55 protein-coding genes, 2 tRNA genes and 1 pseudogene (1 of these 58 only partly in view) are annotated in these 56,712 nt (G+C 56.2%); 10 read left to right on the top strand and 48 right to left on the bottom strand.

Features of this window, described 5'->3' with window-relative positions; all coding sequences use genetic code 11:
* The 4 genes from mobF (FQ179_RS09265) to FQ179_RS09250 all read right to left on the bottom strand — a co-directional run.
* A protein-coding gene (mobF, locus tag FQ179_RS09265) for a MobF family relaxase (RefSeq protein ID WP_149397041.1) crosses the window boundary here: on the bottom strand, positions 1–675 show its start. Its footprint begins 2,223 nt before the window's first position; the window shows 675 of its 2,898 coding nt (coding positions 1–675); its start codon is at positions 673–675; the stop codon falls past the left edge of the window.
* 372 nt (positions 676–1,047) lie between these two features.
* Positions 1,048–1,464: a VOC family protein gene (locus FQ179_RS09260; protein WP_149397040.1), complete on the bottom strand. Its 417-nt coding sequence runs from the start codon at positions 1,462–1,464 to the stop codon at positions 1,048–1,050.
* A gap of 116 nt (positions 1,465–1,580) precedes the next feature.
* On the bottom strand, positions 1,581–2,444 hold the full coding sequence (locus FQ179_RS09255; protein WP_149397039.1) for a helix-turn-helix domain-containing protein: 864 nt from the start codon (positions 2,442–2,444) through the stop codon (positions 1,581–1,583).
* A 42-nt stretch (positions 2,445–2,486) separates the two neighbouring features.
* Positions 2,487–2,867: a nuclear transport factor 2 family protein gene (locus tag FQ179_RS09250; protein ID WP_149397038.1), complete on the bottom strand. Its 381-nt coding sequence runs from the start codon at positions 2,865–2,867 to the stop codon at positions 2,487–2,489.
* Between the two features lie 221 nt (positions 2,868–3,088).
* On the opposite strand from FQ179_RS09250, the gene FQ179_RS09245 reads away from it, so the two are divergent.
* Positions 3,089–3,409 (top strand): DUF1330 domain-containing protein, encoded by a 321-nt coding sequence (locus FQ179_RS09245; RefSeq protein ID WP_149397037.1) that lies wholly within the window; start codon positions 3,089–3,091, stop codon positions 3,407–3,409.
* A gap of 181 nt (positions 3,410–3,590) precedes the next feature.
* Here the strand turns inward: FQ179_RS09245 and FQ179_RS09240 are convergent, their stop codons facing one another.
* The 4 genes from FQ179_RS09240 to FQ179_RS09225 form a co-directional block, all read right to left on the bottom strand.
* Positions 3,591–3,941, bottom strand: coding sequence for a VOC family protein (locus tag FQ179_RS09240; protein WP_149397036.1), 351 nt, complete (start codon positions 3,939–3,941; stop codon positions 3,591–3,593).
* A 262-nt stretch (positions 3,942–4,203) separates the two neighbouring features.
* Entirely contained in the window at positions 4,204–4,557 is a 354-nt protein-coding gene (locus FQ179_RS09235; protein WP_149397035.1) for a GFA family protein, read from the bottom strand.
* Positions 4,558–4,570: 13 nt separating this feature from the next.
* Complete coding sequence (locus tag FQ179_RS09230; RefSeq protein WP_149397034.1) at positions 4,571–5,041, bottom strand: SRPBCC family protein; 471 nt, start codon at positions 5,039–5,041, stop codon at positions 4,571–4,573.
* Complete coding sequence (locus tag FQ179_RS09225) at positions 5,028–5,375, bottom strand: helix-turn-helix transcriptional regulator (protein ID WP_149397652.1); 348 nt, start codon at positions 5,373–5,375, stop codon at positions 5,028–5,030. The genes FQ179_RS09230 and FQ179_RS09225 overlap by 14 nt, the downstream gene beginning before the upstream one ends.
* Before the next feature lie 233 nt (positions 5,376–5,608).
* Between FQ179_RS09225 and FQ179_RS09220 the strand changes: the two genes are divergently transcribed.
* The 4 genes and pseudogenes from FQ179_RS09220 to FQ179_RS09210 all read left to right on the top strand — a co-directional run bounded on the left by FQ179_RS09220 (position 5,609) and on the right by FQ179_RS09210 (position 8,002).
* On the top strand, positions 5,609–6,229 hold the full coding sequence (locus tag FQ179_RS09220) for a TetR/AcrR family transcriptional regulator (protein WP_255474926.1): 621 nt from the start codon (positions 5,609–5,611) through the stop codon (positions 6,227–6,229).
* Positions 6,226–6,702 (top strand): annotated as a pseudogene (locus tag FQ179_RS22680) (VOC family protein); the annotation flags it as partial. The gene FQ179_RS09220 and the pseudogene FQ179_RS22680, both read left to right, overlap by 4 nt.
* On the top strand, positions 6,676–7,149 hold the full coding sequence (locus tag FQ179_RS22675; RefSeq protein ID WP_255474976.1) for an SRPBCC family protein: 474 nt from the start codon (positions 6,676–6,678) through the stop codon (positions 7,147–7,149). The pseudogene FQ179_RS22680 and the gene FQ179_RS22675, both read left to right, overlap by 27 nt.
* 82 nt (positions 7,150–7,231) lie before the next feature.
* A complete protein-coding gene (locus tag FQ179_RS09210) occupies positions 7,232–8,002 on the top strand; it encodes a VOC family protein (RefSeq protein WP_149397031.1) in 771 nt (256 codons plus the stop codon).
* A 211-nt stretch (positions 8,003–8,213) separates the two neighbouring features.
* On the opposite strand, the gene FQ179_RS09205 is transcribed toward FQ179_RS09210, so the two are convergent.
* Positions 8,214–8,585: a DUF1801 domain-containing protein gene (locus tag FQ179_RS09205; RefSeq protein WP_149397030.1), complete on the bottom strand. Its 372-nt coding sequence runs from the start codon at positions 8,583–8,585 to the stop codon at positions 8,214–8,216.
* Between the two features lie 594 nt (positions 8,586–9,179).
* Between FQ179_RS09205 and FQ179_RS09200 the strand changes: the two genes are divergently transcribed.
* Positions 9,180–9,713: a DUF1697 domain-containing protein gene (locus FQ179_RS09200; protein WP_149397029.1), complete on the top strand. Its 534-nt coding sequence runs from the start codon at positions 9,180–9,182 to the stop codon at positions 9,711–9,713.
* Between the two features lie 231 nt (positions 9,714–9,944).
* On the opposite strand, the gene yfcF is transcribed toward FQ179_RS09200, so the two are convergent.
* The 3 genes from yfcF to FQ179_RS09185 all read right to left on the bottom strand — a co-directional run bounded on the left by yfcF (position 9,945) and on the right by FQ179_RS09185 (position 22,155).
* Entirely contained in the window at positions 9,945–10,577 is a 633-nt protein-coding gene (gene yfcF / locus FQ179_RS09195; RefSeq protein ID WP_149397028.1) for a glutathione transferase, read from the bottom strand.
* Positions 10,578–10,771: 194 nt separating this feature from the next.
* On the bottom strand, positions 10,772–13,669 hold the full coding sequence (mobF, locus tag FQ179_RS09190) for a MobF family relaxase (RefSeq protein WP_149397027.1): 2,898 nt from the start codon (positions 13,667–13,669) through the stop codon (positions 10,772–10,774).
* A 707-nt stretch (positions 13,670–14,376) separates the two neighbouring features.
* A complete protein-coding gene (locus FQ179_RS09185) occupies positions 14,377–22,155 on the bottom strand; it encodes a CHC2 zinc finger domain-containing protein (RefSeq protein WP_255474925.1) in 7,779 nt (2,592 codons plus the stop codon).
* Between the two features lie 258 nt (positions 22,156–22,413).
* On the opposite strand from FQ179_RS09185, the gene FQ179_RS09180 reads away from it, so the two are divergent.
* The gene (locus FQ179_RS09180; RefSeq protein WP_149397026.1) at positions 22,414–23,673 is read left to right on the top strand and encodes a hypothetical protein; all 1,260 of its coding nucleotides are present in this window, start codon (positions 22,414–22,416) and stop codon (positions 23,671–23,673) included.
* A gap of 80 nt (positions 23,674–23,753) precedes the next feature.
* On the opposite strand, the gene FQ179_RS09175 is transcribed toward FQ179_RS09180, so the two are convergent.
* The 30 genes from FQ179_RS09175 to FQ179_RS09035 all read right to left on the bottom strand — a co-directional run bounded on the left by FQ179_RS09175 (position 23,754) and on the right by FQ179_RS09035 (position 48,392).
* Positions 23,754–25,355: a type IV secretion system DNA-binding domain-containing protein gene (locus tag FQ179_RS09175; protein ID WP_255474924.1), complete on the bottom strand. Its 1,602-nt coding sequence runs from the start codon at positions 25,353–25,355 to the stop codon at positions 23,754–23,756.
* Positions 25,356–25,367: 12 nt separating this feature from the next.
* On the bottom strand, positions 25,368–25,802 hold the full coding sequence (locus tag FQ179_RS09170; protein WP_149397025.1) for a hypothetical protein: 435 nt from the start codon (positions 25,800–25,802) through the stop codon (positions 25,368–25,370).
* 11 nt (positions 25,803–25,813) lie between these two features.
* Positions 25,814–26,521, bottom strand: a complete 708-nt coding sequence (stbB, locus tag FQ179_RS09165; RefSeq protein WP_149397024.1) for a StbB family protein — start codon at positions 26,519–26,521, stop codon at positions 25,814–25,816.
* Positions 26,518–26,958 (bottom strand): hypothetical protein, encoded by a 441-nt coding sequence (locus FQ179_RS09160; protein WP_149397023.1) that lies wholly within the window; start codon positions 26,956–26,958, stop codon positions 26,518–26,520. The genes stbB and FQ179_RS09160 overlap by 4 nt, the downstream gene beginning before the upstream one ends.
* A 34-nt stretch (positions 26,959–26,992) precedes the next feature.
* Positions 26,993–27,451, bottom strand: a complete 459-nt coding sequence (locus tag FQ179_RS09155) for a hypothetical protein (RefSeq protein WP_149397022.1) — start codon at positions 27,449–27,451, stop codon at positions 26,993–26,995.
* A gap of 141 nt (positions 27,452–27,592) precedes the next feature.
* Positions 27,593–27,715 carry a hypothetical protein gene (locus tag FQ179_RS22670; protein ID WP_255474923.1) on the bottom strand — a complete coding sequence of 41 codons (123 nt, stop codon included), beginning with the start codon at positions 27,713–27,715 and terminating at the stop codon, positions 27,593–27,595.
* A 175-nt stretch (positions 27,716–27,890) separates the two neighbouring features.
* The gene (locus FQ179_RS09150) at positions 27,891–28,808 is read right to left on the bottom strand and encodes a TrfA (RefSeq protein ID WP_149397021.1); all 918 of its coding nucleotides are present in this window, start codon (positions 28,806–28,808) and stop codon (positions 27,891–27,893) included.
* A gap of 148 nt (positions 28,809–28,956) precedes the next feature.
* Positions 28,957–29,976 carry a P-type DNA transfer ATPase VirB11 gene (gene virB11, locus FQ179_RS09145; protein ID WP_149397020.1) on the bottom strand — a complete coding sequence of 340 codons (1,020 nt, stop codon included), beginning with the start codon at positions 29,974–29,976 and terminating at the stop codon, positions 28,957–28,959.
* Positions 29,954–31,114, bottom strand: a complete 1,161-nt coding sequence (gene virB10, locus FQ179_RS09140) for a type IV secretion system protein VirB10 (RefSeq protein WP_149397019.1) — start codon at positions 31,112–31,114, stop codon at positions 29,954–29,956. The genes virB11 and virB10 overlap by 23 nt, the downstream gene beginning before the upstream one ends.
* Positions 31,115–31,125: 11 nt before the next feature.
* Positions 31,126–31,998, bottom strand: a complete 873-nt coding sequence (locus FQ179_RS09135; protein WP_149397018.1) for a TrbG/VirB9 family P-type conjugative transfer protein — start codon at positions 31,996–31,998, stop codon at positions 31,126–31,128.
* Between the two features lie 27 nt (positions 31,999–32,025).
* A complete protein-coding gene (locus FQ179_RS09130; RefSeq protein ID WP_149397017.1) occupies positions 32,026–32,712 on the bottom strand; it encodes a virB8 family protein in 687 nt (228 codons plus the stop codon).
* Positions 32,713–32,715: 3 nt separating this feature from the next.
* A complete protein-coding gene (locus FQ179_RS09125) occupies positions 32,716–32,853 on the bottom strand; it encodes a conjugal transfer protein (protein WP_149397016.1) in 138 nt (45 codons plus the stop codon).
* 90 nt (positions 32,854–32,943) lie between these two features.
* Positions 32,944–33,897 (bottom strand): type IV secretion system protein, encoded by a 954-nt coding sequence (locus FQ179_RS09120; protein ID WP_149397015.1) that lies wholly within the window; start codon positions 33,895–33,897, stop codon positions 32,944–32,946.
* A 9-nt stretch (positions 33,898–33,906) separates the two neighbouring features.
* Positions 33,907–34,611 (bottom strand): type IV secretion system protein, encoded by a 705-nt coding sequence (locus FQ179_RS09115; RefSeq protein ID WP_149397014.1) that lies wholly within the window; start codon positions 34,609–34,611, stop codon positions 33,907–33,909.
* Positions 34,612–34,676: 65 nt separating this feature from the next.
* Positions 34,677–35,054, bottom strand: coding sequence for a hypothetical protein (locus FQ179_RS09110; RefSeq protein WP_149397013.1), 378 nt, complete (start codon positions 35,052–35,054; stop codon positions 34,677–34,679).
* A 190-nt stretch (positions 35,055–35,244) separates the two neighbouring features.
* On the bottom strand, positions 35,245–35,793 hold the full coding sequence (locus FQ179_RS09105; RefSeq protein ID WP_149397012.1) for a hypothetical protein: 549 nt from the start codon (positions 35,791–35,793) through the stop codon (positions 35,245–35,247).
* A gap of 11 nt (positions 35,794–35,804) precedes the next feature.
* The gene (locus FQ179_RS09100) at positions 35,805–38,249 is read right to left on the bottom strand and encodes a VirB4 family type IV secretion/conjugal transfer ATPase (protein ID WP_149397011.1); all 2,445 of its coding nucleotides are present in this window, start codon (positions 38,247–38,249) and stop codon (positions 35,805–35,807) included.
* Between the two features lie 11 nt (positions 38,250–38,260).
* Positions 38,261–38,581 carry a type IV secretion system protein VirB3 gene (locus FQ179_RS09095; protein ID WP_149397010.1) on the bottom strand — a complete coding sequence of 107 codons (321 nt, stop codon included), beginning with the start codon at positions 38,579–38,581 and terminating at the stop codon, positions 38,261–38,263.
* 3 nt (positions 38,582–38,584) lie between these two features.
* Positions 38,585–38,905, bottom strand: coding sequence for a TrbC/VirB2 family protein (locus tag FQ179_RS09090; protein ID WP_149397009.1), 321 nt, complete (start codon positions 38,903–38,905; stop codon positions 38,585–38,587).
* A gap of 88 nt (positions 38,906–38,993) precedes the next feature.
* Positions 38,994–39,662 (bottom strand): lytic transglycosylase domain-containing protein, encoded by a 669-nt coding sequence (locus tag FQ179_RS09085; RefSeq protein ID WP_149397008.1) that lies wholly within the window; start codon positions 39,660–39,662, stop codon positions 38,994–38,996.
* A gap of 13 nt (positions 39,663–39,675) precedes the next feature.
* On the bottom strand, positions 39,676–40,335 hold the full coding sequence (locus FQ179_RS09080; RefSeq protein ID WP_149397007.1) for a TrbM/KikA/MpfK family conjugal transfer protein: 660 nt from the start codon (positions 40,333–40,335) through the stop codon (positions 39,676–39,678).
* Positions 40,336–40,392: 57 nt separating this feature from the next.
* Entirely contained in the window at positions 40,393–40,686 is a 294-nt protein-coding gene (locus tag FQ179_RS09075) for a hypothetical protein (RefSeq protein WP_149397006.1), read from the bottom strand.
* Positions 40,687–40,802: 116 nt separating this feature from the next.
* Entirely contained in the window at positions 40,803–41,138 is a 336-nt protein-coding gene (locus FQ179_RS09070; RefSeq protein ID WP_149397005.1) for a helix-turn-helix domain-containing protein, read from the bottom strand.
* Entirely contained in the window at positions 41,131–41,484 is a 354-nt protein-coding gene (locus FQ179_RS09065; RefSeq protein ID WP_149397004.1) for a type II toxin-antitoxin system RelE/ParE family toxin, read from the bottom strand. Before FQ179_RS09065 ends, FQ179_RS09070 begins: the two co-directional genes overlap by 8 nt.
* A gap of 76 nt (positions 41,485–41,560) precedes the next feature.
* Complete coding sequence (locus FQ179_RS09060) at positions 41,561–42,844, bottom strand: integrase arm-type DNA-binding domain-containing protein (RefSeq protein WP_149397003.1); 1,284 nt, start codon at positions 42,842–42,844, stop codon at positions 41,561–41,563.
* Between the two features lie 174 nt (positions 42,845–43,018).
* Positions 43,019–43,103 (bottom strand) — tRNA-Leu (locus tag FQ179_RS09055).
* A 101-nt stretch (positions 43,104–43,204) separates the two neighbouring features.
* On the bottom strand, positions 43,205–45,250 hold the full coding sequence (locus FQ179_RS09050; protein WP_149397002.1) for a nitric oxide reductase activation protein NorD: 2,046 nt from the start codon (positions 45,248–45,250) through the stop codon (positions 43,205–43,207).
* 22 nt (positions 45,251–45,272) lie between these two features.
* Positions 45,273–46,103, bottom strand: a complete 831-nt coding sequence (locus FQ179_RS09045) for a CbbQ/NirQ/NorQ/GpvN family protein (protein WP_149397001.1) — start codon at positions 46,101–46,103, stop codon at positions 45,273–45,275.
* A 1-nt stretch (position 46,104) separates the two neighbouring features.
* Positions 46,105–47,487, bottom strand: a complete 1,383-nt coding sequence (locus FQ179_RS09040; RefSeq protein WP_149397000.1) for a cbb3-type cytochrome c oxidase subunit I — start codon at positions 47,485–47,487, stop codon at positions 46,105–46,107.
* 44 nt (positions 47,488–47,531) lie between these two features.
* Complete coding sequence (locus tag FQ179_RS09035) at positions 47,532–48,392, bottom strand: c-type cytochrome (RefSeq protein WP_149396999.1); 861 nt, start codon at positions 48,390–48,392, stop codon at positions 47,532–47,534.
* 416 nt (positions 48,393–48,808) lie between these two features.
* On the opposite strand from FQ179_RS09035, the gene htpG reads away from it, so the two are divergent.
* Entirely contained in the window at positions 48,809–50,722 is a 1,914-nt protein-coding gene (gene htpG, locus FQ179_RS09030) for a molecular chaperone HtpG (RefSeq protein ID WP_149396998.1), read from the top strand.
* Positions 50,723–51,145: 423 nt separating this feature from the next.
* Here htpG and ampD read toward each other — a convergent pair whose 3' ends face one another.
* Genes ampD through FQ179_RS09015 form a run of 3 tightly spaced genes read right to left on the bottom strand, consistent with a single transcriptional unit; the run spans position 51,146 to position 52,864 of the window.
* Positions 51,146–51,736: a 1,6-anhydro-N-acetylmuramyl-L-alanine amidase AmpD gene (ampD, locus tag FQ179_RS09025; protein WP_149396997.1), complete on the bottom strand. Its 591-nt coding sequence runs from the start codon at positions 51,734–51,736 to the stop codon at positions 51,146–51,148.
* Positions 51,733–52,014, bottom strand: coding sequence for a PP0621 family protein (locus FQ179_RS22275; protein WP_188074604.1), 282 nt, complete (start codon positions 52,012–52,014; stop codon positions 51,733–51,735). The genes ampD and FQ179_RS22275 overlap by 4 nt, the downstream gene beginning before the upstream one ends.
* Positions 52,007–52,864 carry an inner membrane protein YpjD gene (locus FQ179_RS09015; RefSeq protein WP_149396995.1) on the bottom strand — a complete coding sequence of 286 codons (858 nt, stop codon included), beginning with the start codon at positions 52,862–52,864 and terminating at the stop codon, positions 52,007–52,009. Before FQ179_RS09015 ends, FQ179_RS22275 begins: the two co-directional genes overlap by 8 nt.
* A 101-nt stretch (positions 52,865–52,965) precedes the next feature.
* Here FQ179_RS09015 and ffh point away from each other — a divergent pair, with 101 nt between their 5' ends.
* Positions 52,966–54,390: a signal recognition particle protein gene (ffh, locus tag FQ179_RS09010; protein ID WP_149396994.1), complete on the top strand. Its 1,425-nt coding sequence runs from the start codon at positions 52,966–52,968 to the stop codon at positions 54,388–54,390.
* A 224-nt stretch (positions 54,391–54,614) separates the two neighbouring features.
* Here the strand turns inward: ffh and pip are convergent, their stop codons facing one another.
* Positions 54,615–55,553 (bottom strand): prolyl aminopeptidase, encoded by a 939-nt coding sequence (gene pip / locus FQ179_RS09005; RefSeq protein WP_149396993.1) that lies wholly within the window; start codon positions 55,551–55,553, stop codon positions 54,615–54,617.
* 15 nt (positions 55,554–55,568) lie between these two features.
* Positions 55,569–56,243 carry a tRNA (guanosine(46)-N7)-methyltransferase TrmB gene (gene trmB / locus FQ179_RS09000; protein WP_255474975.1) on the bottom strand — a complete coding sequence of 225 codons (675 nt, stop codon included), beginning with the start codon at positions 56,241–56,243 and terminating at the stop codon, positions 55,569–55,571.
* Between the two features lie 193 nt (positions 56,244–56,436).
* Here trmB and FQ179_RS08995 point away from each other — a divergent pair.
* A tRNA-Gly gene (locus tag FQ179_RS08995) sits at positions 56,437–56,510 on the top strand.
* A gap of 116 nt (positions 56,511–56,626) precedes the next feature.
* Here the strand turns inward: FQ179_RS08995 and FQ179_RS08990 are convergent.
* Positions 56,627–56,712, bottom strand: an 86-nt coding sequence (locus tag FQ179_RS08990; RefSeq protein ID WP_149397651.1) for an IS3 family transposase, incomplete at its 5' end; no start/stop codon positions are given.

Below are 56,712 nucleotides of genomic sequence, written 5' to 3'. Positions count from 1 at the left end.
CAGTTCGATATGGCTCTTTTCATGGCGAACTGCATACCCCACCGCCCGGACATTGCGTTCTAGCTCTGCCTGGTAGATCGAATCGGTCACGCGCAGCAGTTTGAAGATCTCCTCATTGGACAAGGCCACCCAGCTGCCGTCTGCCCGCTGGGTCAGATTCATCAGCAAGGCGTGGACGTGTAGGTGCGGATCGGGGGCCGCGCCTTCGGTCGGGCGTGCTGTCTCGTGCCGAAATTTGGCGATGATGAGGTTGCCCGTGTGTTCTACCCGTGACTTGCCGTTTTCCTTGTGGCGGCCCATAGTCAGATGCTGCTCGACATAAGCAAGGGCTGCAGCGACCGCTTTATCATTGGCGTGGATCAGGCGCTCGTCGCCACCGATCAAGGCCTGCAGTGTGATGCTTTTGGGCGCGCCGAAGGTCAGATCAAGAGCGGCACGGGCCTTCGAGTCCTTGCGGATTGACCGGCCTGCTGCGATGCCACGACCAAAGTCGCCCTGCAACATAGCTTTGAAGCGTGCAGGGTCGATTTCGCCGACAGCACCAAGACGTCGGGCACCGGCCCCTTGCCAGGTGGCGGCACTCCCGTCGCGGCTGTAGTAGTCATCGGTCTGGTCAGCGTAGCAATGGGTGGCGAGAGCCGCACGGGTGCGGTAGATCTGGCTGTGCGAGATCATGAAGGCTCCGGGAGAAGGGATGGGTGGTGAGAGATTAGCCAGCGGGCGCCTGTGCGCGCCAGTCCTAGCGTTTGAGGGAAATGGCAGTGGATTTACACACGTTCATCCACAGGTTCTGTGGATGACTGGGCGTAGGCTAACGACTGGGGCTGAGTGAAAACGTCAAAAAAATTTTGGAGACTAAAAAGCCGACCTTCCAGATCGATCGCCATTCAATTTTTTCGTACTCGGGGATGGTAAGAGCACCCTTGATAATGAGCTATGGCAGCGTGTTTCCCACAGCCTCGACCCAAAGCAGTCTTTCAGACTGAAACCTCAATTAAGCGAGGTGGCCAAGAAATATCGTTTTGCTTGCGTTTGTAGTGTCACTGTTTATTCAGCCCATTGTGGGTTCCAGACCGTTTCCCATAGATGTCCGTCTGGATCCTGAAAATAGCCCGAGTAACCACCCCAGAAGGTTTCGTGTGCTGGTTTGACGATAGTTGCGCCCGCTGAGGCTGCTCTTGCCATGACTGCATCGACTTCGGCTTTTGAGGAGACGTTGTGGCCCAGAGTCATCTCGATGGGATTGGGAGCGCCTGCGACCAGTCCTGTGTCATGAGAGATGCTCGTGCGAGGCCAGAGGGCTAAGCGAAGGCCGGATTGCAGATCAATGAATACAACGGCCCCATGCTCGAATTCTCTGCCTACGATACCTGCAGTAGGAAACCCTAATCCATCTCGGTAGAAGTTCAACGATACCTCAAGATCTTCAACACCGATGGTGATTACAGTAATCCGTGGATTCATATGGCCGACCCCGTTATGAAAATAATTGGAAAGAGAACGTATTTACTTACCTAAACGTTTTCAACATGCTGGTTCGTGGGTTGAGTGTCGCTGAGCGTTTCTCCTCGCGGCACATTTTAGGAAGGCTGCGAAACTGCGGAGTGCGCCTGGAACCAGCGTGCCGTAGGCTCGTCTGCCGGAAAGAACGATTCGATCCGCAACTCGTGCACCGTCACGTCGTGGGGCGTGCCCATGGTGGCAATCGAGGTGAGCACGTTCAGTTCGACGCCATCCTTGCGAATCTGCATCGGTAGGAACGGCAGCGCGAGTGCATCCAGATTAGCCAAGCGTGTCGCTGCGCTGATCCCTGGCAATGCTGCCAGTTCGCCGAGAAGGGTTGCGGCCTCGCTGCCCAGACCATCGCTCATCGCTTCTCGTTGGATCCATTGCAACAGGTCCGAGCATACGTCCTCCCAGTTATGCAGGTGCTTGCGAATGCCATTTGGATCGAGCATGAGCTTTAGTACATTTATCCCCTCGCTTGGCAAAGGTAGGTCCTGCGGCATATCGAGCAGCCAACGTATCATTGTGGCCGCTGGCGCATTGGCCATCACGAGATTCCACAGGCGGTCTACCACTAGTGCCGGATAGGGTGCCTGCTGAGCCAGCATGAAGTCCAATGCCTGCTTCACCGACGCCAGTTCCGGGTCGGACAAGTTGCGCTCCCTGTAGGCCGGGGCATAGCCAGCTGCCAGCAGCATCCCGTTACGCTCGCGTAGCGGTACGTCGAGGACAATCCCCAATTTTATGACCATCTCGCGGCTTGGTTGCGAACGGCCGCTTTCCAGGAAGCTAATGCGTCGCTGCGAGATGCTGCTTTCTGTCGACAGCCGGAGCTGGGTATAGCCACGCTTATCGCGCCAGTAGCGCAGTGCTGCGGCGAAATCGACAAAGTAGCGGTTTTTGCCCGCACTCTGACGTATTTGCTCTGGCTGTTCCATCCTATCTCCATGCTCTATGGCTGCTGCAGGGTCCGTCCGACGTTAGGAAGGCATCTTATCAAGGAAACCCGTGAGCTGATCGATTCGCCCATCCGCCGCTACGACAGCGATATCGGTGCCGGATGCCACCGGTTCGGTATCCCCCGCACCAAGGGACCATGAGAAGCGTACGACGTCATGATGCCCATCCGCCTTTCCAGACACACTAAACCACAAGCCCGAAAATTGTCCTTGAGCGGCACCGATCATCGCATCAAGCGCATCATGACCTGCTGACTGCATGAGCGGGTCAATGTAGCGTGCTTGTGGTGTGAATGTTTGCTCGATCAAGATGCGACGGCGCGCTGGATCGCTTTCGTTCCATATGCGCACATATTGTGTGGCAATTTTGGAGGGTGTGCTTGAAAGTGTATTTGCGGTCATGAGAGTCTTCCTTGAAAATAGTCGGGTCTTTATAAAAAGGTGTGTCCAATACGACAGGGCTATTCTGAAGCAGCAGACAATTCTCGGCGATTACCCTGCGGGTAATGGCATGATTACCTCCGAAGTCATCGGCACGCTGAACGAAAACCTCGACAATGACGTAATGCCGTCACAACATAGTGTTGTGCACCGACCAAAGTCATTCATCAGAGGAGCCACACATGCCCGCCTATGCCGTCGGTATCATCAACGAAACGCGCTTGAACGACGATATTCGTACATATCTCGAAAACATCGACTCGACACTCCAGCCGTATGAAGGACGGTTCATTATTCATGGCGGACCGTATCTGTGGATGGAGGGCGAGCCGAGCGGAGACTTTATCGTTATCGAGTTTCCAAATTTTGAGTTCGCATCGCACTGGTATGAGTCCCCGGCTTACCGGGCGATAAAACCGCTCAGGACCGCAAACAGCATCGGCACTATTTTTCTAGTCCAGGGCGTGTCGTCGAGCCACCACGCTACGGACATTCTTGTCTAGAAGATGCATTCGATAAACCCCGCTCGTGTGGCAAATGCACACGCCTGATCCTAGGGTGCCGACTGATGCACGGGATAAGCGCTCGGTTGCGCCTATCGAAGGGCAACCTTGGCAGTCGTCTCCGCTATATCGCTACCTAACACGGCTATGCAGGTGGCCGCCACGCGGATGTGGTGGTGATTCAAATATGTTGAAGAATATTCACGAGAGCACCTGTGGGATCGCGCACATAGAAGCGACGTACTCCCCACGGTTCGTCAACAGGGCCATAAACAATAGGGATGTTTTTGTCCGTCAAACGTTTGAGCACTTCTTCAAGATCATCGACTTCAATTGATAGAACGGGTACATCAGTTCCTGAGCCACCTTCGCTTGCAACGCTGACTTGAACTTTCATGCTGACGTCTGAGCCATACGTATGAATCCATCCGTGGTCCATAAACAAATCAAGGCCAAGAATGTCTTGATAGAAAGATCGAGAATGAGCCGGATCATTTGACGTTAGATTTGCAACGATTCGGTTTACTTTCAAAGCGTGCTCCTATCAAAGCATCGGTCGATTATTTCTCTGCTGTACAGGCACCGTAGTGACAATGTGTATCGTAACCCCATCGTTCATCAGCTCGATAAATTAGCCGTCGACCGCGATTGGCATTTACTCACCACAGTCCGCTCCTGGCCGAAAACTGCCTTCCTCCACAGATTGAAAGCGGCCCATTGCGGCAATCGCGGCAAGGGGAAAGCAGCTATTGATTCCATCTGGTTTTGCCCCGTGAAGCCTTAGGCGATTCATTTCATTTGGCCTTTCCGTCAAATTGCTGCACCGGAATGGTCGCGAGGTCAACTTCCTCCAGGCAGCGAATATTGACCGCTGCCATCGCATTACCTTTCGGGTCGGTGGCCTCACCAAACGGATGTATGCCGCACGTTGGGCAAAATCTGTGAAGAATGTGGTGCTTATTGAAAGTGTAAGTGGCCATACTTTCTTGCGGTGTCAACAGCCGTAGCTGTGCGCGTGGCACAAACCACATAAGTGTCCCTTTGCGCTGGCAGATAGAACAATTGCAGGCCGTGGCGTCTGTCAACTCGCCCTCAACCTCGAAGGCGATGCGACCGCAGTGGCAGCTGCCTCGGTAGGTAGTAGTCATGATGTTGTTCCCTTCAGTGTGAAGCGGGGGTTTGCGGCAACGGCCGACCGGTTTCCAGCAGCGTTTTGAGGTTGGACAGTATCGTGGGCCAGCCGCCGGAAATGCCCTTGAGCATGTTTTCGTCCAGTTCGTCATGTGTCACGGTCAAGCGCACCAGGCCTTCGCAGTAGGGCTCGACATCGATCGTCAACCGAGCATGCTTTGTCATATCGTGTTCTTCGCTGAGGCGCGCCCATGTCATGACCATTTTCCTGGGCGGAGTGAACTCGATGACTTTGCCCAGAATGTCCACGACGTCCGATCCATCTGCACGCTGGTGCCTCCACGTTGAACCCGGCTTCCAATCCGACACGTTCACACGAGCGCAGCCGGCTTTGGGGTCCACCCACCACTGGCGCATCAAGTTGACCTCGGTCAAGGCTTGCCAAACTTTCTCGGGTGTGGTGGCAATGTAGGTCACATACACATAGTCAGGCTTTTTCATGAGCGCTTCCTTCCAGTTGATTTTTAAGGTCATGCAACAAATCAAGGTGACTTCTCTCAAATTTCTGTACCCAGCGAGCGTAAACGGCGTGTAGCGGAACCGGGTTCAAGTAATGGAGCTTCTCGCGGCCCCTCCAGACGACAACGACGAGATTTGCGGCCTCCAGCAGTTGCAGGTGCTGTGTTACGGCTTGGCGCGTCATGTTCATGCATGCGCACAACGCCGTAAGGGTTTGGCCGTTCTCCGCATGCAGCTGGTCGAGCAGTCGCCTGCGGCCTGAATCAGCCAGCGCCTTGAAAACTCTATCGATACTCAAGTCGTTCGTTGTCGTCATGGCCAAAAGTATATGCAGGTAAATACTTGCATGTCAAACACGGCTCACGACGCTCGCTTTCTTGGGGAGGGGTGGAGTTTTGCCTGGGCGGCAACTGTCACGTGAGCACCGTCCAAGGATGATGAAACATTGGGGAGACAAAAACAAAATGCTTTAAAAATCTTGACAGCATACCAACTAGTCGGTTTAATAACTACCAGTCGGTATGTTTAAGGGCAACAATGATTAAGTCAGTGCAACACGAATCCAAGAGAAAACTGCTCGACGCGGCACAGAACGTATTTCGCACCAAGGGCTATGCCGCCACGACCGTGGATGACATCTGCGAAGCAGCAGGCGTTACCAAGGGCAGTTTCTTCCACCACTTCAAAAGCAAGGAAGGATTGACGCTTGATGCCGCTGCGCACTGGAGCACTTGGACCGAAGCGCTCTTCGCCGCTGCGCCTTTCCATCAAGCGGCTGACCCGCGCGAGCGCGTACTCGGCTACGTGGATTTTCGTGCTGCCATCCTGGATCGCGCTGTGCCGGATTTCACTTGTTTGCTCGGCACACTGGTTCAAGAGACCTATGCCACACATCCCGCAATTCGCGCGGCCTGCAACAAAGGCATGTCGTCTCACATTGCCAACCTGACGTGCGATATTGAAGCCGCCAAGCAGCGCTATGCGCCGGATGCCCCGTGGAGTGCGGAGAGCATCGGCTATTTCATCCAGGCTGTGCTGCAAGGGTCGTTCATCTTTGCCAAGGCGAAAGACGGTTCAGAAGTTGCCCGCGAAAACCTCAGCCACTTGCGGCGCTATCTAGAAGGACTGTTTCCTCATCCGCGCAAATCCAATCGAAAGGAAAAGCCATGAACACGATCAGTAAGAATACGATTTGCCTATGGTTTGATCACGACGCGGAAGAGGCTGCACGCTTTTACGCCCGAACCTTTCCTGACAGCACGGTCGGCGCAGTGCACCATGCGCCGTCAGACTATCCAGGCGGCAAGGCGGGCGACGTCCTGACGGTCGAGTTCACGGTATGCGACGTGCCGTGCCTCGGCCTCAACGGCGGCTCAGCAATCAAGCACAACGGAGCGTTCTCGTTTCAGATCGCCACAGACGACCAGGCCGAAACTGACCGATATTGGAATGCGATCGTCGACAACAGCGGCGCTGAAAACGCCTGCGGCTGGTGCATGGACAAATGGGGCTTGGCCTGGCAGATCACGCCGCGCGTCCTAACAGAGGCAATGGCCGCTGGCGGAGAAATAGCGAAGTGCGCGTTCGAAGCGATGATGACGATGCGCAAGATTGATGTGGCCAAGATCGAAGAAGCGGTACGCAGCATATCGAACCTAAATCAAACTAATCGCGAGAATAAAATCATCGTTGAAACCCGCGTGAAGGCCCCAATCGTGGAGGTATGGCGGGCCTACACGACACCGGCTGACATCAAACAATGGAATGCTGCATCCGACGACTGGCACACGATAACGGCCAAGGTGGATTTGCGAGTCGGTGGCGAGTTCTCCTCTCGTATGGAAGCCAAAGACGGTAGCATGGGTTTTGATTTCGCCGGAACCTACACAAAGCTCGTCGAGCACAAGCTAATTGAGTATTCCTTCGGCGACCGCACAGCACAGGTTGAATTTGTGCCAGGGGAAAATGACGTAACGCTGCGGGTGACATTCGATGCGGAGGAAACCAACTCTACTGAGATGCAACGCGGCGGATGGCAAGCCATCCTCAACAACTTCGCTCGACATGTTGAACGAAGTGCAGCGCGTTGAGGCATGAGTACCAAAACCCAGTCCAACATAGGCCAGAATCAACTTTTGAAGCATCGCATGACAACCTTGAGGAAGCCAAGCCATGACCACTAAGCCCGCCCCTTTTATCTGGCATGATTTGATTACCACTGATGTGCAGGCAGCCAAGGCCTTCTACGCACAGGTCATTGGATGGAGCATGCAATCCCTTCCTGAGCACGATGACTATACGGTCTTGTCGGCCGGCAGCGTAGGAATCGGCGGCATTATGGCTATGTCGCCTGACGCTTGTGAGCGTGGTGCCCCAGCCTGCTGGCAGGGCTATATTGCGGTCGACGATGTCGACGTTTACGCAGACCGCATCCTTTCGGGCGGCGGTGCCGTCATTCGTCCGGCCGCCGACATCCCCAACGTGGGACGCTTTGCGCTCGTAGCAGATCCGCAAGGCGCTGTTTTCATTATTTTCAAACCCCAAGGCGGCCAGACCATACCAAGCGCTGCACCGACGACGCCGGGCTTGGTGGGCTGGAATGAGTTGCATGCGACAGATGGATTGAAGGCTTTTGACTGGTATTCCGAGATGTTTGGTTGGATCCAAAGTCGGGACATGGACATGGGTCCGATGGGTATCTACCGACTCTTTGCGACAGGTGGAGAACCCGTAGGCGGCATGATGACCAAGATGCCCGAAATGCCGAAGCCGTTCTGGGCGTATTACTTCAATGTGGAATCGATCGATGACGCCATTGAGCGCACAACCAAGGCCGGCGGTAAGGTGATCAATGGGCCGCACGAGGTTCCGGGCCCCATGTATATTGCCAATTGTCAGGATCCACAGGGGGCTTGGTTTTCGATGGTGGCGCCAAAGCAGTGACTGTCCATATAGCGTTGTCGTTTCCGCATTGGCGTCACTGTTCTGCTTTAACCAAAAGCACTTTGTAAAGCCAGCACCGCAGTCAACTTCAGTCCCTATACATATTGTCGGCTGGCGAATTCTGCACTTCACCTAGTGGTGACGGTTGCGAAGGTTTAGAAAATACCCGCGTGGTCGATGGCTACAGTTGGCGCGCTGCCTGAACAACAATTTAGGCCGAACTTTTCGTCTTGCGGGCTGGAGACGACTTATTCAAGGCTATTGCTTCCTTGATCAGTGTTGTGAGTGCCTTTTCTTCGACTTGGGCACCTTCTTGGAAATCGATGGCGCGCCTCACGTTTCCGTCCAAACTTGAATTGAAGAGACCTGAGGGGTCAGGAAGTAAAGCTCCTTTTGCAAAGGTGAGTTTGACAGCTTTCTTGTAGGTTTCGCCAGTACAAAGGATTCCGCTACATGACCAGACCGGAATGTTCCACTTCCATTCCTCGACTATATCCGGCGCCGCCACAGTAATTATCGCCCTGATCCGGCTAAGCTCTTCGCCCCTCCAGCCTGGAAGCCCTGCGATTCGCTCGTTGATCATTTGGGACGGCGGTTTTCCGGCCTCTCATGCCGGTGTCTTTTTAGGGAAGGGCTTCGCGGTAGATGACGGAGTTTTGATGGCGCGTATGGGGCATTCCTTATCGGTAGAGAGTCACGGCGGTTATACCGACGCACCCCGACAGTAGTAACGTCAGTCCAAGGGCATCAGCGATAACGCTGGATGAAACGATGATTACCTCATTCGACACCTCGGCCGCGTTGGGATGACCCGTGGAATAAATTTACTCTTGATGAATTTTATAACGCCAACGGCTGGTGTCGGGGGTTTCTGCTAACGTCAGCTCCTGGCTGAGGTAGCCCTATCACCAACGGCCTCATGCGACCCGAAGCTGTCTTTGGTGTCATTAGATAGAGGACACGCACATTGCAGAAATTATGGGTTCGTGAAGCAAAGAGGGGAATTTGCGAACGAAGATTGCGGGCCGGCAGGTCAGTCAAGTGGTTGACACGGGCGACGCGTACTCGCAGCAACTTCCTAATTTACACTCACTAGCTAGACGCCGAGCTTGCGATACTGGCGCGCCACTACTGCAAGGTGTATGGCGATCACCACCTTTAACCATAGTGTAGGACCATGAAGACAGAGATTATTCTATTGCGCGGCGTGATGCCAACAGGGAAGAACAAGGTGCTCATGGCGCCCCTGCGTACTGCGCTGGAAGTAGCGGGCCTACACAATGTGAGAACTTACATCCAGAGTGGCAACGTCATTGCTTCCACGACTCTGGGCCAATCCTCCCTCGAGGATCTGGTTCACAATGTCATCAAGGAACGGTTTGGCGGGGATATTAAAGTATTGGTACGGTCAGCGTCATACTTCAAGTATGTCATAGCAAACAACCCGTTCAAGGGGGCCGACCCAGCCAAGCTCTATTTCACGCTGCTTGGATCCATTCCTGAACATGCCATGCTGCAATCATTCCATGCACTGGACCATGCGCCAGATCGGGTGAATGTGGTCGGTGACATGGCCTATGTGTTGTGCGCCACAAAGTATAGCGATCTGAAGGCCAACAACAATTTCATCGAGAGAAAACTCAAGGTGGCCGCGACGACTCGTAATTTCAATACGATCTTAAAGCTCATTGCGCTGGGCACAATCGACTGATGGTTAAGCAACGCCATGCTGATATCATGGCAGCTCGCAGTCGAATTGGTATGAGCGTTGACCACCAGTGATCGTGGTGATCCTGCTGACCGAAACCCATCGAACGTCCGCTTCTGGCCGAAAACGGCTGCCCGTTTATCCGAAGAGCGGACATTGAGCCGAAACAAAAAAACGAGTTGTTGGCAACCTTACTGGAACCGCAAAGTCCACATCTTGGTCGCCTTTAAATATTCAAAGCGTAGGACGGTTCAATTCAACCCATCTCTGCACGGAGGGCCTCTCCCATTGATACGCAGCATAGTCCCTTAATCTTGTTGGTACGGGATCACCATTCAGAATGAGCCGATTCAGCATTAGCGCCAGATCCGTGTCGGCAATGCACCATTTTCCAAAGAGATTTAGGGTATCTTCACTGAGCAAGGCCTCGGCCACAGAATACAACTTATGGGCCGCTGCAACGGCCGCAGGGCTAAGTGACTCTCCGAATTTTCCATAGAACACCGACTCCGTCGAGCGCTCTTGCCGAATGGGCATAAGATCACTCCGAAGCCATGCTTGCACTTGTCGTGCCCTGGCTCGAAAATATCTGTCTTGAGGGTAGACAAGCGTTTCAGTAAACGCGGCGTCGAGGTATTCGGTGATCGCCGACGACTCTGACAAAGCGAAGTCTCCATGCACCAGTGTGGGCACGCGCTGCGTCAACGACTTGGCTGCGTAGATCGCTTCATAATTCGCACCGCTGCCAAGGTCCACTGTCAAAAGGTCAAACTCCAACCGTTTTTCTTGAAGAGCCACATAGACCGACAAGGCGTAAGGGCTCACAAACTGAGCATCGGCATATAGGCGAAGACGGCTGTCGTTCAAAGTATTCCCCTTGGTGGTTACGCTCGTGCAAAGCGTCGATGGTATATGAAAATTGACCGCGTTCCGTTGACGCGTGGGAGAGCCGCTTTTGGCCGATATCTGCCGGGCATGACACCAAATCCACTTTGACGCAGCTGCAGTAGCTTGTTTGGTGAACCAGACTGTATGTGGAATAGAGAACAAGGGGCGGCTAGTTATCCTATCTCCAGCTCTGATTCCGTCCGTGGTGTCCCGACGTCATGGCCATGCTGAACCTGGATTGGGTCTTTGGCCGCCACCGGCCGCAGGTCATGTGCCAGCCCCTTGTACGGTAACCGATCAACCCGCTCAGGCAACTTTTCTGCATCGTCTGTGAACACAACAACCTCATGCCGTTCGCGCGAGATACTGACATAGTAAGTGTCCTGTGCGGTGGTACGGCTGAAGCTTTCGGCGTTGTAAAGGACTCGGTCGCAGGTCAGCCCTTGGGCACTATGCGCGGTGGTCGTGTAGGCATAGTCCATGTTCAGTGGTCGATCTATGGGCAACTGCACATGGCGACCATCGGTTTCGATGGTGGCGCTGGTTGCATCAATTGCCGCGATCTTCGCCAGTTGTCCGTTGACTAGGTCATTATGGGCATCGTTGCGTGTGATGCGGACATGGTCACCTACAGACAGTTCTGCTCGGTTCAAGTGATAGACCGAGAGCTTGCTCATGGTTTTCGGGATGATTTCCACGGGTTGCGTAGGTGACGAGCCGGATTGAACCGGTTCGACGGTAATGCGGTCATGGCGTGGGCTGCCGGTCACGCGGTACAGCTCGCCGCGTTTCAGGCCGCACTGGTAGTCCCGTTCGGGTACGACTACGTCGCCCACGGTGTAATACCGCGCGACGCTACGTTCTGCGCGGGTGGTGTCGTGGCGAGCCAGTAGCTGGCATTGATGTCCTTTATCTTTCAGGCCGAGCAGGGCATGGATCCGTGCATTAATGGCTTCGCGCGAAGCGTTGGTGCCGGTTACCACGATGGTGCTCGCCTGGTCTGCCGCTGGAAGGCGCGTATAGGCTTGAGCAATGGCCTCATATCGGGCGTAACTGTCCCGGCTCTTGTGGCCGTGTTCGTCGACAGTGAACTGATCCGGGATGGTCAGCACCTGATCCAGGAGCGGCAGGGATCGGCTGGCTTGGCCTTCGGCGGCCAACTGCACGGCCTGGCGCAGCCGTTCAGAGCGTTGACGCTGGATGTCTGCCATCAGTACGGTTTTCATGCCGTTTTCCTGTAGCATGGCAAATGCGCGGCCTGCCTCAATGGCCTTGGTTTGGGCGGTGTCTCCTAGCAACACCACTTTTGCGCCTGTCGGCTGAATGAGGGCCAGTAGCTTGTCCATCTGTCGCACCGGTACGACTCCGGCCTCGTCAATTACTACGACGGCTTTCGGCCCCAGGGTATTGATGAAGGGGCGTTTGTCGGAAGTTGTAAGCACTGATGCAATCGTGTTGGCCGGTATTCCATCTTTGCGCAGGTTGCGAACCATTCCGCCGTAAGGGGCCAGGGCTGTCATGGAGTGTTTCTGTTGTTGGATTATGGTCTGGGCATTTTGCAGAGCGAAAGATTTGCCGGTGCCAGCTAGACCCTGGATGCCGGCGATCTGATCGGTGCCGGTCGTGACCAACATGACGGCCTCGCGCTGGCCTGGTGTCAGGCGTGGGTCCAAGCTGCTTTCGGCACTGGTAGCGGCAATCGTGGTCTGCCAGGCACTGCGACCTGTTTGCTCAGCGGCCAGTATCCTGGATTCGGCCTCAAAGGCCTTCCGGGTCGCATAGCGTGGGCTTTCGATTAACAGGCGTCCTTCGGCAATGGCTTGGTCAACCAACTGAAGGGCGCTACCCTGAACCAGGCCGCGCAGGCGTATGACCTCTGTGGCCCAGCCGTCGCGCGTCATGGGAGGGGACAGCCTGTCCTGGGTGCTGCGGTAGTGCGGTGCTTCCCGGATCAGTACGCCGGACGCTACACGGCTCTGGATCGCCGCCTGAATGGCTGTGATGTCCGTATGGCCACCGGCATGGCGAACTGCATTTTGCAGTAAATCTACCAGAGGTATGACGGATTCCCTTTCGGCCAGATGTTGGATCGCCCAGTTCAGTGAGGCTTGAGCCACCAGGTCTGATGGCTGTCCTAATATCTGTGTCGGTTGGATGCCTGCTCGCTCCCTTGTCTGATCAAACTGCATCCCGATGGCGGTAGCTGCGTCACGCCATTGTCGATGCAGCTCGGTGCGGCTGAGGTCCAGAGTCTTCGCCTGGCGGTGGGCCAGGGTGATGCCATGGCGCAAGGCGTGTGGGGCCTCTTCACGACTGGTGCCGCGTGCTGACAGTTCAGCAGTGATACCGGCGCTGCGTTTACTGAAAAACTCAATCTGCTCGCGACTGATATGGGCCAGTTCGATATGGCTCTTTTCATGTCGAACCGCGTATCCCAGCGCACGCACATTGCGTTCCAGCTCTGCTTGGTAGATGGAATCCGTCACGCGCAGCAGTTTGAAGATTTCTTCATTGGACAAGGCCACCCAACTGCCGTCGGCCCGCTGGGTCAGGTTCATCAGCAAGGCGTGGACGTGCAGGTGCGGGTCGGGGGCAGCGCCTTCGGTAGGGCGTGCTGTCTCGTGGCGGAATTTGGCAATGATGAGGTTGCCTGTGTGTTCTACCCATGACTTGCCGTTTTCTTTGTGACGGCCCATGGTTAGATGCTGCTCGACGTAAGCAAGGGCGGTTGCGACCGCTTTATCATTGGCCTGCATTAGGCGATCGTCGCCACCGATCAAGGCCTGCATCGTGATGCTTTTGGGCGCGCCGAAGGTGAGATCGAGGGCAGCACGGGCCTTCGCATCCTTGCGGATTGACCGGCCCGACGTAATGCCACGCCCAAAGTCGCCCTGCAGCATAGCTTTGAAGCGTGCGGGGTCTATTTCACCTACAGCACCAAGACGCCGAGCGCCGTCTCCTTGCCAGGTGGCGGCGCTACCGTCGCGGCTGTAGTAGTCATCGGCTTGATCGGCGTAGTAATGGGTGGCAAGGGCCGCGCGGGCGCGGTAGATCTGGCCGTGCGAGATCATGGGAGACTCCGGGAGAAGGGGCGGCAAGAGATTAGCCAGCGAGCGCTTGGGCGCGTCAATACTGGCGTTGAGCGGAAGGGGTCGTGAATTTACACACGTTCATCCACAGGTTCTGTGGTTGACTGGGCAGCGGTTAACGACCCCTATACGTAGGTCGAAACAACTATACTTAGTTACCGTCCGCAAAATGCCTAGTTATCAACGAAGACGCAGCCGCTGCGGGCTTGATGCCGGGTGCATCGATGCATAGTTTTCACGCCAAAGTGTACTGGCATCTCCACAATTGGAGATGTCGTGAGCATCAAGCATTCTTCTCGATCCAAATCTTCTGGCCGGGAGATGAAGGAGTACAGATATCATGCGTCTGGATACGCCCGACACAAGCCCAAGCGCTTCCGCGCCAACAACGACCTGCTAAGGTTCCTGCAGAAGCTGTAACTATGCGCAGAAATCGCCGCATCTCAGTGTTTGCCACCGCAGGGGCCAGATTCATCCGCGGCCGACCACCTGGGCATAGTTGGGATTTGCGTATAGGGGCCCTACGCTAAGCTCTACATAGCGCCCCGTTGCTACCATTCGATTTTTTCCAGCCAATGTCTGTTCCGCAGCGGTCGGGGTCACTCGTCGCATGGGCTGAGGTCACGCTGATCGAACAATGGTGGTCGTTGGCATAACCACCAGTGCAGCGACGATTAATCGACCCCAGCTTAGCTCTTGGTTAGATCAAGCTCCGACTCGCCCAGCCATGGCGGAACCTGGATTTCAGGACGCTTGTCGTCGCTATGCATCCATGTCAGATCCACGACCAGGAAGTCCAGCCAAGCCGGCTCCAGACGCCGTTCGCCTGCCTTTGGTGCCGGTTGCTGATGACGGTCCTTGAGCCAAACCAAGATGCGCTCGCGGATGGCGCGTGGATCCCCGAAGAAATCTTTAAATATTTCCACTTTGTCTCCACCTGTCTCTGGATTCAGCGTGCCGTTCTCCTTGTCGTCGAGCAGCGCACTCAACGCATCTGTGAATTGATTGCGGATATGTAATTGGCCACATGCTTCCGGGAACACCTCGTTCGTCAACATTTTGTGCAGGCTGTCACATCCCTCCCGCGTCAATTCGTTGCTCAACGTGTTTGCCAGTCCGGCAGCGTTTTTAGCCTTGTCTATCACTTCCACAACGGGTAAGTACGCCACCAGAGACATAGGTTCAGGCAGCAATTGTGGGCGTGGCTTGCCGCTGACCACGTGAACCGGGTCGAGATCCACTATCACCAAGGCCTGATCGGCTGCGGACAAGGCCCCTTTGCAGTCAGGCTGCAGGATGCCCTTGCTCCAACCGTGGTACGGGGTCAGCAGGCGTACGATGCCTGTGTGTTCAGATTTAGCGCTGCTTACCGAGTCGATCCCGATAAAACAGCTACCGCCGACGCTGATCTTCTTGTTGGCGGCATTACAGAATACGGTGGCAGTGCCCGAAGCCAGGACACTGGCCTGGCCGGCATGCCAATAGTCGTTACTCCGGCTTGTACAGGCGGGAACCAGCAGCACGGACCGCCTCTCACGCTGTCGTTGCGCGAAGGTCAGTAGTTCGCCAAGCGCGATAACGTCATGGTTGACAAGCTCTTTGGCGTCGGAGGGATCTCCGCCAAACAGCTGCAACATCTTGGCCAAATCCTGCTCCAGCGGCTGCCGGTTGGCTGGGCTTGTCAGCATGAACAGCTCCGAACAAATCAGCTCCATGCAATAACGCAGCCTCTGAGGACCATGGATCAGCGCCTGAAACAGTGGAATCAGTTGATCGGCTGACCATTCGTCCTTCTTCGCGCGACGTCGTATGCGACGCAATTCCTCCACCAGCTTTTCTTCGGTGTACAGCGGCTGCAACTTGCCGGTGTCAGGCCGGAACAGCTCATGGGCAGCCACGGCACGGTACTTCTTGCCACGCTGCAACTCAATGACTTCCGTGTCACCCTCCAAACCAAACGGTACTTCCAGGGCTTTGTCGGGCTGCCACAGCAGGGTCAGACTCTCCCTCAAGTGATCGCTGCCGTTGGTTGCCTCGAACTGCCTATAGGTACCCGCCAGTACGGCCAACCCAGGGTGATTTGTAAGCTGCTTCTTCAACCACGCGACCGTATCCGGCCGAACCGACACCTCGGGCAAGACTAACAGCTCCACTTTTAGGTCTCGACATGCCTTCAGTGCTTGGCTCAGCAACGCCCGGCGCCGATGCTCGGGCCACGAGATGACCTTTTGATCATCCTGCCAAGAAAATTCACAACCTCGCTGAGTTGCCTTGCCTACAGCCTTTAGGTAGCCATCATCGTTCAATCGAGCACGGAGCGCCTCTTGCGATGACTTGGCTAGAGGCAAGCCACCAAGGCCAACTTCGGCTATCGGATGAGCGTAACTTTCGTCCACCCGAAATTGGAACAGCGCGACGCGAAAGTGGGAGCTAATTCGTGCTTCTTGGTCGAGGCTAGTCTCGCCTCCGAGACGCTTTTTCCACGACTCACTTTGCCATTCATTTAGCCGACCGAGAATCAGAGAGGCTGAGGAATTTTCGGCCTGCATGTCAGGCTGCTGGTCTCCTGGAGATTTCTTATCTGCAACCTCCGACTGTGGATTCGGTGCCGCCGCAGTGTGATCGGTTGCCTCATCTGAACGCTCCCACGAATCATTCGGTCCACTAGATGGTAATGAAACCGTCGCTCCGACGCCATTCATTGCAGCGTGTTGAGACTGCACTATGGTCTCTTCAATCAGCGTATCAGTTTGCTGGCCGACTGAAAGATTCTCCTCCGCAATTTTTGGCTGCGGATTCGCAGACACCGCCGGGCTGTCGACTACTTCATCCACAAACATCTTTGACCCGTCCAGCACAGGGGGTAGAAACGAAACTGCCGCGCCCGCTTCAACCTCGTTGATTGCATCCCGTGGAGACGGCAGCCACTTACCTAACTTAGTGTCTAGAGTGTGCAAGGCCAGTAGATCATCGTCAGCAGTACGGCGCGTTTCGGTCCAAACTTTGAGTATCCGGCTGCCCTCATGAGGGCGGTATTCTTCGATGGAGTTCGCGTACAGGCTAGTGTACTGCGCCTTACTCATTTGCCAGCCGGCTCCCGTGGAATCCGTGAACTCGTTTGTGTCGCGGCTACGACCAAACGTCCTGCCATGAACGCACACGACGCGCATACCTCGCTCACGATCAAGAGCGCACAGCCCCTCTGGCAGTGCCTGCATTAAGGCTTCGCATTGCTGTAGTGTGAATCTCGGCAAAGCATCGAAGGGCCAAGGCTCTTCGGCCGCTTCAGCATCATCGGCGCGGGCAGGCTTGGTCTGCCAGGCGCTGAGGGCCTTGAATAGATCTGTCAACGAATGTAGATTGAAGGCCTGCGCGAAGCTGGCATCGAGCAAGCCGATCAAGGCTAGCATCCATTGCCACGGGCTGGCCTTGCACAGTTCGGGCCAATCGCCATCGAACAGGGCTTTTCGTATGACCCGGTAATCGCCCTGGGGATCCAAACGGGCCATGTCGGGCATTGACCAATTGGCCGGTAGGTTCAGGGTTTCGGCCATGCGGCGCGAGCCCCAGTCCGCAGCATAGCCCCAAAGTGCCGCCACGCTGCCGCGCAAGCCAATGCCTACGGTCGCCAGCGCCAGCGCCATTTGCAGCGATGACGCCAGGGTTTCGGTCTCAGTTTTGGCCGGTACGGGATACAGCGCGCGGTATAGGGCCAACATCAGCGCCGGTTCGGGGCGCAATGGGCCCGTTTGGCCGATTGGGCCCCGTAACTGAAGTCCTGCCACGGCCCACAATGGTAATCGCGCCAATACGTCTGGGAACGCCCGATGCAGAGTATGTCGCAAGTCATCGCCGCCGCCTGTTTTCATCCGCATGGCCATGGCTCGGCTCTCGGCCTCCATCAGAATTACATGCCGCACCTGCGCGTCCAGGCCTTGGTCGACAGGGAAGTCCTGCAACCACTTAAGCGCCCGCGTCACCGTGCCCGGCAACGAAGAGACTGTGTCGCCTGCTATCTCAATGTGCGCTGAAGCCAGGTAGGTTCCCTGAAGCTTGCGCAGTTGCTGGCGTAGCACATAGCCTTCCAGCGCCTGCTTGGCATGCGCTTCTTCGTCCGACTCGTCGCTGTCGTTGAGTCGCTCGTCGCGCTCGCCAGTCTCACCCGCCATGTCTGATGCTACACCGAGCACATCGGCAACAGCCCAACCCACGCGCCACATATTTGCACCTGTCAGCGGCACGTTTTCCGACTGCACCCGTCCATCGCGGTTGTGGTACCAAGCACTCACGCCCAACAAATTGCGCGGAACCGGATCGGCCAACAGATGAAGCGTTATCTGATCTTCCTCGCCTTCTTGGAACAACTGAGGTCTGAAGGGAACATAGGTCGTTTGCGCCTCGTCGTCCCCTTGCAACTCATGCATCGCCAGAAAAGCCAAAAACAGGCGCGCTGCTAAATGGGTTTTGGCTTCCGGACCTGTTGCGGCAGCGGCATGTAAGTCGCCCCACACCTGAGGGAGTATGCTCTCGCCCTGGTGAATCGTAGAGGTATTGGTTTCAATCAATTTGAAGTGCGCTTGCGTCGTTTTAGCTGCGCAGGGCTGCCCCGCAAGCATTGTCACTTGCACGAACTGAGACACCACTTCGGGCATATCAGAGGCCTCACTGCGGAGCGAGCAACGGTACAGATATCTGCCGTCAGTCCTCGCAACCGCATCGATTTCATAAATCGATTCGGCCCCGTAATTGAGAACAGGCAGGTGCGGAATCAGATGCCGCTTTTGGTCGCCTCCGATCCTTGAAAGCAGTTTAGGAAATCTGGACAACGCGGTCAGTCGCTCATTGCGCCGCGCGCTTCTCACGACAAAGTCGATAGCAAGGCCAACGTGTGCACTGGTTGTGTTCCTATCTTCTTTCCTCATCAATTGACCAACGACGCATTGCGCGAGCTCCAGTCCATCATGTTGAACAGGCTCGCGGCCTATAAGCGCAGCCAAGGGATTCTCCTCTGACGCGTTAATCAGTGCCGTACCTGCCAGACATAACCATTCGATAGTCGTTAATTCACTGCTGACTTGTGGTGCCACTACCGGTGGCGGTGGCGCCGATTCGTCACTAATCAAACGCCAAGCTTTACGGGCTACCAACCACTCCCGCCGCTTTATGTGGTCGCTGTTCGTGACGGGTCTGACGCATTCAAAGAAGTCGTTCCTGTAGACCAAGCGTGCCAAAGCAATGCGGTTCTTGCGGCTCTTGTCACGCTCGGTCAGGAACTGACCATTCGCTTGCCAGGGATTGGGATCGAGCAATTTATCCAGCCCTTCGACTGCAAAGAGTACGTCGTAGCCACGTTCCTTGAAGGCTGCAGCCCAGTCGTGGCCCTCACAAACTTCTTTCCACTGAGTCCAAAAAAGCGCCCATGCAGCCACAGAGTTGGTCGGTTGATGTACGACGGCGACATACCACCATAGCCACCGCGCACATAAACCTAGGTCATTAGCCCGCAGATCGGGCGCGGTCATCGCCGCCTTCACTTGATCGGCAATGTCCTCAGGCCGATCCATTAGCGCGGGATGCCGCAGCATCTGCAGGGCACATTGGCGATCCACCTTGGGCAGGTCGTCACCCAGGCTCCAATCGGACTCGCCGTCACCCACGATGGGAGGCTCCCATGCCGGCACGGACGCCGCGAGGCCTCGCCCGTCGTTAAGCTGGTACATCACCTGAGAGGCCGTGCCGGAGCGCACACGTTCACCCTTGTGGATTAAGGCAATTGAATGTTCGGCTGCTTTGACTTGCAGCACTTCCCGCAGTTCCTTCAATAGTGCCTCGCTGTCGGCGAAGAGCACGACGTCGTCCACGTAGCGCGCATAACCAACTCGCGGGCGCCGTTTGCCATCGGAGCCGGGTTCCTCGGTGCGGGTGCGACGGATGAACTTGCGGGCAGCATCGTCCACCGGAAACAGTGCAATGGTGCCGATGTAGGCTGACAGCACGGGTCCCTGCGGAATGCCCGTCACCACCTCACTGAGCCGGGTTCTCCCCATTACCTCGGGATCTTGGTACTCGTGGCCGAATATCATCCCGGTTAGAAGTCGCTCCAGCGTACCATCCAGTTCCGGCGAATCAGCAACCAGTCCGAACATACTACTGAAGCCCTCTGGGTTGTGGTCGCGCAACGCGGCAGACAACGGCTTCAGCAGTTCCTCCCTCACCACGTAGCGCTGGATCGAGTCGTAGTAGCGCTTGGCGTCCAGGCGTAGCACGTGCACCCGCGGACCGATAGCATGGCACTGATGCGTCAGGCTTGCCATGAAATCACGCCAGCATTGGCCGAAAGGTCGGAACATGCCCTGATCCGACGGGGTCTGGTCGCCCTCCAGAACATCCATGTCGATCTGGTAGCCGAAGCTCAAGGTCTTGGGCTCATCTAACTCGAGATCGGGCTCGTTGAGGTCCTGATACGTGCCGGTAACCACCACCTCCTGCCGTGATGCATACCAACGCACGGCTGGGATGCACGCCGAGAACGCTTGGCCACTAGCGCTCAGGCGATCGTGCCTTTGGGTGAGTAATTCATTAAGAAACAATTGCTGTGCATGCAGGTCCGCCGGGTGGGGCATGACCTTGCGGCGTGGGTCGTCAAGCACGTTCTTGTCTGCCGTCAGCTTGCGTGGCAGATGCACGGCGTCGAAGGGCGCAGCTTGGTGCCATTGGTCTCCCTGAATAGTGGCTTTTAGGCGATCCAGAGCTGTCTGGTCAAACAGGAACTCATTGCTATTTAAAATGTCCCAGGCACCTTCATCGCAAGGAAGTTCGCCACGGCGTGAACCGTGGTAAGCAAGCCTTCGAGCCTGAGCAGCGCGCGGGAGATCTTCCTCCAGGTAGAGACTGCGTTCAATAGGTGGTTTGGGACCAGAGGAGCCCACCAAGATCGCTTGCAGTTGCTGAGCCCACGGCCATGGGCTGTCTTTGAGCCTCATCGCAGGCACTTCAGTCAATCTGGAACCATATAGTCGCTTGACTGTCATGGCAGTTCTAAACAGTGCCCGTTCGCGAACGGTCGGAGCTAGCTGGTTCCAGCGAGGCACCTGAAGCTCGGATGCGTCTTGACTTCCGAGTTCTCCCGCAAGGAGTATCCCTTCGGCTGGCAGTTCGAATCGCTGTAACCAGGCAGCGGTTTGCTCGGGCGACGCAAAACCACGCAGGCAGGTGTCAGGGTCTTTGCCCAGCGCGGGCTCAGTGCGCCAAGGTAGGCCCACCCAGCGCAAATCCATGCCTTGAAGGTCAAGGAGTCTGCGCACCAAGCGATTGCCGCCGCCAAAGCCGGCGGAGTCGCTGTCGAGAAAAACGCTGTACACCAACTCGCCCGTTCCGAGGGTGTTCTCAGCCAGCGCCTTCAGCAGCTCCAGCTGGCCATTGCTCAGACTGATACCCATCAGCGCAACGGCGGGCTGCCCAAGAGACTGCAATCGCAGCGCGTCGAGGAAGCCCTCCACCAAATAGAGCTTGGCCAGCTGGTCGTTCTTCAAGGCCTGTTCAACAGCCTTGAAGGCATCGGTTGCATTAAATAGATGATTGCTCTTATCGAAGCCCGACGTGAGCAGGTACTTCGCAACCCCTTCTGGAGGCACAGCCTGTAGTGCACGGCCCGAAAAACCGATCACTGCAGGATATTTGGCATCAGCGCTGCGAATGGGGATGATGACGCGGCCGTCGTGGAAGCTGTCTCGAAACTGGTCGAGCAAATCCAGTTTCCATTGCTCGGCCGGGGATTGGGAACGCAGGCGCTTGATCAGTCCCAGACTTTCCAGCCCATCGATCAGTTCGGCGCGCTCGCCCAAGTCTTTACTGTGCAAGGCCTCCACCAAAACGCCACGGGCAATGCAACGCAGCCCCTGACCATACAGAAACTCGTCGTTAAACTCCCGTTCCGCGCACCAGAACTTGAACTGCTCATCGTCGTGCTGTGCGTCAAAGGTGCGAAGCGCAAAGTTGAGTGCAGTTTCACTTGCAGCCCTGCGTTCACCCTTTTTCGCAGATTGAAGGCGCGGGGCCTTTAGGCCGAATTGCTGAGCCAACCATTTCACAGCTGGCAGGAATTCCAGTCCCTCAACCTGCTTAACTAGGTCGATGGCAGTTCCATGGGCACCACAAGCAAAGCAGTGAAAGTGCGCAGGGGAAGCGCCATCTGTCGGATACAGATTCAGTGAAGGTCGGGTGTCTTGGTGAAACGCGCAAAGCGCCCGGGTCTGTGAGCCGCGTCGCTCGGTCTCGATGCCCAGTCGCCTGACCACGTCCTCTAGCGGAACCTTGGTCAGAAGGTCACCGATATCGTATCGATCCACGTATTCTCCCCGAGTTTTTTCGAATTTATTTGGGGTCAGTTTAGCAGGCGCTAGGCATCGTTGACGGCTCCTCAGCTGGAAACTCTCCGTCGCAAGTATCGTGCGATGACTGGCATCCACGACAGCAGTCGTTCGGTCAGCAATACCGGATGACCGCACCCAGTCTCAAACGGTCATGCAATTTGCAGGGCTGATCGACTGCTCTTGACCGGGATTTGCGGTTCTCGAGCAAGAGAATACCGGCGCGCAGTACTAAGAAACGCTAGGATCCCGAATTAGTCAAAAATGTTATACATCAATGAACGCTTTATTATGGGTGTCCCCGAATGAGACATTCATGCTGATGACATCCAATACGCAGAAAAATAAGGTTAAATCATGCCTCTTTATGAAATGACGGGTGAGAGCCTATCCCCGGTAAATGGCCGTACCTTCACCGATTTTGGCCTGACCGAACGCCAGAATCTACAGCGCGCAATACGAGTCTCCATCGATGCCATTACGCCAGACCCAGAAGTTAAAACTATGGTTCTGGCTGAAGAGTTCGGCGATTGGGTAGGTGCCAACCGGCGCATTGACCTGCTGTGCTTGGACGAAAACGCCAACTTGGTGGTGGTCGAGCTTAAACGAGAAAGTGCCACACACATGGAGCTCCAGGCGCTGCGCTATGCAGCCATGATTTCCACCATGCGCTTTGATCAAGCTGTCCAGGCCCATGCCAAGTACTTAGAGTCTATCGGCTCAGAAGGTGATGCCGAGCAGTCCATCCGCGAGTTCCTAGGCGTCGAGGACGGACCCGTAGCGTTTTCTGAAAAAGTAAGAATTGTCCTAGCAGCTTCAGAGTTCAACTCTGAAGTCACCACCACGGTACTCTGGCTTAACGAGCAAGGCCTAGATATTCGATGCGTACAGCTACGACCCCATGATGTAGATGGACGCGTGCTCGTAGACATCCAACAGATTATCCCGTTACCGGAGGCCACCAGTTACCAAGTAGCCCTGCGCGAGAAGACGAATGAACGCGTGGTTGCTAGGTCAAACAATCGGGACATGACACGCTACGACTTAACAATAGGTGACCAAATATTTACCAACTTGCCTAAACGCCGGTTGATGTATGAAATCACCGCTGAAATGATTAGCCGTGGCGTCACACCTGAACAGATGGCCACCGTCGTACCGTGGAAAAGTAGCTCGATGTTCGCTCAAGCTGATGGCACGCTTGATAAGTCAAGTTTTATTAAGCTACTCCCGAAATACCAAATAGACCGATGCTATACGGACGATAAAGACCTTTTTCATCTTAATGAAAAGACCTTCGCCCTTACTAAAATGTGGGGCGACCGTACCATAGAGGCAATTGAAGCCATCACTAGCTTGAACCCCAATGGGCGACAAATCGACTTCGAACCCGCGATCACAGGCACTACAGAGGCTTCCTACAAAGACTATTTAATCACGCGGCTTAGCACGGGCCCTATCAAGCTAGAGCGTGATGGCCTCCCCATAGAACGTGTCTTGCCAGAACTTCGACGCCTGGCAGGCGAGCTTAACGTTTCCACGGCGAACAAGCAGGGCAATCCGCACAACACCCAAGTTTTGGGTAGAGAGCTAATCAAAGCTATCAATGCGCTTTAGTGATGTGATTTAAGGGCGCTAGTCAACGGGCCTTCTGGATATTCTATCCGTCAGATGGTGTCATCGTGGCTTCAGCAGTATTAAGCGCTTTCCTGAAACGCCGTCGCAGCCAAAGCAAACTGCCTGAACGGCAAGCTCACCCTAGCAATTGGGAAATCCCCCGCCAAGGCAACATACCCGCCCAGCGCTGGCAGTGCCTGTATCTGCGCCGCTGTCACCACGTCTTCCGTCGTGCGATCCATATTGTCCGAGGTGTTGCGATGGTCCACACTCCGGCTGACGCTGTACTTGGGCCGTTCAACCTCATGTTTGCCCAGACTCTCGCTCATGTCTTTCGCTGTCTGCGGGTCGGTGCGAGAGCCGCCCAGCACAGCGAGGTTGCGAAAGCTCGCCCGGATGGTCGTGGCCATGGTGCGCCCATAAATGTGTTCCAGCTGGGATGTGCTTTGCAATCCCGCCACGACGCGCAGGCCGTTTTTCCGGCCCTTGGTCAGGCCTGCTTCCAGTGACGGCAGGGCTTCCAGGCTGGCTAGCTCATCAATGAACAGCCACCAGCGTCGGTGGGTGCCTTCAGGCATGGATAGAATTGACGTGATGAACACGTCAGCCCACGACGACACCAGTGGTTTCATGGAACTCATCATGTCTTCGCGCCAGTTGATGTACAGGTTCCCTCCGTCGGGCTTGGCTAGCCAATCTCGGATGGAGAACCGCCCGGGCTTCATGCCGGTGTGTTCTGACAGCTTGTTAGACAACACAAAGCGGGCGGAAGATAGCGCTTTGCTGGCTTCGCTGGAACCAACAAACAAGGATTCGGCCAGGGTGCCTTCCAGGAATTGCTTCAAAACCTTGGGGTCTTCAATGGTGCAGAGGCGGAAGAGGTCCATGACACTAGCCGCGTCCCCCTGCAACTGGTGGAGTTTCTTGGCAGTCTCGCGCAGCAGCAGGCGGCCGAAGTCGTTCCATTCTTCAGCGTTCTTGTCCTGGCTCATGGGAACCATAGAATGGGCCAGTCGCTTCCAGTCATAGTCTGCACGGACTTCGTTGAAGAACGCCCAGCCCTGGCTGCGGGCGTCATAGGGGTTTAGGATCACGTCGCCCGGTTGCCAAAACTTGCTGAGCAGATCGCCGTTGGGGTCGATGACGATTGTGCGGTCATTGCGATGTGCAGGCTGGCCTAGCACGCTGGTTTTCATACTGCGTTGTGAACGGTTCAGTACAGAGGCGGCCATGTTTCGCAACAGCACCGATTTACCGGACCCTGTAGCACCGCTGATGAGCAAATGCAGATTCTCGTTGGCGGTTGGCATGGGGATGCCGCCAACATCGATTTGTTGTTTGCCACGCTCTTCGCACTGGCGTGTCAGGCCTTTTGCAGACGTAGTGCGAGTGCCACGTACAAAGCGTTTGTAGGCAGCGCCTTCAAACCCTTCAGTTCTGGCCGTGCGCCCAACAAACAGAATCAGCACCAGCGCCAGCACCAGGCCGCTGCCAAGAGCGTAATAGAGCAATGGATATTGCGGCGTCAGCATCACGAAATGCTGGAAAGTCCTGGCGTTCCAGTCTCGCCAGTGCATGTGGCTGCCCCAGGTCGCAGCAGCCATCCAAGCGCCAGCAGGGAAGAGGGCCAAAGAGAATGCGGCAATGCGCCGCCGAGTGATGGGAGAGATCAGGGTGGACATGCGTATCGGTCCTCAGGAGGTCAGAATCTGGCCTAAGGCCAGGCCTGCCAGCAAGCCCCCCAGAATGCCTGCTGCACCGCCCACTAGCAGTGCGAACAATGCCATACGTCGTGCGGACTGGTGCGCGATGCTGGCGTATTGTGCGGCTTCACCGGCGAGTTGATCCAGGCGATTGCTGGTGTCATTGAGCATGGCCTGAATGGCGTGTTGGGCGTGTTGGTTGATGGGTTTAGCTGCCGCTTCTATCGTGGCGGTCAGGTGGCGGCTAAGTTGCTCAGGCAAGACTTGCTGCACCTCGCCCATGGTCTGCATGTGTTTTTGCACAGCATCCAGGCTTTGGGTGGCATTTTCCAGTCTACCTACGAGGCCAGCGACTTCACCCAGTACCTCGTGATACAGCAAATCCAGCTTGGTACGAGCGCCACTGGGATTCGGGTGTGCTTCCATGATGGCCCGACTCAGGAGAACAGGGCGGTGAATGCCGCGTTCATTTGCCTGTCTACCGGCTTGGCCAGGGCACGTAGGGCGTGCCGGTTGCTTAGATGTGAAATACGGACATGGTCTTCCAGGTCGGCAGCGCGAAGCAGTGCGCGGTAGTCGGTCTGGTCAGCCAGTACATCGGCAATTGTCGTGCGTTGGTCGGCCAGCAATTCAAAGACTTCGTTTTCGTAGATGGCAGCGCCAGGACTGGCCTGCACTTCGCCTGTTTTGGCGGCATAGGCCAGGATGGAGGGGAACTCATCTTGCACGCTGGCGTCGACACGATTGAAAAGGATTCGTACCCGCTCTGGATCAACACCCAGTTCAGCCAGGGCAGCCACGGTCTTGATGGTTTCGCGCTGTGCCTTGCCAGTATTGATGACTGGTAGCACGAAGTAGCTCATTTCTTCGTGTGCGCCTTCGTAGCGCATCATGTGCGTCAAAAAGTCTTCGATGTTGCTGGCACCCACATCGACAATCGCATCTTCGCGGGTAAGCAGTTCTCGGAACAGTCGGCCAAAATGTTCGCCGCGCAGCTGATCGACATTCAAGCCCAGATCGGCACTTGTTTCATTGGTGGACTCCACGGCAAAAATCTGGGCACCGTTCATGCGTGGTGCCAGAAGGTGAGAGGCGGCTACGGTCTTGCCAACGGAGCCGGTGTAATTCAGAACGGCGACTTTCATGGTTTATTCCTTTTCATGGGGTTGTTTTCAGTAGATTGGGTACGGCTGGCTAAGCCTTCGCGTCGCAGGGCCTCCAGGTCTATCTGCATGTCGCGAATCTTGCGTAGATCGCCTGGCGTCTGGATGTTGCGCGGTCGGCCTTGGATGGCATCAAGTGCAGCAGGAGGGGGTGATGGTTTCATCGTGGAAGACGGAAGGCTGGCAGCTGCTGTTCGCTGGGCTTTACGCCAGCGGTACAGCGTGATAGCGAAGGTGCTGCGTTGCACGGTCAGACCTGCAGCGGCCAGATCCTCCAGTACGGCGGCGTGTGGCACACCTGCAGCAAACTCGGCTTCGATCATTGGAAACAGTGCGCGTAGTTGGGCTGAAAGGCTGATGCGTGGGTCGAGGGCAGAAAGTACGGCCCGATAACGAGACACGGGTTGGGGTGAGTACATAGGTTTCCAGGAGTTGGGTTAAAGACAGTGCCGCTTAGTGCGACAGCTCAGGAAAGACCTGGGTCTGCTTGTCCGCCAGCCAGGAGCAACCTGTCGCCAGCGCTTCGTCGTAGGCAGACTGTTCGTCTGCGAATTGGACCGACTTGCCACGTGCGGAGAAACGTCCGCCGCCGACTTCGTGACCGTCACTCAGCAGGCGCAGGGTGTAGCCACCGGAGTCGTAGTGGTGAGGGACGATCTCGAAGGAAAACCGAAGTCGGGCGTGAGTCAGTTCAGTGTGAAATTGCCGGGCGACTTCAGCCAGGCGTGCAGCCCAGTGCGGGCCGATGCGATCCAAGGCTTGGGCGATGCTGTAGCCGCGCTCGCGCAGCCAGTCGCTGCGATCCAGCACCAGGGCGGCAGTGAGTGCTTCGCCCAGGCTCATGGTGCCAATGCCGTAGTGGGCGGCTTGTTGCACGATGTGCAATATCCGGGTGTCGATGGTCGAGTGCATGAGGACTCCTTTGCCCAGCAGCTTGAAGGGCAGTGATGGGGGGATGAGAGGGAGGTGTGTCCGAAAGGGCGGATGTGGTCAATTGCAGACCGATGCAGCCGCTATGCGGCTGCTCAGCGTGGCAAATCAAAACGGCCTGGGTTATGCAGGCAAGGTGTTGCGATCAGGTGGAGCGCGGGTTGGGCTTATCCACAGGCCTTGCTGGTAGTAATAAGGTAGAAATAAGGTAGAAGGCGTTTTGATGGCTGAAAAGCGCCTGTTCATGCGGGTTTCCAGAAATTATGCGCGATGCTATGACGAGAAAGCGCGATGTTATGACGATAAGCCGCGATCTTATGACGATGCAGGCGCGATGCTATGACGACGGCAATCAGCACTTATCCACAGCCTGAAAATCGGCTTTTAAGGACTCCTGCGCGATGTTATGACGATGGGAAATTTACCGATCCAGTCGTGTCCAAACCGCTTGTTCGTGGCCCTTGATTGCGGTTTCTATGCGTGGTTCTGCGATCACTTTTAGGGCTTCCAGTTCCGTCAAGCTGCGTTCCAGACTTGTCCGAAAATCACGCATGCGACCGGTGTATTGAGCGCGTTGCTTCAGGATGTTCAGGCTGTATTTTTGCTGGATGTCGGAAGAGGTACCAATCAGGCGCTGCAGGCTTTTGGACAGGTCATGTCGCATCTGCAGGCGTTTGGTCCAGTCCACCAGGGCATACTCCCGGTTGCTAAAGATCTGTGCCCAGCGAGGGTCAGCGTAGATCGTGTAGCTGCCAGAGGGCTCGTCATAGTCGAAGCCGCCGAGCATCGCGAGGACTCGGGTCGATGGGTGGTTGCCATAGCTGTATTTGACCGAGCCATCCTTTCTGCGGGCTTCAATGCACAGGGAGAAGCGGGCCAGGTCTTTCATGCCTTCATGCAGCCATTCATAGGCGCTGCCACCTGTGGGTCTGCCCATGCCGCGTAGGAAATCCGCCCGGTTGATGGTTGGCGCTTCGCCCAACAGGGCCGTGGTCTGCAAGTACATGGCATGCATCCAGATGTCGGCATGATCCTCACTTAACTGCTTGCCGGATCCTTTAAGCAGGATGTTGCTGCCCTCCAGAAACACGGTCTCGTCGTGTAGGGTGCGCCATCCCCGGCGAACCGGCGCAAAGATGGCGCTTCGGGCGATGTAGTTGGGAATGGCTCGGGCCGTTTCATTGATGCCAGGCAGTATGAACGGGGCAGGGGTGACTGCCTGTTTTTCTGCGGCGGCAGCCAAGGCTTGGTTGGCCTTTTGCTGGGCGCGCTGCATGGCAGCCGACAGACGCAGCAGACTGTTGTCCCGGTGAAAGGGCAGACGAGTGGAGGAGGTCATAGGTAAAAAACTCCAGACGAGCCCATACAAGGCCTGCCTGGAGCGTGTGCAGTGCCTCACACGGGTTCAGGGGTAGGGTGACCGGACAAAGTGATGTCAGGCCAGAGGGATTGGGACAAATACCCGTTAGGGTGTCGTTATCGGCGGGTCAGCGGCTGACTTGCCGGCTGGGCTCAAACCAAAGCTCTTTCAGCTGAAACCGTTCGAAATACAGCACGATATCTACGGTCTGGCGCAAAAACGCTTGAATCGTCGGCAGATCAAGGTTGCCGCCGGTAGGCGATTGCTTGATAAGTACTGCCAAGCGATGAAACGTATCAGTGGCCCCATTGGCATGGGTGGTGGTGACCGACCCTGGGTGGCCGGTGTTCAATGCCGCCAGGTAATCCCAGGTTTCAGGGCCGCGCAGCTCGGCCAGGAATATCCTGTCTGGCGACAAGCGCATGCAGGCTGCCAGGCTCGCCGTTGCCGAGACGCGACCCCGCGTTCCGCCATACATCAGGTGAACACGGTTTCTATGCCTAGGCAGCATGAGTTCATGAACATCTTCAATCGTGACCAGGCGTTCATCAATGGAAACACGGTCTATGAGGGATCGAGCAAAGGTGGTTTTGCCAGATCCCGTAGCCCCAGAAATAACCAGGTTCTTGCGTGCCTGTACTGCGGCATGAAGGAATTGGGGAATGTCGCCAGCAGCCTTCAGGTCCAAGAGTGTCTGGTCGGTCTTCGAGAGGCCGCCTGTTGGACCGTCGGCGGCGGTGTCGTAGGTAGCCGCAAAAGCACCTTGCGCTTGCAGCTCCTCCAGGGAAAGCGCTACTTGGGCGTGCTTTCGGATATTGATGGCCAGGGTGCCGTCGATGCAGGCCGGAGGCTGAACGATCTGGCCGCGTTCACCGTCGGGCAGGACGACCGACTGAATGGGGCTGCGTGCCATGTGGTTGTACGCTGCCAGGGCCGTGGCCAGGGCTTCCAGGTGCGGATAGGAAAGCTGGGTGCATTCGTGTAACTGCCAGGCCCCGCGTGTGCGGGTGTAGAGCTCCCCAGGGCGCACGATGGCAATTTCAGTCACTGTAGGGTCTTGCAGGTGGACAGCCAGTGGGCGCAGAAATGTACGAACAGCGATAGCCCGATCAAACGGGACTGGTTCAGTGGATGGGTTCGAGCTCATAGACTTTGCTGAAATCCAGATCGCGAGCGACCATGATGCCAATGCGCTCGCCCTGGTTTTTGTAAAGAGTGGGAGGAATATCCAGTGATTTTTCCAGAATCTTGGACACTGCTTCCTGGCCGCCTTGGCTCGTGTTATCAAAACGGATGTTGTTGCTGCCCGATTCCCCCTGATTGGATGCCCAGTTGCCCAAGTCACCGATCAGGGAAAGCAGGATGGCGTTGCCAAAGCGGTCCCAGAAGTGGTTGTCGATATGGCCGTCTAGCCCTGCCTCGCCTAGGGGGCCAGTTCCGGGCGAGCTTAGATTCACGATGACACCGGTAGGGGTTTCCAGTCGATTCCAGGTCACGAAGGCGCGGGCTTGGCCCTGCTGTATGCCTCCAGGCTGGTAGCCCGTGAATTTGGTGCCAGCATCAATCAGTTTGACCTTGCCGTTGGCACTCATGACGTCGTGCGTGGCCAGGCATGTCAGAAGACCGGCCTGGGTGCTGACGAGCTTGGTCTGTAGGGTGCAGTCAATCATGGTTCCTTGTGTCAGCAGAAAGTTGCGGTCGCCTAGTTGGCCTGCAACTGACGGGGAAAGCTCTAGCGGCCGCAATTTGTCAGCTAAGGGGCCAGCATCGCTATACGGGCCTTGCTTGCCGTTAGCTTGATCTGTCGTCGCGCCGCTCTGGTCGGTGCCGCCTGCTTGCAGTGGACTAGCCAGTCGTCGCTGGGCGATTTCATTGACGGGAGCAGGTGCACTTGGCATCGGTGGCGGAACGTAATAGCTTCGCGCAGCCTCGGGTTCAGTTACCGGTTGATGTGTGGGTGGCAGTGGCGCGGGGCGTTCGACCTTTGGGGCTTTAAGGCGATTGGTGATGCCGCTTTGATCGACCTCCAACCCGGTATCCGCCTTTTCCCGGGGCCCACGGCTCCAGGTCTTTACGAGCACGCCGATTGCCACAGCCAGTGCGATTAATATCGTGAGCCAGAGGAAGGCACGAGCACCCCGAGGCGTACTGTGCCCGGTTGTGTCCAAATCGACCGTCTCCCGTTCCAGGCCACTATGCGGTTGGTTTGATGGGTGATCGTGGGCTAAATCATCATCTTGATGCCCGGCGGCTGCTGGAGCCGAGCCTTGTTCCTTTTCCGTCATGGGGTGTTCCTTCATTGCGTGACTTCGCGTATCCGTATGGTGGGTACGGGTGCCACAGCGGCGGGTTGTTCGGCAGCGGCACCTTTGATGCGGCGTTTCACGGATGGCGATGTAGTTCCGGTATGTGCTGGTACGGCTGTCGCGCCGTAGGCTTCGTTGTATATGGCCAGCACTTGCTTGCCCAGGCGTAAATGCCATAGCGCAGAAGTGCGATGCAGCACCATGGTGCGTTCATCTGCCATGTGGTAATTCGTAATAATTTCCTGGCCATCTGGTGTGACGCGATACACAGTGGGAATGTCGGCCTGCGGGGCGAACTGCAGCCAGGTCTGACGGCCATCATCCCAGGCATGTACCGGTGCGATGTCTGCATCGCCGCTGCGGATGTAGGCCTGCCAGTTCAGCGCTGCACCAGTGACCTGTAAGGATCGTTCAATGGCCGCCTTCTGTGTGGCTTTGATTTGTTGCCTGGCCTCAGCCTCTGGGTAGCGGATCACAAGCTTGTAAAGGGCTGGTGAGCTGTGGCTACTGCTATACGAGAGCCTAAAGCTGTAGTCGCGACGGTTGGTGACCACGATCAGGTTGGTGTTGGCATCTTCTGCTGTAGGCTTGAAAAACAGGTGATTGTCCTTGTGCGTAAACGCATAGGCCTGGCTGTCGCCAAAGACGTGATAGACGTAGTGCTCGCCGGGTTCCAACACAATGTGAGTGGCCACGCCGATGACGGCATTGAGCTGGATGACGTTGGCCGTGTTGTAGTTCACATAGCGCACTCGATGATCGAGCCGTGAGTTGCGAGGTGTTTCCAGCGCCAAAACGCTGGTAGGAACGGCCAGGCAGACAAACAAAGCCAGCGCCTGCCGACTGAGGAAATGTTCAAACATAAGGATTCCTTCTGAGCTTTGTCGGTATCAGCGAGATAGGTCGGCAGCCAAGTCATAGCGCATGATCTGAAAGCCCAGCGGGTTTAGGCGGGCGACTTCTTCAGTAAGCGGGACGTCGGTGTATTGGTAGGCCATGGTGGCGATCAGATGCCGGACCTTGGTGATATTGCCGGTGCTGACTTCCCGCTCCGTCTTGGTGAAACGGACAATGGCGGCCTGGTTGGCCCCCAGGGTGATGGAATGAATTTGCACGTCCACAGAGCTTTGGGCACCAAGGCGCGTCGTGACAGCGTCTGGGCCTTCGAATCGTTTGCCGTACTGGATCTGAGCAGGCGCGGAGGAAAGCAGGGCGCAGGTGTTGAATTGCTCCTGGATGGTTTGCCAGCTATAGCCTTCGCAGTTCAGCACATAGGTATTCAGGAAATACTTGGCGATACGCTGACCATAATCTTCCATGGGCTGGCCAAGGCTGCTGACATGCTCGATGGTGCCAGTGGCGTTATCCACTCGGACCACATACATTTCGGGCGGCTGTTTGAGTGGCGTGAGACCGGCCACGGCGGCAACGGAAGCCAAAGCAATGAGGCCGGATGCAATGGCTACCTGCCAGGCGCGTTTCCGGCTGCGCACGAGCTCACCCAGATGATCGCGCTCCAGGCCGCGCGATTGCTCCAGGTAGGCGGCAATGTCTTCGGACTTGAGTGGGTCAGACATGAATCAGACTCCTTTGAAATGCGGCGGCGTGGCGTTCACTGGCACGCGGGGCGTATCGGCGGGTTGTGGCGGCTGGGGCGCATGAAAGGCGCAGCCAGAGATCAGCCCGGCCAGAGCCAGGGTGGCGATGATGTTTTTCATGGGTAAAGGATTCCTAACCGGCTCGACTGGCAGGTAGATGGGAAGTATCAAGAGATTGACCAGCCTGAAATGGCCGGTAGCGAGGTCTACTTACTTAGCGCGAAGGCGTAGCATGCTGCGCAGGCGCAGGACGGAGAAAGCCCCCTTGGCTGCAGTCCCGACGCCCAGTTGAGCACCGAAACCGTTGGATAGACCGGCAGCCAGGCCTGGAATCATTACCATGATCACGAGGCTGGCGATGCCTACCAGTGTTTGGGCTCCGAAGAGAGACATAATGTCCTGATCGCCTGCGTTGATTTGGCCTGCGATCATGCGAATAAGCTGAATGTTTATCTGTAGCAGCAACCCAAAGATGAGCCCCGCTAGCAGCGCCAGAAACACGAAGTTAAGGGCCTGTGAAATCCAACTGTTGAATAACGGTTTAGTGGGTTCAAACAGAGTCGCTGCTATAAATATTGGTCCGGCAGCGACTATGAGTGCCATCCCCACTTTGCAGACCACGATGATCACCATAATGATGCTGCCCAAGACGGCAGCATTGATGCGTACCAGCGTGGCCAAGATGCTGACGAGGACTTCCTGGGTTGAGGGAAGAAAGCCAAGCATGGAGTCACCTCCGCCAGCACCTAGCATGGTGTTGGACGTCTCGCTGGTTTCGCTTTGCAGTTTGTCGACTTCCTGAGCTACGTTGCCAGTACCTATTGCTAGCTCAGTTACATCATCTGGCAGCGCAATCATAGCTTTGGCGATGTCATTCTGGTACAGACCACCCACCCCGAAAATCATTGAGATGATGGCCACGAGAATTGCTTTTCGAAAGAACTCAGTCACCGTCATATTGCTCTGTCCGTGCATAAGGGCAAACGCATACACGACAAATTGAAGTGTGAGGCCAACCACGATGACTGGCATCAAGGCCTCGAATAGAGTCTGCATGGGTCCATTCACGGCGTCATTCAGGACATTTTCTGTTTGGGTCATGACCCATTGGGCGATGTCGCTGGGTGCTGATGGCGGGGTGACAGCAGGAGTTAGGTTAGACATGATGCCGCCTCACTTTGCAGGTTTGGTCGCATCACTGGTATTAGTGGTATTGCCAAACCAACCCCGATACACCTGTTGCGCCCGTGCCTGCAATAGATTGCGCTCGGCTTCAAGTTGTTGGGACGCTAGCTGAATCCGGGTCTGCTCCGCTTGAATGTTCGCTTGCTCTATCAGAATGCGAGCCTGTAGTTCAGAGATTTCCTTGGGGTTCGTTGTCTGATTGATCTTGTCCTGTAACGCATCGACGTTGGCTAGGCGTCGAGTCATGGAGTCGTAGGCCCGTTCGCTCATGGCTTTGGATGTAGCCTCAATATTCAGAGAGCGTTTGGACAGGTTCTGGCGATCCTCCTGGAAATTCACGGGAGCCATCACCTCGTCCGTGATGCGGCCTACATCGCCATCCAGGTTCGACCCTCCCGAGCGATCCAGTAGGCTCTGAGCATTGGATGGCAGGGCTGCGCGCAGTTGGTTCCGAATATTGGCGTTGCCGACGACGTTGCCGTAGCCGCTGGACTGGGTGAAAGCGGCCAGCTGACTTTTGGCCGTAGCTAGCTGATCGGTCAGATTTTTCAGTTGATCGCGGGCGGTCAGCAGTTGCTCCTGTAACTGGGCGATCGTTGCAGCATCGACGGTGGGGATGCCGCTCGCATGGGCAGAATTTACAAATGCGGCGGACAGGATTATGCCCGCAGCAAACGACTTGCAGCGTGTCATGAATGAGACTCCAGGATGTTCACGAAAGCCGACGAATGCCGGCCTGTGGATTGCGCGGGAAAGAGTTACGTCTTGTTGGTAGCGCTTTGGTATTGTGTTTCGGTGATGCGGTGGGCTATCATGCGGCCCGAGACGATCGCATCTTCCTTTTCGTTGTATGCCAAATGAACAGTTTCGCTTACGACCAGTACATTGTCGGCCTCCTTAATGACAGCCGGTACGGTGCGAGTTCGATACCCCACCTTTCCGACAATGCTCCATGCTGTTTCATGGAAAAGGAAACTCTCGCCGTTACGCTCGATGTGGACCAGTACTGGGTGATTTCCTTTGTCTGACTTCCAGTACCCAAGAAATTTTTCACCACCTGGTTCTGTTTTGCATCCAGTCAGGAAGCTCAGCAGGGCAGTAGCACTGGCGGCGGTGATGAAATGTCGTCGATTCATTGGGTTTCCTATGGTTAAACGGTTGTCCGAGTACTCTTGGCAATGCTTGAAGGCTGCCTAGATGTTGGCCACGCTGCTGACGTGTTCGGTCTTTGTACGCCAGTAGGTCCGTTGGTCAGGTTTCAAAATGTTCCCCAACGCCATGCTCAAGGCTTCATTGGAAGGAGTGGCCGTTTGGTTATGGAAGGCACTACAGACATAGGTCGGGGCCCTCCTGCTTTGCTTCCTGTGATTGGAAAGCTTGGTGATCAAAGCGTACGTTGATCAAGTTGGCTATCCGTTGATAATCAGCAGGTTCAGGCGGATGTCCGTTCACGTCATGGACGTGCAGGCTGTAATATTTTTGTACACCTTGTTCAAAATAAGCACGATCTTCGCGAGCATAAGTGGAGCGGAACCAAATGTCCGGACTCATCCGGGGGTCGGTGCAAGATGGTTCGGAAAGACCGTAGTCTCGGCCATGCCGCACCAAATCGACCGCATCGACCGTGACGTGGTCAAGCTCGGTTTCTTGGGTGTTGGCTTCGCCTGCTTCCAGTTCCTGATGCGTCCAGTGTTCACAATGGATCGAAATTACAAAGGTATCTTCCGGAGTGTCGGTGTCAGGGTCTGTAAGCCCCAGACGGGCATAGAACTCTTGATCCTTTGCTGCTTTCAGATCGTCTTTGGCCTGTGCCTCGCGCGAGTTGTGTTCAAGCGCTGCTCGCTGTTTCTCCCGATCAAGGGTGTCTTGTTTCATGGCTCACATTCCTAAGGGGTGGTGTTTATCTGGCGGCTTTGCCTGACAGTGTGGAGGTACACAGGTAGCCAGACAGCAGGGTCATGCCCGGCCTGGACCACTGCCTGCTCTGCTATCTCGGCCATGTCGGGGCTGCCAGAGAACACCAGCAGTTCGTCTTCGCAACCAGACAAGTCCAGTTGAGCGACCGTGACGCTGGATCCCTGCTTGATGAGGAACTTGCGGCTGGCCTCGCCCAGGGTTTTCAGCAGCTCGAACTCGGCGGGCGTCAGGCCAAAGCCTTCAATGTAGTCGCGGGCCTTGGCCCTGGGATTGGGCAACAGGATCAAGGTGGCTGTTTGCTGCACCAGAGAGGGGCCGACCGGGTTATCTATGATGGCCCCAGGCTCTTGGGTGGCGAAGGCCAGTACGCCGTTTTTCTTCCTGATCGTGCGGCTGGCATCCTGCATGTCATCCTGAAAGTGCTGGTCTTTCAAGGGGTGCTGACATTCGTCGTATAGATTGATGATGCGGCGGCCATCGTGCAGGGCGTCAATACGGTGCTTTAGATACATCGTTGCCGCGCCTCGTACCGCGTCATCATCGAGCAACTCGGTGAGGTCAAAGCCGAAGATGGCGGGCTTACCTACTTCATTGGCCAGGCTCAACTCATCCGCTGGGTTATCGAACACCCAGCCGTACTCCCCGCCTTGGCACCATGGGGCCAGGCGAGCATGGACGGTGCTTGTGGTTTCATCCTCGCTATACGGGTTGGGTAGCAGCGTATTCAAGGTTGAAAGCGTTCGGGAGTCGTGATCAATCAGCGTGACCAGTTGCTGCACTGCCTGTGTGATATCAGCATGCTGGCGCGTGGTGAGCGTTTCACCCCTGCGTTCGGCCAAGAATACGACCAGGCGCACCATGAACGCGATATTCCCTTTGGTAGGCTCCATTTGGAATGGATTCCAACCTGTTGCTTCGCCAAGGTGAATGTTGAAGTAGTGGCCGCCGAGCGCCATGATCAGTATCTGCATCCCTTGATCCTTGTCCCAGACGACGCATGTCGCACCAAACTTCTGGGCCTGAGTGAGCAGCATTCCCTGCAGTACCGTCTTGCCCGTGCCGGTCATGCCGATAATCATGGTGTTGCCTGGGCGTCGTTTGCCAGTTTCATCCATGTCCTCGGTCGAGGCATGAAAATTGAAGAAGAACGGACTACCCGTTTGGGTTTTGAGCAGAGTAACTGCCGGTCCCCAGGGGTTTCCGACAGGCTTGCCGATGAGCTGATTGTGCAGGCTGGAAAAGCACAGAAAGTTAAGTGACGTAATTGGTACTGGGCGCGGCCGCCAGTGCCAGTTGCCGGGCAACTGTGCCCAGAAACCGGCTTCCAACGCCCGATCCAGCGGTCTGAAGCCAATGGCATCTTCGGCCAGTGCTGTAGCGCTTTGGGCCAGCGCCTGGCGTACCCCTTCTGCAGTGTCGCCATAGACCAGTAATGTAGCGTGATGGTCTCCCAGGCCGAGGCGGGCGGAAGTTAGGTCGTCCATGACGTCGGCCAGCTGGGCAACCTGGCTGGTGGAGTCGTCGCCGGAATCAACCAGCAGTTTGTGGTGTTTCTTGACCAGTTTTTTGGCGGCTGCCCCTGTATGGCTACCCCAGGATTGGGTGAGCACGAATTCATGTGGCAGGCTTAGCAAGCGATCCAGGTGGCCAGGTTTGGTCGATTCGGGATAGTCGCGTAATTCCATCATGCCGAAGATGCGGGAGTTCGCAATACTGCGCAGTTCTCCGAGTTCTCCGCGACGGCCAAAAATCGGTCGAGCAAAGGGGAGGGTTTCACGCAAGCGTTCTCGGCTGATGGGCACCGACCGGTGAACCCCGGAGAGCAGATAGCCCAGGAACTCTGCGGCTTCGCTAAAGGCAAAGCCCTTGCGGTCCACAATCCGCAAAATCTGAGGATCGTAGCGGTACAGGCCTGCAGTCATGGATCGCAAGATATTGTTCAGCCGTTCGATGGATTCGGCCTGCCAGAGCGCAAGGCGCTGGGCGTCAGCCCCTTCCAAACTGGCGAAGGTGCCTAATATCGGATCCTGAACAGGGTGAATGAGTATCGTCAGGTACAGGTCGTTAATCATCAGGCCAGAGGCATCAAAGGTCGCACGGTATGCAGCGTCGAACTGGCTGGCAAATGGCTGGGTAAAAGTGCTGTCGGGATACTCCGTTACGCGGCGGCGCACGATGTGTGAGTACAAGCCCAGTGTTCCCATGGGTAGCCCGCGCAATACGTTATGCAGCGCTTCGATCCATTCTTTCAGTTCGTCTTGCGCATAGGCGTCTGGTGTGCGGCCTGTTACCTTGATGACGGCCAGGTACTCGTGATTGTCGCAAGCAATAATCTGATCGGTGACATGATGAGAGTAGGGCAGGTAACGCGATACTTGCCGTTCGTCTACACCTAACGTGGCAGCAGCAGTCATGGAGTTTTCCTTTATTTGATGAGGTTGCGCCAGGGCCGGTGCCGGTGATAGTCCTGAAGGGCGTAGCTTGAGCCGCGCCAGAAGCGCTGATTGCGGTTACGACGCCGTGTCTTGAGTTCGAGCCAGAGCACGTCCAGCGCTTTGTCGTCATCACGGGTGAGTAGGGCAAGGGCGGGTATGACCAGGAAAAGCAATCCCCACCAAGCCAGGCCAGCCGTCATGGCGATGATTGCTATGCAGGCAAAGGCTCCGAGCAACAGCGTTGTGGGGATGCCCATAAACGTAGCCTTTCGGCCTAGCCCTTTGAAGACCGGATAGGAGTTGGCAGCCATCGCTTACTTCCAAAGCAACATGACCAGCTCTGCGGCAGATCCGGCCAACAGCACTCCGATGCCCCAACGGATGGCATCGTCTTTGCGCATGACCTCGGCGGAATACAGGACGAAGATAATGACGCCGATGATCACGGCGGCAATGGGTAGAATCACATCCAGATTGTCCTTGAGTGTCTGTAGCGTGGATTGCGCCCTGGACAGACCGCCAATGGACTGGGCAAGTGTAGCCTGATGGATACCCATCAGCAGCAACGCTGTAGCCAGCTTGTTAATCATGTGTAGCGAGGGTGCTGCCATTCTGAATTGTTTCAGTAGAGACATGAAAAAAACTCCTGCCCCAAGACGCCGTGTGGCGTTGGGGTCATAGGTGTTGTTGGGAAGATGGAGTGTGGATATGGCCCTGCCTGTGTTAGAGCGCAGCACCATGTTGAGCTTTTGATTCTTTGTCGTGCTTCTGTGCAAAACCGTCCGTCGCTGGGTTAGCAATGAAGCCGTCTGGCGTTCCTTGAACTTGAGTAGGCTGCCCTAGGTCGGAGTTCTGTGTTGACGGTGGTTTCGGCGATTCGCCCTTCTTGGCGGGATCAGACGCTTCTGCTTTTAGAGGTGCTAATGCAGGCACCTTGATGTCGGCCTTTGCCAGGATCTTGCCCACATACCCATTTGTGAATCCGCGCGTGAAGTTGCCGGTGTTGTAGCAGGACAGTGCCGCACGCAAGGCCTGTTGCGGGTCCGTGTGTTGAGGCAATGACCTGGCATAGCAGTCTGCAAGCACCGTCTGGGCAGCTGCCAGATTGCGGCAGGGATCAAAGATGGTTTTCGTGTCCAGGTTTAGCCAAGACCAGTTTCGGACGTTGATCTGTCCTAAACCTGCATCGAAGTCGATACCTTGATCAATGAGGTGTTGGGCTGCTTCGGTGGCTTCCGTCAAAGATCGAGGCTGTTGCAGGTGCATGCCCTTGCGGTTTACGCCGATGGCATACCGCCGACCGCGAGACTCATGACTGATCAAAGCATGTAGCGTTATCGGGTGGATATTGGGTGCGCAGGTCAGCGCCAGGGCGGCAAGTTCTGCGATCATGGAGTGGCCCCTGTCATTGATCGACCCTATGCCTGGGATCCGTTAGAGAGAAATTCCAGCCGCTGGCCCAAAGCCCGTTATGGTCAGCATCCCATTTGGCTTGCGCTGCGTCGTACTCTTTGGTTTCAACCCAGCGCCCGCCCATGCTTGGGCTACCCACGTAGCGTACAGACAGCTCATGAGTCCAGGCATGGTCGTTGTAAACGACACAATAGGTGGGCAGTTGGTCGAGAGTGACGGTGGGAAGCGGATGCACCTCATAAACAGTCTGCCCGCTGTCGCCACCGTACTCGTGCTTACGCCATTTGTATGCCGTATCGGCATAGGTACGGTTCAAATATTCTGAGTCGCATTTCCCGGCCCCGCGTGAGATGGCGTCAATGCGCTCTGGCATGCCCTGATCGGTTGATGCTGGGCATTGAGACAGAAAGGAGCGCCTGGCGTCGACGGTTGCTGACCAGTCCAGGCCATGTTTGCCGTACTTTTTGATGTCGAAGTAGTGATCCAGCGATGGGCTGCATTCGTTGGGTCGCAAGCCGGAAGACAGGCACAGTGTTGCTTCGCAGGCCAGACGAGGGATACCGGTGAGCAGGTCGGCAGCAGCGTGGGTGACAGGAGCCAGGACGCAGGCAAGCGCCAGCGCCCCAGCCCGCAGGACGGGAAGGGATTGCATGAAGGTGTCTCCGGAGAAGGGGTGAGGCGGTTGGCCGTCAAGCAGGCCGGGGATGGGTCAGCGTTGACGCTGTAGAGTCTGCTGGGCGATGGCGATCTGTTCAGGCTTGGCCATGGCCCGCACCAGATGGGCGGTTTCGATCGCGGCCTGGCGGGTATCGCGCAGATGCCCCAAATCAGCCACGATCTGGCGTAGCAAGGTTAGTTCTTCCTGCAGCGTGTCGTCGGCAGACAGCCGCCGCCTTATATAGTTGGACAGGGATAGCCCAGAAAGAGCGGCTGCTTCGCCCAGGCGCGCAGCATGAGACGGGGTCACCCGGATGCGGATGACCTCGGAGAGAGGTTCATTCATGGAATTTGCCTGTGTATAAGTATAAGCGGCTCAGTTGGCGTGGGCCGACACTGGCCGCAGTTGCTGGTTAAGGCTGTAGGTGCGGATCCGGTCTAGATGTCTGCGCGAAGGTCGCCTTAGGCGTGTGTCAGCACCAAATGGCCGATTGATTCCGGCGCTTTTTGCACGCGGATTTCGATGTCGTAGCCCAAACGATTCAGGCAATCCATGAGCTTACGTTCGGAGAAGTTCGAAAACTCACCACGCAGTAGACTCGACACCTTGGGTTGGGTGAGGCCCATGCGCTTTGCTGCTTCGGCCTGTGTCAATCCCCGCTCACGAATAGCCTTGGTGATTTCGACGGTTAGCCCTGATTTGATCTGAAGCTTGCCGGCCTCGGGTAGGCCCAGGTCGGCAAATACATTGCCTGAACTGGTCTCGACCTCGATTCCTTCAACGATGCGTTTATTCATTTCCCAACTCCTGCGCAACAATCGCGGCGGCTTTCAATCGCTGACGGATGATATCCATATCTGGCTTGGGCGTTTCAATACCGCGTTTGCTCTTCTTTTGAAAGACGTGCAACACAAAGATGGCTTGAGCGAAACGCACGGTGTAGACGGTTCGATAAGTACCGCCAGTGTCGTCTTCGACTATTTCCAATACGCCTGCACTGCCGAATCCTTTCAATACTTTCGCCGCTTCGTGCTGTTCGCCGCGCTGGGCAGTGTCAAGCGCATGGCCGAAGAATTTTCGTACGTCTACTGGCAGAGCTAACAGGTCTTTCTTACTGCTGCCAAGCCAGAAAAGAGGTTTCATATAGGAAGGCTTCACGTAAATATACCATTTCTGGGATGGAAAGAAGGGGCTGTTTCAGCTTGAGGGCATATTCGGTTTATCCCCGCTTGAGCCAGAGGACGTTTTCCGCAAGTTTGGGCATCTTGTCCGTCTCCAGTTCGTCCAGGAAATCCGCCCACTGTTGCACCATTTCTTTGCGTTGGGCCAGGAAGGTGGCTCGGTCATAGCTGCCGCCTTGTTCCTCCTTGGACACATGTGCCAGGTGACGCTCAATAACTTCTGGATCCCAGCCTAGATACTCGCGAATCATGGTGCGTGCCGTGGCCCGAAAACCGTGGCCAGTAATCTGCTCTTGGGTGTCATACCCCAAAGTTCGTAAGCCCGAGTTAATCGTGTTGTCGCTGATGTAACGTGATTTGTCGGAGCGCCTGGCCATATTGGGAAATACGGGGCCAGATGGTCCGGTAATCGGGAGGAGATCTTCCAGAATGCGGCGAGCCTGGCGCGACAGAGGCACGATGTGGGCAGGAGTCCGAACATCGCGTTTCTGCCATTCGCGCATCTTCATGTTCTCAGGCGGGCAGCGCCACAGCTTTCTCTTGAGGTCGATATCTTCCCAATGAGCCAGTCGTATCTGACCGGGACGCTGGAAGACCAGGGGTGCCAGACGTAATGCGGCGATGGTGATGAAGTTGCCGCTGTAGCCACGGATGTCGCGCAGAAGTTGGCCAAGTAACTTGGGATCGGTAATGGCAGCGTAATGCCGACTCCGGGGCGTTGGCAGACCACCGGTGTTCTTGTTAACGAAGTTCTGGGTAGGCTCCAGCGCGCCAGTATCTACGGCGTACTGGTAGACGTGTTGCACTGCTTCACGGACTCGCTGAGCCATTTCCAGGTTGCCGCGATCCTTGATGCGATGCAGGCAGCGTACGATTTCCGTGGGTTTGATGCTCTCCATCACCTTATTACCCACCCATGGGAACATATGAATTTCAAGGTGCCTGGTGACTTTTTCCTTGTATCCTGCAGACCACTCACGGTCTTTGTTGGCACTTTTGAGCCAGGCACGCGCCATCAGCTCAAAAGTATTGACCTTGGCAAGTTGTGCCTGTTCCTGCTGCTCTCGACGAAATTTCAGCGGGTCAATACTCTGGGCTCGTTGAGCGTTGGCCTTCCTGGTTTCTTCACGCGCTATGGCGAGGGTTACTGCTGGATAGGCACCCAAGCCAATCTTGAGTTGCTTCTTGTCGGACTTATAGCGATAGATCCAATTTTTGCTTGTTGCGCGCACGCGCAGGTAGAGTCCGTCGCCGTCGGCAATCAAGTACTCTTTGGCGCGTGACGCAGCTGTTCGGATTTTGAGATCGGTCAGGAATCCCATTGGAGTCCCCCCACGGGAAAAATTAAGAGATCCCTAGTCTAGGGGACACTCTGGGGGACGCGCAACGTTGGGATTTACTGAGATTTTGTGAAACATCATGGGTCAGAATTTGCTTCTAACCTCATGATTTTCTTAATGATTTGGTGCGAATTGAACCGTTGTGGAACAAGTCGATGGTGCCCGGGGCCGGAATCGAACCGGCACGCCTTGCGGCGGGGGATTTTGAGTCCCCTGCGTCTACCAATTTCACCACCCGGGCAATTCAGACAGTCGTTCTGTGGAGCACAGAACGTGGCAGGAAGGAGTAATTATATACGCACTATAAAAATTTGCTTGGATCACCCCCAAACAATGCTTTTCTTACAACGAAACCAGTCGTCGCATCCAGTCCAGCAGCACCGTTGGCAAGGCTTCAGGGCGGCTTAGTAGCGCGTATTGCCGTGCGCCAAAGACTGCAGGCAAATATTTGGCGGCCTGCCTGTCTATGGTCAGGCAAAACGGGAACACACCCTGCATTTTGGCTTCGTCCACGGCGCGGCGCATGTCCTCGACGCCGTAGCGGCCCTCGTAGTGGTCCACGTCGTTGGGTTTGCCGTCTGACAGCAGTAGCAGCAATCGGTGCTTGGCGGGTTGCTTCATCAGCATGGTGGTTGCGTGACGCAGGGCAGCGCCGGCGCGGGTGTATTGCTGGGGTTCGAGCGCGGCAATGCGTTGGGCGATGGTGTTGTTGTAGGTTTCGGTAAAGCCCTTAATCGTGCTTACGGTAACGTGGTCGGGGCCATTGCCTGAAAACGCCTGTATGGAATAGGGCTCGCCCATGCGGTCCAGGGCAATGGCCACCAGCAGCAGGGCTTCGCGTTCTACGTCGATGATGCGGCGGTTGTCGGCAAGGTATGAGTCTGTTGACCCGCTTATGTCGATCAGCAACATGATAGCCATGTCGCGAGCCTGTGTGCGTTGTTGCTGGTACAGGGCCTGGGGCATGGGCAGGCCAGATCGTACATCGGCCGCGCCTTCTATATAGGCGTCCAGGTCGATGTCGTCGCCGTCCAGTTGGCGGCGCAGCAGCTGGCGGTCGGCACGCAGCATTTCAAAGCGTTTGCGTATGGTGTCCAGTATGGTTTTGTGGCTGGCCAGGGTTTTGTCTATCCAGGCTTGGGGGCCCAGGTCGGCGGTAAGCAGGCGCACGGTGGCGCCTGGGTGGTGGTAGCCGTTAATACGGTAGTCCCACTCGGGGTAGTGCAAGGCTTCCAGTGTGGTGGCCTGGGGTGCTGTCTGGGTGTTGCTGCGTTTGTCGGGTGGGTCTTCAGACAGCAGCACTTCTTTGGGTTTGCCGGGGCTGGTAATTAGGCGCGCTTCGGGCAGTTCTGACAGGGCGTCGGCGTAGTCTTCGGCAGAGGTCTGTTGGTCGCGGTCTGTGGGGCGTTGCATGCCCATGGGGTCTTCGGCTTTTTCCAGGGGTTCGCCGGGCTGCACCATGATCATGCCGGGGTCGTCGTTATCGTCTTCGCCTTCTTCGGCTTTGCGTTCTTTGGGTCGGCGCTGCATGCGGGCGCTGCGCGAGCTGTCTACCTTTTCATCGTCGCCGTCATCAGCACCCGCTTGTTGCTGGATGAGGTCACCGAAGTCGTCAGGGGGCAGCAGCTCGCCCGTCCACCAGTCTTTGTGCAGGGCGTGCGTATGCGGGCTTTTGGCTTTGGGGCCTGCTTTATTCAGCATGGCCTGCGCCAAGGCCCTAGCGGCGCTCAGGCTTTCTTCTGGCGTCTCACACAGGGGCAAGCCGGGCACAACGCTGCTCACAGGTTGTTGCAGCACCGAGCGCACATAGCCTTCGATTGGACGGCATAACGGCGGCTGTTGCGTGACCTCTGGTCTGGCACCTAAAGCCCATTCGCGCAGGTGGTCTATGGATCGCGCCATGCCGGGCAGGGTGGCGGACAGGGCCTGGTCGCAGGCGTAGGCTTCCAGGATCAAGTACAGGGCGCTGGTGATGGGGCAGCTCGTGCCTGCTATGGCCTGCGCGCTGCCGCGTTGCAGTCGCATGGCTTGCAGCAGTGCCATGGCGCGGTAGCGTTCCAGAGCAATGGCCATGTCGGTGGTGCCGACGTTGCCGGGCAGCCAGATGTGGGTGCCGTTGGTGGCGGGCACGGCGTGGGGTGATTGCCGTATGTCGTGTCGCCTGAATAGTCTGGTTAGTACAGTAGGGATGGCGGGCGGCGAGGCCACGCGCAGCGTGGGGCTGTCGTTGAAGATGGCGGTAATCAGCAGGTCAAGGCGGGGTGATACTTCAGCCAGAATAATCGGGCTTGCCTCGGTGCGATCGCCGCGCCGCCGCAGCCATAGTTGGCGGGCGTAAATGGTGGCGTGGCGCGCAGCGTCCTGCAGGACGTCTTCCGCTTCAGCCATGGCACAGCTCCTTCAGGGGGTACTACACAAACGTCAGTTCGACCAGGTCGTTCATGGCACCTACCAATGCGGCGTCGTCTGACAGGGGTGAAACCAATGCTACCTGGCAGGCACGCTTAACGGGTATGCCGTGTGCGATCAGGCCGGCAGTGGCAACCAGCAGGCGCGTGCTGGGTACTTCGGCCAGCCCGCGGTCTTGAAAGGCCCGCAGTTTGTGCGCCAGGCTAACCAGTGCGGTAACGGTGGGGCGGTCGATGCCGGTTTCTTGCATGACGATTTCAGCTTCGCGTTCTGCGGGCGGAAACTCAAAGTCTAGCGCCACAAAGCGTTGACGCGTGCTGGGCTTGAGGTCTTTCAGCATGCGCTGGTAGCCGGGGTTGTACGACACCACCAATTGAAAGCCAGGCGCGGCGTTTATGGTTTCGCCGGTTTTGTCGATGGAAAGCGAGCGCCGGTAGTCGGTTAGCGGGTGCAGTACGACAATGGTGTCTTGCCGCGCTTCAACCACTTCGTCCAGGTAACAGATAGCACCGTTGCGTACGGCGGTTGTCAGGGGGCCATCTTGCCAGACGGTGCTGTCGTGCTGGATAAGAAAACGGCCGATGAGGTCACTGGCGCTCAGGTCATCATGGCATGACACGGTAATAAGCGGGCGGTTTAGCCGCCACGCCATGTGTTCCACAAACCGTGTTTTGCCGCAGCCGGTGGGGCCTTTAAGCATGACCGCCAGCTTGTTCTGGTGGCATTGCTCAAACAGTGACACTTCGTCGGACGAGGGCAGGTAGTAGGGTTGTGCGCCGGGGTCACGCGCGTCTAGCTGGCTTTCCCCGGCGTTTAATACATGTTCCTGCATATCATCCTGTCTGTTCGTTGGCTAACCGTGTGTCGCGCAGTTCGTGACGTGGAGGGCCTTCGCGTACGTCGAACTTCGGTGGGCAGCGGAAGAAGTCATAGATAAACAGACCCACGCCTGTGGCAAACAGTGATGCCGCAGCAATCAGCATAAGAAAGTGCACTTGTATCTTGAGCTGCACATCGAGGTAGCCAATACCCATGACGCGCTCCAGGTACACTTGGCCTATGCCTGCGGTGGCAAACGACAACACCATGCCAAACATGCCAGCCATCTGCAGCCAGAAGGCCCAGTAGCCTATGGAGCTGCCTTCGTCGTTGCGGCCTGCAGTAATGGAAGGCATGGCGTAGACGATGACGGCCATCACAATCATGGCGTAGGCCCCGTAAAAGGCGCCGTGGCCGTGCATGGCGGTAATCAGGGTGCCGTGCGTCCATTTGTTAATGTCAGGAAACGTGTGTGCCAGCCCGAGCAGGCCTGCGCCAAACAGCGTGAACAGGGCACTGCCTATGGTCCAGTGCAAGGCCAGCATGTTGGGGTGGCGAATGCCGGTGCGTCGGATGGCGAAGTAGGCATACATGGCCATGCCCAGCAGTGCGAGAGGCTCAAGGGCACTGAAGAAACCGCCCAGTGGCAGCCAGTAGCCAGGTACACCCACCCAGTAGTAGTGGTGGGCGGTGCCCAGAATGCCGGCGATAAAGACCAGGCCCACAATCACGTATAGCCATTTCTCCATGACCTCACGGTCGGCGCCTGACAGACGAATCAGCAGGTAGGCCAGGAAGGAAGCCTGGATCATTTCCCACACGCCTTCCACCCACAGGTGTATCGTCCACCAGCGGTAGTAGATGGAGACGACATAGTTTTGGTAATGCAGCAGGGCTGGCAGGTACAGCAACGCCGAACTACCCAGGCCCAGCAGCAGCACGCCTTCTGTGGTGGTGAACCGCCCTGATTTCTTTATGGTCATGCCGACGTTATAAAGAAAGATCAGCATACAGATGACGATAACTATCTTGTGTGGCAGGGGTTGTTCCAGCAGTTTGTTGCCGGTGCCGTAGCCAAACAAGTAGCCAATGACGGCGGTTACGCCCATTAGCCCCCAAAGTATCAACTGTATATAGGCCAGTTTCACGCTGTACAACTCTGTGCGTGACTCGTCGGCCACGATCCAGTATGTGCCACCCATAAAACCAGTGAGTACCCACACAATCAACAGGTTGGTGTGTATGGTTTTGGTGACGTCAAAAGGCAATATGCTTAGCAGTGGGTCGGGGCCCAGGTATTTGGCGGCCGACAACAGGCCGAAAACCAGTTGCAGGCCGAACAGAATCAAGGCAAGCGCAAAATACCAGTAGGCGACTGATTGTGATCTGTATCGCATGGCGACTCCTGTGGGGGTAAGGCTATTCCGGTTCAACGAACCCATTATTTAAAGGAAGCGAGGTAAGCCACTAAGTGGTCAATGTCTTCTTTGCTCAGGTCCTTACCGTAGGAAGGGGGCATAAAAGACACGCCGTTGGCTGAAAACATGGGTCCTGGGTACAGATAGGCACTGGGTTCCACAATGGATTCGCGGATGAATTCCTCGGGCGTGGTCGCTTTGCCTTTGTAGTCGTCCGATTTAATGGTTTCTGCAGCAACCGTGGCAAGGTTGGCCAAGCTGGGGCCAGCCAGGTTTACGCCAGGCGCCATGGAGTGACAGGCCGCACAGGTGGGTACCGCAGATTTGAACAAGGCCTGTCCCAGCGCAATGGGGTTGTTGTCCGTGGATACAGGGCGTGCTCCCGGAGGTGCGCTGCTTGCGCTTGACTGCTGGCTTTGCTGGTCTATGGCAAGGTCGGTACCCGGTATGGAGCCACCGCTCACTAGAATAGGCCTTGGTGGCCAGCCTTGGTTGTCAACCTTGCTTACCCAGTCCATGAAAGCGATGACGTCGGTGATTTCGCCGTCTTTCATGTTGAGGTTGGGCATGATGCGCCGGTGTTTCTGCTCGTCGTAAAACTGCGAGGGGTCTTTCAGAAACGCCGTCAGGTAAGGCACACCGCGCTGCTGGGTAATTTTGGTAAGGTCAGGGGCGTAGTACGCGCCTTCACCAAACATGGTGTGACAGTTAATACAGTTGTACGCGTGCCAGACGTTCTGGCCACGCACAACGGTGTCGGTAATGTTTTCTGAGTTTGTCAGCTTGGGAAACTGGCGATGGCTATCGACCGTCAGGCCAAGAAATAGAACGGCAGCAAAAGCCGTCGAGCCTATGGCAAAAAGTCGAGTTTGACGTTTATTCATTTTTTTGTCCCCCCGGCTATACGCCGATGCCGGTCCAGTACATGACGGCAATAACACTTGCGTAACCGACGGATGCAACCATCAGGGCGATAACGACAAGGCCGACTATCTTCAAGACATTAAATAGCGCTAGCACGATCGCACTCCTTTGTTCTGGGCTGTGATTCTAGATACGAAACTGACGGCAACCTGTTGGCTACATTCAGTTATAGGTGCCACCCTACCGTACAGGCCGTGATATTAGCGTAACAACATGTGTCTGAAACCGGTGCCAACACTTGAAAATTTGCGAGGTCCCCCCATGTTGTTGGGACTTGCCGCCAAGCGCCTTCTGGTGCGGTGCGCTCATCGCTGCGCTGTTTCTTCGAATCAGTGCTCTGATTTCATTGTTAATTTTTTGTTTTTGCCAGGCTCACATGACTAATACCGCTACGCCCGCTGCTTCAGAAACCATGGGTTTCCAGGCCGAAGTAAAACAATTGCTTCACCTGATGATTCATTCGCTTTATAGCAACAAAGAGATCTTTCTGCGTGAGCTTGTCTCCAATGCGTCTGATGCGTGCGACAAGTTGCGTTTTCAGGCCATTGACGACCCTGAGCTGTACCAGGGCGATGCAGATCTTCGCATTCGCATAGAGTTCGACAAAGAACAGCGCACTATTACCATCTCCGACAACGGCATCGGCATGACGCGCGACGAGGCCGTGTCCAACCTGGGCACCATTGCCCGCTCTGGCACCAAAGAGTTTTTCTCTCAGCTTACCGGCGACAAGCAAAAAGATGCTCAGCTCATTGGCCAGTTTGGCGTGGGCTTTTACTCTTCGTTTATCGTGGCCAAGAAGGTTTCGGTACTTAGCCGCCGCGCGGGTGTGGCCGAAACCGACGCCGTGCTGTGGGAATCTGACGGTGAAGGCGAGTTTGAAGTAACCCAGGTTGAAAAGGCCGATCGCGGCACCTCGGTTACGCTGTATCTGCGTGATGACGAAGACGAGTTCCTCAATGGTTATAAGCTGCGCGAAGTGCTGCGTCGCTACTCAGACCATATTTCTTTGCCCGTTCAAATGAAAAAAGAAGAATGGAACGAAGAAAAGTCTGAAATGGTCGAGACCAATGAGTGGGAAAACGTCAACCAGGCCAGCGCCTTGTGGACGCGTTCCAAAGGCGATATTACTGAAGAGCAATACAAAGAGTTTTACAAGCATATTGCGCATGATTTTGAAGACCCGCTCGCCTGGACGCACAACCGTGTAGAAGGCCGCAGCGAGTACACGCAGTTGCTGTACATACCTAAGCGCGCACCCTTTGATCTTTGGGATCGCGATGCCAAGCGTGGCGTCAAGCTATATGTAAAACGCGTGTTCATTATGGACGACGCCGAGCAACTGCTGCCCATGTACCTGCGTTTTGTGCGCGGTGTTATTGATTCTGCTGATCTGCCGCTTAACGTGTCGCGCGAAATTCTTCAAGAAAGCCGTGATGTACGGGTTATTCGCGAAGGTTCTGCCAAGCGTGTGCTGTCGCTTATTGAAGACATCGCCGAAAACAAGCCCGAAGAATATACCGAGTTCTGGGGCCAGTTCGGTCAGGTGCTTAAAGAGGGCGTGGGCGAAGACGCATCCAACAAAGAGCGTATTGCCAAGCTGTTGCGTTTTGCTTCCACACACAATGAAGGTTCCGCGCAAACCGTTACGCTAGCCGACTACGTGTCGCGCATGAAAGAAGGGCAAGACAAAATCTATTACGTCAGTGCCGAGTCGTTTGTGGCCGCCAGCAATAGCCCGCATTTGGAAATCTTCCGCAAGAAAGGGCTAGAGGTCTTGTTGCTGTCTGATCGCGTTGATGAGTGGATGTTGTCTTATCTGCGCGAGTTTGACGGCAAGCCTATGGTTTCCATTGCCAAGGGCGGGCTCGATCTTGACAGCCTGGCAGATGAAGAAGAGAAAAAGCATCAGGCTGAAGTGGCAGAAAACTTCAAGCCACTGGTCGAGCGTTTGCAGGCTTCGTTGGGTGACAAGGTAAAAGAGGTACGTGTTACCGGTCGTCTGGTTGATTCGCCCGCTTGCGTGGTGGTCGATGAAAACGAGATCAGCCCGCATCTGCTGCGTATGTTGCAGGCTGCTGGTCAACAGGCGCCTGACGTCAAGCCCATACTTGAGATTAACCCCGAGCATGCGCTGGTAGGCCGTCTTAATGACGCCGCTGATGCTGACTTTGGTGATTGGGCAGAGTTGTTGCTTGATCAAGCCATGCTGGCTGAAGGCGCAAGCCTGCAAGACCCAGCAGCGTTTGTGAAGCGCATGAATCGCCTGCTGTTGGGGCAAGCAGCCTAAGCACAGGCGGTAGGTGGCAGCGACCTGTGCAATGCGTGGGTCGCCGCCACAGGCAGATTTGTTTTAAAGCAGGCAAGGCCGGGCATCTTTAACAGAAGCCCGGCTTTTTTCTGTGCGCTCGTGTCGCCACTGCAGCAGCTTCCGTGTTTTACGCCGATTGCTCGTATCACGACTGAAGCAGGTTCCGTGTTTGACGCCGATCAGTGATGGTGTTTTAAATGCTTGCCCACGCATACCTACCGATCTTGCTCAATCGCGCTGAATTAGCCTTGAGCAAGAGTGTCTTTCTGAAAACGGTTGACTCACTATTGGAGAGCGCGGTAGCTTGCGGGACATTTCAGTGAACTGACCTGTCGCATTGGCTTTCTGCCGACCGCACCTCAGCATGCAATGGTGCGCATGGGCACGCCATGCTCAGCACGTCTAGACTGCTGGTAGCTGCCTTCTGAACCAGCCGCTCTCGTGCTCATACCTGACCCAGTCAAAACACGGCCCTGGGTCGGTCTTGCGGCCGGGTGCGATATGCTCGTGGCCTCGCACGGCCCTAAGCGGATGACGGGTGCGCAAAACGTGCGTTAGCCTGTTCAGCGTGCTGTATTGCTGGTCGGTAAAGGGCGTGGTGTCTGTGCCCTCAAGCTCAATGCCAAGCGAAAAATCATTACAGCGCTCGCGGTGTTCGAATTGCGATACACCTGCGTGCCAGGCACGCAGGTTGGTGGGTACAAACTGGATAACACTGCCGTCGCGGCGAATGAAAAAGTGCGCCGATACATGCAGGCCGCGCAAGCGCTCAAGCCAGGGGTGCGAGTCGTAATTGAGCTGGTTGGTAAAAAGATCAGCAACCTCAGGCCCGCCAAAAACACCGGGCGGCAGGCTGATGTTGTGAATGACGAGCAGGGTGGGCTCTTCGTTGCCGGGACGTGTATCGCAATTGGGTGAGGCATTGTGCGTAACAATGCCTGGCACAACTGTTAACCAGCCTTGTCGATCAAGAAGTAGCGGAGGGCAGCTCACTGCTTGTGGCCCAGACGGGCATGCTCTTGGCTGCACCAGGTATGCCCCCCAATAAGCACGGCCTCGGAACGCGGCAGATGTATGCCGCAGTGCTCACATCGCACCATGGCTTCAGCCGTATCGCCCACGCTGGGCGTGCCAGGTGGCTTGTCGCGGCCGGCAGGGCGCGCGCGTTTGGCGTTGTCGGGGTTGTTGCTGTTTTCTTGGTGGCGGGCAATGATGCGCGCGGCCATCAAGCCGGCAATAATGACAATGGCCCAGAAAATAAATTTACCCAACATAGCCTCGCTGCAGTATGACGTCGAGCACGAATCGGCTGCCCGAATAAGAGAATAGCAGGAAGGTGAAGCCTACGAGTGTCCAGCGCAGCGCAATGCGCCCGCGCCAGCCGCGTGTATGGCGACCCAGCAGCAGCACAACAAAGGTTGCCCACGACAAAAGCGTGAAGACGGTTTTGTGGTCTAGCGGGAAGGCAACGCCGTAAAGACGCAGCGACACCACAATGCCGGTGAGGATGGTAAGTGTAAGAATGGCAAAGCCGATCCAGATGAGGCGGAACAGCAATACCTCTTGCAGCAACAGCGGCGGCATGGAATCAAGCGCACGGTCAAACATGGTGCGGCTGCCCTCGGCCTGCACTGGCCGGTGCAGCTGGCGGTCTAGCGCCGCCATAAGCATGGCTTGCAACGCGGCAACGGTAATAAGGCCGTAGGCTGTGAGCGCAATGAGTAAATGGGTGCGCAGCCAATCGCTGCTGGCATGTGCAATAAGGTGCCCGCCGGGGAAGAGCGTGGCTAGCAGTGCGGCGATGGTGGCGGCTGGTAGTAGAATGAGCAGCAGGCCGTCGATCTGCATAACCAGGTTTTCAAGCCAGAATACGATCAAGCCCAGCCAGAAGGCGGCAGACAGAGCAATAGCCCAGCCCAGGAAAAGCCCGTGTGTGGGGATAATGATGCTGACCAGGCCTATGCCGTGCAGTACGATGGCACCCGCCAGACACACCCGCCGAATGGTGCCCGCTTTTACCTTGTCTTCGTTTTCTGCCCTGGCAAGAGGGCGCCACAATGCGACCGCGAGTATGGCGTATGACATGGCGGCCAGCAAGTGAAATACAATGCCTACAGACATAGTCCCTTGGGTTCTGGTTACAAAGCCGGGGCAAGCCCCAAACCGGATTATTTTAGTCTGGATTCCAGACTGCGACTAACTAGTTTAAGCGAAACTTCTTTATGCTCGACAATCTTACCCAACGTCTATCGCGCGTCGTCAAGACAATGCGCGGTGAAGCACGCCTTACCGAAGCCAACACGCAAGAAATGTTGCGCGAGGTACGGCTGGCCCTGCTCGAGGCTGACGTCTCCTTGCCCGTGGTGCGTGATTTTGTAGCGCGTGTCAGAGAACGTGCGCTTGGCCAGGATGTGGTCGGTAGCCTTAACCCGGGGCAGGCCCTGGTGGGTATCGTCCATAAAGAGCTTACCGCACTTATGGGCGGTGATCTTGGCGAAGAGGCCGGCGAGCTGTCGCTGTCCACGCAGCCGCCGGCGGTTATTCTTATGGCCGGCCTGCAGGGTGCAGGTAAAACCACCACCACCGGTAAGCTGGCCAAATGGCTGAATGAGGGTGGTCACACCCAGAAGGGCCGCAAAACCGGCAAGAAGAAGGTGCTGGTCGTCAGTGCCGACGTGTACCGCCCGGCTGCGATTGAACAGCTTAAAACCGTGGCAGCGCAGGTGCATGTTGATTTCCTGCCGTCTGACACCTCGCAAAAGCCTGAAGACATCGCACGTGGCGCGCTCGATCACGCCAAGCGCCATCATTACGACGTGCTTATTGTCGATACCGCGGGTCGCCTGGGTATTGATGAGGCCATGATGCGCGAGATTCGTGCGCTGCACGATCTGCTCAAACCTATTGAAACGCTGTTTGTGGTCGATGCCATGCAGGGCCAGGATGCGGTTAACGTAGCCCGCGCCTTTGCTGATGCCTTGCCGCTGACGGGTGTGGTGCTTACCAAGCTCGATGGCGATGCGCGCGGTGGTGCAGCGTTGTCGGTGCGGCATGTTACCGGCAAGCCCCTCAAGTTTGTGGGCATGTCAGAAAAGCTCGATGGGCTTGAGCCGTTTCACCCCGAGCGCATGGCGCAGCGCGTACTGGGCATGGGCGACATTGTGTCGTTGGTTGAGCAGGCTCAGCGCAATATTGACGTGGCCGAAGCCGAAAAGCTGGCGCACAAGATCAAGTCGGGCAACAAGTTTGACCTGAATGATTTTCGCGATCAGCTGCAGCAGGTCAAAAAGATGGGCGATATGGGCTCGTTGCTCGAAAAGCTGCCAGCACAGTTTGCGCAGGCAGCAGGGCAGTTACAGGGCGGTCAGGCTGAAAAGCAGTTGCGCCGCAGTGAGGGCATCCTCAACTCCATGACCGCCGCTGAGCGGGCCAAACCCGAACTGCTCAAGGCGTCACGCAAGCGTCGTATTGCGACGGGCGCAGGCGTGCATGTGCAAGAGGTTAATCGTTTGCTTACTCAGTATGACCAGATGCAGGGCATGATGAAGCAAATGAAAAAAGGCGGCATGGCCAAGATGATGCGGTCCATGGGTGGCCTGAAAGGCATGACCAAGGGCATGGGGATGGGGAAGGGCGCTAAGCGTTAAGTGCTGGCCGTGGGCGGGCCTTGCTCGGTCTGGCCCCTGGGCACAGGCTTCAGCGGGCATTAGCAGACCTAAACAGACCTCAGCGGGGTCACAATCGGGTTTCAGCTCAGATCCACTATACCCATCGTGGCTTGCGGCCCTGCCAAGCGGGCAACAAGCCTAAGCTAGCTTATAAACGTGTATGTAGGCAGCCCCCGGCCGCAGTAGCGGCCGGGCATCAGCCCCTAACGCTGGCTGAACTGGTCAGTGGCCGCAAGTAGCCGGGCCAGTATGCCCGGTTCGTCAAAGGCATGGCCGGCATCGTCCACAATATGAAACTCGGCGGTCGGCCAGGCCTGGTGCAGGTCCCAGGCCGTACGTGCTGGCGTGCAGGCATCGTAGCGACCCTGCACAATGACACCCGGTATATCTTTTAGCTTATGGGCGTCGCGCAGCAATTGGCCTTCTTCCATAAAGCCTTTATGCGTGAAGTAGTGGTTTTCAATGCGGGCAAAGGCCAGGGCAGAGTCGTCGGCCGCATGTGACTGGGTATGGGCGGGGCTGGGCAACAGGGTAATGGTGTGGCTTTCCCATTGTGTCCAGGCATGCGCTGCCTGCAGTTGCGCCACGCGGTCGTCGCCGGTAAGGCGGCGATGGTAGGCGGCCACCAGGTCGTGCTGTTCGTCTTGCGGGATGGGTGCCAGGTAATGCTGCCACTGCTCAGGAAACAGCCACGACGCACCTTCTTGATAAAACCAGCGTATTTCGGCCTGACGTATGGTGAATATGCCCCGTACGATAAGCTCGCTGACGCGGTCGGTATGCTTTTCTGCATAGGCCAGCGCCAGGGTTGAGCCCCACGAGCCGCCAAACACTTGCATGCGATCCGCTTTCAATACCTCGACACGTAGCCGCTCGATATCGCTGACCAAGTGCCATGTGGTGTTGTTGTCGAGGCTGGCATGGGGCTTAGACCGCCCGCAGCCGCGCTGGTCGAACAATAAAATGTTGTAGTGTTCAGGGTTGAACAGCCGACGGTGTGCAGGCGAACAGCCACCCCCTGGCCCTCCGTGCAGAAAGACGGTGGGCTTGCCCTGAGGGTTGCCGCAGAGCTCCCAATACACCTGGTGGCCATCGCCAGTGTCCAGGAACCCTTGTGCGTAAGGCTGTATTTCTGGGTACACGTGTGCTTCCTTGTTTTATCGTCGACGGAAGATAAGATCCCACACGCCATGGCCCAAGCGTAGCCCACGTGTTTCAAATTTGGTTTGCGGGCGAAACTCTGGCCGTTGCGCGTAGCCGCTGGCCGTGTTGGCCAGCAAGGGTTCTGCTGATAGTACCTCGAGCATTTGCTCGGCGTAGTTTTCCCAGTCGGTGGCGCAGTGTATATACCCACCCGGTGCGAGGCGGCTGGCCAGTAGTGCGACAAAGGGCGGCTGTACCAGGCGGCGCTTGTGATGGCGGTTTTTAGGCCAGGGGTCTGGAAAATAAATGTGTACGCCAGCCAGCGAGTCGGGGGCGATCATGTCGCGTACCACCTCGACCGCATCGTGCTGAATGATGCGGATATTGGTTGGCCCGCCCTCGTCGATGCGCTTGAGCAGGGCACCCACGCCGGCATTAAATACCTCTATGCCCAGAAAATTGTCATCGGGCCGTGCATCGGCAATTTTTTGCGTGGTTTCACCCATGCCAAAGCCAATTTCGAGAATAAGCGGCGCATTGCGCCCAAAGGCTTTTTCGACGTTAAGCGGTGTTTTGCGGTATGGAATTGACCACAACGGCATAAGCCGGTCGAGTGCTTCTTTTTGGCTAGGCGTGATGTGCGCACGGCGGTGCACGAAACTGCGTATATGGCCTACGCCTGATGGCATGGTAGATGTTGTTACCACGGGCGAGCCGTCTTCTTGAGGAAGCTGCTCTGTCGCTGGCGCGGTGTGTTGGTCGTTCGAGTTCATACCCGCAATTGTAGCTAGCCAGAGACGTGTTTCGGCGCGTTTTGCAAAAAAACTGCCAAGCTTGTTCAAAATGGGCTCACGCTAGGGCTATAATGCCAAGCTTCGCGATGCGGGTGTAGTTCAATGGTAGAACGGCAGCTTCCCAAGCTGCATACGAGGGTTCGATTCCCTTCACCCGCTCCACTTCGCTATCCGTCCGGCATATCTACTGTTGTCGGCTAAGCAATCAAGTTCGGTTCTTGGCTCTTCCCCATTAAAAATGAACTGACCCCAATTAGTTGGACATTTGAAGCAGGTGGTTAACCCACTGAGCACTGAGTTCTGTATTGAACTGGACTCAGTCCTTTTAATTTGGTCTTGATCCGCTCGTGATTGTAGTAGTGAA

It is taken from the genome of Pusillimonas sp. ANT_WB101, assembly GCF_008369125.1.
Lineage (GTDB): Bacteria > Pseudomonadota > Gammaproteobacteria > Burkholderiales > Burkholderiaceae_B > Allopusillimonas.
Note: the sequence above shows the minus strand (reverse complement) of the source record. Positions and strands in the feature narration are given on the sequence as shown.

Excerpts from the sequence above, each read along its gene's own strand:
- FQ179_RS09260 (WP_149397040.1), bottom strand. The coding sequence starts at position 1,464 with ATGAATCCACGGATTACTGTAATCACCATCGGTGTTGAAGATCTTGAG.
- FQ179_RS09255 (WP_149397039.1), bottom strand. The coding sequence starts at position 2,444 with ATGGAACAGCCAGAGCAAATACGTCAGAGTGCGGGCAAAAACCGCTAC.
- FQ179_RS09250 (WP_149397038.1), bottom strand. The coding sequence starts at position 2,867 with ATGACCGCAAATACACTTTCAAGCACACCCTCCAAAATTGCCACACAA.
- FQ179_RS09245 (WP_149397037.1), top strand. The coding sequence starts at position 3,089 with ATGCCCGCCTATGCCGTCGGTATCATCAACGAAACGCGCTTGAACGAC.
- FQ179_RS09235 (WP_149397035.1), bottom strand. The coding sequence starts at position 4,557 with ATGACTACTACCTACCGAGGCAGCTGCCACTGCGGTCGCATCGCCTTC.
- FQ179_RS09230 (WP_149397034.1), bottom strand. The coding sequence starts at position 5,041 with ATGAAAAAGCCTGACTATGTGTATGTGACCTACATTGCCACCACACCC.
- FQ179_RS09225 (WP_149397652.1), bottom strand. The coding sequence starts at position 5,375 with ATGACGACAACGAACGACTTGAGTATCGATAGAGTTTTCAAGGCGCTG.
- FQ179_RS09210 (WP_149397031.1), top strand. The coding sequence starts at position 7,232 with ATGACCACTAAGCCCGCCCCTTTTATCTGGCATGATTTGATTACCACT.
- FQ179_RS09205 (WP_149397030.1), bottom strand. The coding sequence starts at position 8,585 with ATGATCAACGAGCGAATCGCAGGGCTTCCAGGCTGGAGGGGCGAAGAG.
- FQ179_RS09200 (WP_149397029.1), top strand. The coding sequence starts at position 9,180 with ATGAAGACAGAGATTATTCTATTGCGCGGCGTGATGCCAACAGGGAAG.
- mobF (WP_149397027.1), bottom strand. The coding sequence starts at position 13,669 with ATGATCTCGCACGGCCAGATCTACCGCGCCCGCGCGGCCCTTGCCACC.
- FQ179_RS09180 (WP_149397026.1), top strand. The coding sequence starts at position 22,414 with ATGCCTCTTTATGAAATGACGGGTGAGAGCCTATCCCCGGTAAATGGC.
- FQ179_RS09175 (WP_255474924.1), bottom strand. The coding sequence starts at position 25,355 with ATGTCCACCCTGATCTCTCCCATCACTCGGCGGCGCATTGCCGCATTC.
- FQ179_RS09170 (WP_149397025.1), bottom strand. The coding sequence starts at position 25,802 with ATGGAAGCACACCCGAATCCCAGTGGCGCTCGTACCAAGCTGGATTTG.
- stbB (WP_149397024.1), bottom strand. The coding sequence starts at position 26,521 with ATGAAAGTCGCCGTTCTGAATTACACCGGCTCCGTTGGCAAGACCGTA.
- FQ179_RS09160 (WP_149397023.1), bottom strand. The coding sequence starts at position 26,958 with ATGTACTCACCCCAACCCGTGTCTCGTTATCGGGCCGTACTTTCTGCC.
- FQ179_RS09155 (WP_149397022.1), bottom strand. The coding sequence starts at position 27,451 with ATGCACTCGACCATCGACACCCGGATATTGCACATCGTGCAACAAGCC.
- FQ179_RS22670 (WP_255474923.1), bottom strand. The coding sequence starts at position 27,715 with ATGAACAGGCGCTTTTCAGCCATCAAAACGCCTTCTACCTTATTTCTA.
- FQ179_RS09150 (WP_149397021.1), bottom strand. The coding sequence starts at position 28,808 with ATGACCTCCTCCACTCGTCTGCCCTTTCACCGGGACAACAGTCTGCTG.
- virB11 (WP_149397020.1), bottom strand. The coding sequence starts at position 29,976 with ATGAGCTCGAACCCATCCACTGAACCAGTCCCGTTTGATCGGGCTATC.
- virB10 (WP_149397019.1), bottom strand. The coding sequence starts at position 31,114 with ATGACGGAAAAGGAACAAGGCTCGGCTCCAGCAGCCGCCGGGCATCAA.
- FQ179_RS09135 (WP_149397018.1), bottom strand. The coding sequence starts at position 31,998 with ATGTTTGAACATTTCCTCAGTCGGCAGGCGCTGGCTTTGTTTGTCTGC.
- FQ179_RS09130 (WP_149397017.1), bottom strand. The coding sequence starts at position 32,712 with ATGTCTGACCCACTCAAGTCCGAAGACATTGCCGCCTACCTGGAGCAA.
- FQ179_RS09125 (WP_149397016.1), bottom strand. The coding sequence starts at position 32,853 with ATGAAAAACATCATCGCCACCCTGGCTCTGGCCGGGCTGATCTCTGGC.
- FQ179_RS09120 (WP_149397015.1), bottom strand. The coding sequence starts at position 33,897 with ATGTCTAACCTAACTCCTGCTGTCACCCCGCCATCAGCACCCAGCGAC.
- FQ179_RS09115 (WP_149397014.1), bottom strand. The coding sequence starts at position 34,611 with ATGACACGCTGCAAGTCGTTTGCTGCGGGCATAATCCTGTCCGCCGCA.
- FQ179_RS09110 (WP_149397013.1), bottom strand. The coding sequence starts at position 35,054 with ATGAATCGACGACATTTCATCACCGCCGCCAGTGCTACTGCCCTGCTG.
- FQ179_RS09105 (WP_149397012.1), bottom strand. The coding sequence starts at position 35,793 with ATGAAACAAGACACCCTTGATCGGGAGAAACAGCGAGCAGCGCTTGAA.
- FQ179_RS09100 (WP_149397011.1), bottom strand. The coding sequence starts at position 38,249 with ATGACTGCTGCTGCCACGTTAGGTGTAGACGAACGGCAAGTATCGCGT.
- FQ179_RS09095 (WP_149397010.1), bottom strand. The coding sequence starts at position 38,581 with ATGGCTGCCAACTCCTATCCGGTCTTCAAAGGGCTAGGCCGAAAGGCT.
- FQ179_RS09090 (WP_149397009.1), bottom strand. The coding sequence starts at position 38,905 with ATGTCTCTACTGAAACAATTCAGAATGGCAGCACCCTCGCTACACATG.
- FQ179_RS09085 (WP_149397008.1), bottom strand. The coding sequence starts at position 39,662 with ATGATCGCAGAACTTGCCGCCCTGGCGCTGACCTGCGCACCCAATATC.
- FQ179_RS09080 (WP_149397007.1), bottom strand. The coding sequence starts at position 40,335 with ATGCAATCCCTTCCCGTCCTGCGGGCTGGGGCGCTGGCGCTTGCCTGC.
- FQ179_RS09075 (WP_149397006.1), bottom strand. The coding sequence starts at position 40,686 with ATGAATGAACCTCTCTCCGAGGTCATCCGCATCCGGGTGACCCCGTCT.
- FQ179_RS09070 (WP_149397005.1), bottom strand. The coding sequence starts at position 41,138 with ATGAATAAACGCATCGTTGAAGGAATCGAGGTCGAGACCAGTTCAGGC.
- FQ179_RS09065 (WP_149397004.1), bottom strand. The coding sequence starts at position 41,484 with ATGAAACCTCTTTTCTGGCTTGGCAGCAGTAAGAAAGACCTGTTAGCT.
- FQ179_RS09060 (WP_149397003.1), bottom strand. The coding sequence starts at position 42,844 with ATGGGATTCCTGACCGATCTCAAAATCCGAACAGCTGCGTCACGCGCC.
- FQ179_RS09050 (WP_149397002.1), bottom strand. The coding sequence starts at position 45,250 with ATGGCTGAAGCGGAAGACGTCCTGCAGGACGCTGCGCGCCACGCCACC.
- FQ179_RS09045 (WP_149397001.1), bottom strand. The coding sequence starts at position 46,103 with ATGCAGGAACATGTATTAAACGCCGGGGAAAGCCAGCTAGACGCGCGT.
- FQ179_RS09040 (WP_149397000.1), bottom strand. The coding sequence starts at position 47,487 with ATGCGATACAGATCACAATCAGTCGCCTACTGGTATTTTGCGCTTGCC.
- FQ179_RS09035 (WP_149396999.1), bottom strand. The coding sequence starts at position 48,392 with ATGAATAAACGTCAAACTCGACTTTTTGCCATAGGCTCGACGGCTTTT.
- htpG (WP_149396998.1), top strand. The coding sequence starts at position 48,809 with ATGACTAATACCGCTACGCCCGCTGCTTCAGAAACCATGGGTTTCCAG.
- FQ179_RS09015 (WP_149396995.1), bottom strand. The coding sequence starts at position 52,864 with ATGTCTGTAGGCATTGTATTTCACTTGCTGGCCGCCATGTCATACGCC.
- ffh (WP_149396994.1), top strand. The coding sequence starts at position 52,966 with ATGCTCGACAATCTTACCCAACGTCTATCGCGCGTCGTCAAGACAATG.
- trmB (WP_255474975.1), bottom strand. The coding sequence starts at position 56,243 with ATGCCATCAGGCGTAGGCCATATACGCAGTTTCGTGCACCGCCGTGCG.